The 56,611-nt window shown below is 56.2% G+C and carries 60 protein-coding genes (2 of these 60 cut by a window edge); 28 read left to right on the plus strand and 32 right to left on the minus strand.

The window, feature by feature from the left end:
* A protein-coding gene (locus HPY73_05075; GenBank protein ID QLH74873.1) for a hypothetical protein crosses the window boundary here: on the minus strand, positions 1–103 show its 5' portion. It extends 281 nt beyond the left edge of the window; the window shows 103 of its 384 coding nt (coding positions 1–103); it begins with the start codon at positions 101–103; its stop codon lies off the left edge, out of view.
* 56 nt (positions 104–159) lie between these two features.
* Between HPY73_05075 and HPY73_05080 the strand changes: the two genes are divergently transcribed.
* On the plus strand, positions 160–1,617 hold the full coding sequence (locus HPY73_05080; GenBank protein QLH74874.1) for a DNA-directed DNA polymerase II small subunit: 1,458 nt from the start codon (positions 160–162) through the stop codon (positions 1,615–1,617).
* Positions 1,618–1,745: 128 nt separating this feature from the next.
* Here the strand turns inward: HPY73_05080 and HPY73_05085 are convergent, their stop codons facing one another.
* From HPY73_05085 to HPY73_05130, 10 genes are all read right to left on the minus strand, one after another.
* Positions 1,746–2,378 (minus strand): V-type ATP synthase subunit D, encoded by a 633-nt coding sequence (locus tag HPY73_05085; protein QLH74875.1) that lies wholly within the window; start codon positions 2,376–2,378, stop codon positions 1,746–1,748.
* A 14-nt stretch (positions 2,379–2,392) separates the two neighbouring features.
* Positions 2,393–3,775: a V-type ATP synthase subunit B gene (locus tag HPY73_05090; GenBank protein ID QLH74876.1), complete on the minus strand. Its 1,383-nt coding sequence runs from the start codon at positions 3,773–3,775 to the stop codon at positions 2,393–2,395.
* On the minus strand, positions 3,776–5,509 hold the full coding sequence (locus HPY73_05095; GenBank protein QLH74877.1) for a V-type ATP synthase subunit A: 1,734 nt from the start codon (positions 5,507–5,509) through the stop codon (positions 3,776–3,778).
* A gap of 9 nt (positions 5,510–5,518) precedes the next feature.
* The gene (locus HPY73_05100; GenBank protein QLH74878.1) at positions 5,519–5,815 is read right to left on the minus strand and encodes a V-type ATP synthase subunit F; all 297 of its coding nucleotides are present in this window, start codon (positions 5,813–5,815) and stop codon (positions 5,519–5,521) included.
* On the minus strand, positions 5,815–6,879 hold the full coding sequence (gene ahaC, locus HPY73_05105; protein QLH74879.1) for an ATP synthase A1 subunit C: 1,065 nt from the start codon (positions 6,877–6,879) through the stop codon (positions 5,815–5,817). The genes HPY73_05100 and ahaC overlap by 1 nt, the downstream gene beginning before the upstream one ends.
* 4 nt (positions 6,880–6,883) lie before the next feature.
* Positions 6,884–7,441, minus strand: a complete 558-nt coding sequence (locus HPY73_05110) for a hypothetical protein (protein QLH74880.1) — start codon at positions 7,439–7,441, stop codon at positions 6,884–6,886.
* Between the two features lie 33 nt (positions 7,442–7,474).
* Positions 7,475–7,696: a V-type ATP synthase subunit K gene (locus HPY73_05115; GenBank protein ID QLH74881.1), complete on the minus strand. Its 222-nt coding sequence runs from the start codon at positions 7,694–7,696 to the stop codon at positions 7,475–7,477.
* A 3-nt stretch (positions 7,697–7,699) separates the two neighbouring features.
* The gene (locus HPY73_05120) at positions 7,700–9,727 is read right to left on the minus strand and encodes a V-type ATP synthase subunit I (GenBank protein QLH74882.1); all 2,028 of its coding nucleotides are present in this window, start codon (positions 9,725–9,727) and stop codon (positions 7,700–7,702) included.
* Positions 9,728–9,736: 9 nt separating this feature from the next.
* Entirely contained in the window at positions 9,737–10,057 is a 321-nt protein-coding gene (locus HPY73_05125) for a hypothetical protein (protein ID QLH74883.1), read from the minus strand.
* A 228-nt stretch (positions 10,058–10,285) separates the two neighbouring features.
* Positions 10,286–10,738, minus strand: a complete 453-nt coding sequence (locus HPY73_05130; GenBank protein QLH74884.1) for a cytidine/deoxycytidylate deaminase family protein — start codon at positions 10,736–10,738, stop codon at positions 10,286–10,288.
* Positions 10,739–10,843: 105 nt separating this feature from the next.
* Here HPY73_05130 and HPY73_05135 point away from each other — a divergent pair, with 105 nt between their 5' ends.
* Positions 10,844–11,728, plus strand: coding sequence for a S26 family signal peptidase (locus tag HPY73_05135; GenBank protein QLH74885.1), 885 nt, complete (start codon positions 10,844–10,846; stop codon positions 11,726–11,728).
* A gap of 3 nt (positions 11,729–11,731) precedes the next feature.
* Here the strand turns inward: HPY73_05135 and HPY73_05140 are convergent, their stop codons facing one another.
* A complete protein-coding gene (locus tag HPY73_05140; protein QLH75680.1) occupies positions 11,732–12,970 on the minus strand; it encodes an ORC1-type DNA replication protein in 1,239 nt (412 codons plus the stop codon).
* A 274-nt stretch (positions 12,971–13,244) separates the two neighbouring features.
* Between HPY73_05140 and hflX the strand changes: the two genes are divergently transcribed.
* Positions 13,245–14,519: a GTPase HflX gene (gene hflX / locus HPY73_05145; GenBank protein ID QLH74886.1), complete on the plus strand. Its 1,275-nt coding sequence runs from the start codon at positions 13,245–13,247 to the stop codon at positions 14,517–14,519.
* A 39-nt stretch (positions 14,520–14,558) separates the two neighbouring features.
* Here hflX and HPY73_05150 read toward each other — a convergent pair whose 3' ends face one another.
* Positions 14,559–14,909, minus strand: a complete 351-nt coding sequence (locus tag HPY73_05150; protein ID QLH74887.1) for a hypothetical protein — start codon at positions 14,907–14,909, stop codon at positions 14,559–14,561.
* 93 nt (positions 14,910–15,002) lie between these two features.
* Here HPY73_05150 and HPY73_05155 point away from each other — a divergent pair, with 93 nt between their 5' ends.
* The 3 genes from HPY73_05155 (at position 15,003) to HPY73_05165 (ending at position 17,987) form a co-directional block, all read left to right on the plus strand.
* Positions 15,003–15,365 carry a hypothetical protein gene (locus HPY73_05155; GenBank protein ID QLH74888.1) on the plus strand — a complete coding sequence of 121 codons (363 nt, stop codon included), beginning with the start codon at positions 15,003–15,005 and terminating at the stop codon, positions 15,363–15,365.
* Positions 15,366–15,379: 14 nt separating this feature from the next.
* Positions 15,380–16,720, plus strand: a complete 1,341-nt coding sequence (locus HPY73_05160) for a DUF1743 domain-containing protein (protein QLH74889.1) — start codon at positions 15,380–15,382, stop codon at positions 16,718–16,720.
* Between the two features lie 88 nt (positions 16,721–16,808).
* The gene (locus HPY73_05165; GenBank protein QLH74890.1) at positions 16,809–17,987 is read left to right on the plus strand and encodes an acetyl-CoA C-acetyltransferase; all 1,179 of its coding nucleotides are present in this window, start codon (positions 16,809–16,811) and stop codon (positions 17,985–17,987) included.
* Between the two features lie 3 nt (positions 17,988–17,990).
* On the opposite strand, the gene HPY73_05170 is transcribed toward HPY73_05165, so the two are convergent.
* Positions 17,991–18,089, minus strand: coding sequence for an LPXTG cell wall anchor domain-containing protein (locus HPY73_05170; protein QLH74891.1), 99 nt, complete (start codon positions 18,087–18,089; stop codon positions 17,991–17,993).
* A gap of 116 nt (positions 18,090–18,205) precedes the next feature.
* On the opposite strand from HPY73_05170, the gene HPY73_05175 reads away from it, so the two are divergent.
* Positions 18,206–19,447, plus strand: coding sequence for a M20 family metallo-hydrolase (locus tag HPY73_05175; protein QLH74892.1), 1,242 nt, complete (start codon positions 18,206–18,208; stop codon positions 19,445–19,447).
* 30 nt (positions 19,448–19,477) lie between these two features.
* On the opposite strand, the gene ftsY is transcribed toward HPY73_05175, so the two are convergent.
* The 3 genes from ftsY to HPY73_05190 are packed head-to-tail and all read right to left on the minus strand — an operon-like array spanning position 19,478 to position 21,095.
* Complete coding sequence (gene ftsY, locus HPY73_05180) at positions 19,478–20,410, minus strand: signal recognition particle-docking protein FtsY (GenBank protein QLH75681.1); 933 nt, start codon at positions 20,408–20,410, stop codon at positions 19,478–19,480.
* Between the two features lie 14 nt (positions 20,411–20,424).
* A complete protein-coding gene (gene pfdA / locus HPY73_05185; GenBank protein ID QLH74893.1) occupies positions 20,425–20,853 on the minus strand; it encodes a prefoldin subunit alpha in 429 nt (142 codons plus the stop codon).
* Positions 20,850–21,095 carry a 50S ribosomal protein LX gene (locus tag HPY73_05190; GenBank protein ID QLH74894.1) on the minus strand — a complete coding sequence of 82 codons (246 nt, stop codon included), beginning with the start codon at positions 21,093–21,095 and terminating at the stop codon, positions 20,850–20,852. The genes pfdA and HPY73_05190 overlap by 4 nt, the downstream gene beginning before the upstream one ends.
* Positions 21,096–21,165: 70 nt before the next feature.
* Here HPY73_05190 and HPY73_05195 point away from each other — a divergent pair, with 70 nt between their 5' ends.
* The gene (locus tag HPY73_05195; protein ID QLH74895.1) at positions 21,166–22,008 is read left to right on the plus strand and encodes a hypothetical protein; all 843 of its coding nucleotides are present in this window, start codon (positions 21,166–21,168) and stop codon (positions 22,006–22,008) included.
* Here HPY73_05195 and HPY73_05200 read toward each other — a convergent pair.
* Both HPY73_05200 and HPY73_05205 read right to left on the minus strand, forming a co-directional pair.
* A complete protein-coding gene (locus tag HPY73_05200) occupies positions 21,999–22,880 on the minus strand; it encodes a hypothetical protein (GenBank protein ID QLH74896.1) in 882 nt (293 codons plus the stop codon). The genes HPY73_05195 and HPY73_05200 overlap by 10 nt on opposite strands.
* Before the next feature lie 26 nt (positions 22,881–22,906).
* Positions 22,907–24,112 carry a DNA primase small subunit PriS gene (locus HPY73_05205; GenBank protein ID QLH74897.1) on the minus strand — a complete coding sequence of 402 codons (1,206 nt, stop codon included), beginning with the start codon at positions 24,110–24,112 and terminating at the stop codon, positions 22,907–22,909.
* A 90-nt stretch (positions 24,113–24,202) separates the two neighbouring features.
* On the opposite strand from HPY73_05205, the gene HPY73_05210 reads away from it, so the two are divergent.
* The gene (locus tag HPY73_05210; protein ID QLH74898.1) at positions 24,203–24,856 is read left to right on the plus strand and encodes a hypothetical protein; all 654 of its coding nucleotides are present in this window, start codon (positions 24,203–24,205) and stop codon (positions 24,854–24,856) included.
* A gap of 40 nt (positions 24,857–24,896) precedes the next feature.
* Here the strand turns inward: HPY73_05210 and HPY73_05215 are convergent, their stop codons facing one another.
* Positions 24,897–25,868, minus strand: a complete 972-nt coding sequence (locus HPY73_05215) for a GDP-mannose 4,6-dehydratase (GenBank protein ID QLH74899.1) — start codon at positions 25,866–25,868, stop codon at positions 24,897–24,899.
* A 264-nt stretch (positions 25,869–26,132) separates the two neighbouring features.
* Here HPY73_05215 and HPY73_05220 point away from each other — a divergent pair, with 264 nt between their 5' ends.
* The 5 genes from HPY73_05220 (at position 26,133) to HPY73_05240 (ending at position 28,890) form a co-directional block, all read left to right on the plus strand.
* On the plus strand, positions 26,133–26,390 hold the full coding sequence (locus HPY73_05220; protein QLH74900.1) for a DUF134 domain-containing protein: 258 nt from the start codon (positions 26,133–26,135) through the stop codon (positions 26,388–26,390).
* Positions 26,387–27,013 (plus strand): helix-turn-helix domain-containing protein, encoded by a 627-nt coding sequence (locus HPY73_05225; GenBank protein ID QLH74901.1) that lies wholly within the window; start codon positions 26,387–26,389, stop codon positions 27,011–27,013. Before HPY73_05220 ends, HPY73_05225 begins: the two co-directional genes overlap by 4 nt.
* Before the next feature lie 105 nt (positions 27,014–27,118).
* A complete protein-coding gene (locus HPY73_05230; GenBank protein QLH75682.1) occupies positions 27,119–27,445 on the plus strand; it encodes a NifB/NifX family molybdenum-iron cluster-binding protein in 327 nt (108 codons plus the stop codon).
* Positions 27,417–27,857: a putative zinc-binding protein gene (locus HPY73_05235; protein QLH74902.1), complete on the plus strand. Its 441-nt coding sequence runs from the start codon at positions 27,417–27,419 to the stop codon at positions 27,855–27,857. Before HPY73_05230 ends, HPY73_05235 begins: the two co-directional genes overlap by 29 nt.
* A gap of 151 nt (positions 27,858–28,008) precedes the next feature.
* Entirely contained in the window at positions 28,009–28,890 is an 882-nt protein-coding gene (locus HPY73_05240) for a zinc metalloprotease HtpX (protein ID QLH74903.1), read from the plus strand.
* Between the two features lie 31 nt (positions 28,891–28,921).
* Here the strand turns inward: HPY73_05240 and HPY73_05245 are convergent, their stop codons facing one another.
* The 3 genes from HPY73_05245 to HPY73_05255 all read right to left on the minus strand — a co-directional run bounded on the left by HPY73_05245 (position 28,922) and on the right by HPY73_05255 (position 31,475).
* Complete coding sequence (locus HPY73_05245; protein ID QLH74904.1) at positions 28,922–29,431, minus strand: hypothetical protein; 510 nt, start codon at positions 29,429–29,431, stop codon at positions 28,922–28,924.
* Between the two features lie 68 nt (positions 29,432–29,499).
* A complete protein-coding gene (locus tag HPY73_05250; protein QLH74905.1) occupies positions 29,500–30,198 on the minus strand; it encodes a PHP domain-containing protein in 699 nt (232 codons plus the stop codon).
* Complete coding sequence (locus tag HPY73_05255; GenBank protein QLH74906.1) at positions 30,180–31,475, minus strand: orotidine 5'-phosphate decarboxylase; 1,296 nt, start codon at positions 31,473–31,475, stop codon at positions 30,180–30,182. Before HPY73_05255 ends, HPY73_05250 begins: the two co-directional genes overlap by 19 nt.
* An 81-nt stretch (positions 31,476–31,556) precedes the next feature.
* On the opposite strand from HPY73_05255, the gene HPY73_05260 reads away from it, so the two are divergent.
* From HPY73_05260 to HPY73_05295, 8 genes are all read left to right on the plus strand, one after another.
* Positions 31,557–32,294 carry a circadian clock protein KaiC gene (locus HPY73_05260; protein ID QLH74907.1) on the plus strand — a complete coding sequence of 246 codons (738 nt, stop codon included), beginning with the start codon at positions 31,557–31,559 and terminating at the stop codon, positions 32,292–32,294.
* Complete coding sequence (locus tag HPY73_05265; protein ID QLH74908.1) at positions 32,294–32,875, plus strand: hypothetical protein; 582 nt, start codon at positions 32,294–32,296, stop codon at positions 32,873–32,875. Before HPY73_05260 ends, HPY73_05265 begins: the two co-directional genes overlap by 1 nt.
* Before the next feature lie 195 nt (positions 32,876–33,070).
* Positions 33,071–33,511 (plus strand): type IV pilin N-terminal domain-containing protein, encoded by a 441-nt coding sequence (locus tag HPY73_05270; protein QLH74909.1) that lies wholly within the window; start codon positions 33,071–33,073, stop codon positions 33,509–33,511.
* Positions 33,512–33,855: 344 nt separating this feature from the next.
* Positions 33,856–34,278, plus strand: coding sequence for an arsenate reductase ArsC (locus tag HPY73_05275; GenBank protein QLH74910.1), 423 nt, complete (start codon positions 33,856–33,858; stop codon positions 34,276–34,278).
* Positions 34,275–34,790 (plus strand): DUF367 family protein, encoded by a 516-nt coding sequence (locus HPY73_05280; GenBank protein QLH74911.1) that lies wholly within the window; start codon positions 34,275–34,277, stop codon positions 34,788–34,790. Before HPY73_05275 ends, HPY73_05280 begins: the two co-directional genes overlap by 4 nt.
* Before the next feature lie 193 nt (positions 34,791–34,983).
* Positions 34,984–39,183 carry a hypothetical protein gene (locus tag HPY73_05285; protein ID QLH74912.1) on the plus strand — a complete coding sequence of 1,400 codons (4,200 nt, stop codon included), beginning with the start codon at positions 34,984–34,986 and terminating at the stop codon, positions 39,181–39,183.
* Between the two features lie 68 nt (positions 39,184–39,251).
* The gene (locus HPY73_05290; protein QLH74913.1) at positions 39,252–39,545 is read left to right on the plus strand and encodes a DUF424 family protein; all 294 of its coding nucleotides are present in this window, start codon (positions 39,252–39,254) and stop codon (positions 39,543–39,545) included.
* A gap of 3 nt (positions 39,546–39,548) precedes the next feature.
* A complete protein-coding gene (locus tag HPY73_05295; GenBank protein ID QLH74914.1) occupies positions 39,549–40,589 on the plus strand; it encodes a hypothetical protein in 1,041 nt (346 codons plus the stop codon).
* A 64-nt stretch (positions 40,590–40,653) separates the two neighbouring features.
* Here the strand turns inward: HPY73_05295 and HPY73_05300 are convergent, their stop codons facing one another.
* The gene (locus HPY73_05300; GenBank protein ID QLH74915.1) at positions 40,654–41,511 is read right to left on the minus strand and encodes an ABC transporter permease; all 858 of its coding nucleotides are present in this window, start codon (positions 41,509–41,511) and stop codon (positions 40,654–40,656) included.
* 5 nt (positions 41,512–41,516) lie between these two features.
* Entirely contained in the window at positions 41,517–42,455 is a 939-nt protein-coding gene (locus tag HPY73_05305; protein QLH74916.1) for an ABC transporter ATP-binding protein, read from the minus strand.
* Between the two features lie 136 nt (positions 42,456–42,591).
* On the opposite strand from HPY73_05305, the gene HPY73_05310 reads away from it, so the two are divergent.
* Both HPY73_05310 and HPY73_05315 read left to right on the plus strand, forming a co-directional pair.
* Complete coding sequence (locus HPY73_05310) at positions 42,592–43,461, plus strand: fumarate hydratase (GenBank protein ID QLH75683.1); 870 nt, start codon at positions 42,592–42,594, stop codon at positions 43,459–43,461.
* Positions 43,383–44,042: a fumarate hydratase C-terminal domain-containing protein gene (locus HPY73_05315; protein ID QLH74917.1), complete on the plus strand. Its 660-nt coding sequence runs from the start codon at positions 43,383–43,385 to the stop codon at positions 44,040–44,042. The genes HPY73_05310 and HPY73_05315 overlap by 79 nt, the downstream gene beginning before the upstream one ends.
* Here HPY73_05315 and HPY73_05320 read toward each other — a convergent pair.
* Both HPY73_05320 and HPY73_05325 read right to left on the minus strand, forming a co-directional pair.
* Entirely contained in the window at positions 44,039–45,070 is a 1,032-nt protein-coding gene (locus HPY73_05320; protein QLH74918.1) for a carboxypeptidase regulatory-like domain-containing protein, read from the minus strand. The genes HPY73_05315 and HPY73_05320 overlap by 4 nt on opposite strands.
* 26 nt (positions 45,071–45,096) lie before the next feature.
* Positions 45,097–46,005 (minus strand): hypothetical protein, encoded by a 909-nt coding sequence (locus HPY73_05325; protein ID QLH74919.1) that lies wholly within the window; start codon positions 46,003–46,005, stop codon positions 45,097–45,099.
* Positions 46,006–46,152: 147 nt separating this feature from the next.
* On the opposite strand from HPY73_05325, the gene HPY73_05330 reads away from it, so the two are divergent.
* A complete protein-coding gene (locus tag HPY73_05330) occupies positions 46,153–51,540 on the plus strand; it encodes an ATP-dependent helicase (protein QLH75684.1) in 5,388 nt (1,795 codons plus the stop codon).
* Here HPY73_05330 and thiE read toward each other — a convergent pair.
* The gene (gene thiE, locus HPY73_05335; protein QLH74920.1) at positions 51,530–52,162 is read right to left on the minus strand and encodes a thiamine phosphate synthase; all 633 of its coding nucleotides are present in this window, start codon (positions 52,160–52,162) and stop codon (positions 51,530–51,532) included. The genes HPY73_05330 and thiE overlap by 11 nt on opposite strands.
* Entirely contained in the window at positions 52,159–52,965 is an 807-nt protein-coding gene (thiM, locus tag HPY73_05340) for a hydroxyethylthiazole kinase (GenBank protein ID QLH74921.1), read from the minus strand. The genes thiE and thiM overlap by 4 nt, the downstream gene beginning before the upstream one ends.
* A gap of 187 nt (positions 52,966–53,152) precedes the next feature.
* On the opposite strand from thiM, the gene HPY73_05345 reads away from it, so the two are divergent.
* Complete coding sequence (locus HPY73_05345) at positions 53,153–53,551, plus strand: helix-turn-helix domain-containing protein (GenBank protein QLH74922.1); 399 nt, start codon at positions 53,153–53,155, stop codon at positions 53,549–53,551.
* On the opposite strand, the gene HPY73_05350 is transcribed toward HPY73_05345, so the two are convergent.
* The 3 genes from HPY73_05350 to HPY73_05360 are packed head-to-tail and all read right to left on the minus strand — an operon-like array spanning position 53,540 to position 55,600.
* Entirely contained in the window at positions 53,540–54,361 is an 822-nt protein-coding gene (locus HPY73_05350; GenBank protein QLH74923.1) for a DNA-3-methyladenine glycosylase 2 family protein, read from the minus strand. The two genes, HPY73_05345 and HPY73_05350, sit on opposite strands and share 12 nt — an antisense overlap.
* Complete coding sequence (locus tag HPY73_05355; GenBank protein ID QLH74924.1) at positions 54,358–55,179, minus strand: class I SAM-dependent methyltransferase; 822 nt, start codon at positions 55,177–55,179, stop codon at positions 54,358–54,360. Before HPY73_05355 ends, HPY73_05350 begins: the two co-directional genes overlap by 4 nt.
* The gene (locus tag HPY73_05360) at positions 55,124–55,600 is read right to left on the minus strand and encodes an adenosine-specific kinase (protein QLH74925.1); all 477 of its coding nucleotides are present in this window, start codon (positions 55,598–55,600) and stop codon (positions 55,124–55,126) included. Before HPY73_05360 ends, HPY73_05355 begins: the two co-directional genes overlap by 56 nt.
* A gap of 79 nt (positions 55,601–55,679) precedes the next feature.
* On the opposite strand from HPY73_05360, the gene HPY73_05365 reads away from it, so the two are divergent.
* On the plus strand, positions 55,680–56,552 hold the full coding sequence (locus HPY73_05365; GenBank protein ID QLH74926.1) for a TIM barrel protein: 873 nt from the start codon (positions 55,680–55,682) through the stop codon (positions 56,550–56,552).
* A 15-nt stretch (positions 56,553–56,567) separates the two neighbouring features.
* Positions 56,568–56,611: the start of a hypothetical protein gene (locus HPY73_05370; protein ID QLH74927.1), read on the plus strand. 1,003 nt of this gene lie beyond the right edge of the window; 44 of the gene's 1,047 nt are visible here — the first part of the coding sequence; its start codon is at positions 56,568–56,570; its stop codon lies beyond the right edge, outside the window.

The raw sequence follows: 56,611 nt of genomic DNA on the forward strand, positions 1-56,611 counted from the left end.
CCTCCACGACGACGTTCTCCGTCGGGAATATGTTGAGCACCGCTTCCCTGACCTTCTCCGCATCCTCCGTAGGGTAGACCTTGGCCCTGACCGAGACCATCATATGTCCTGGTCATAAGGGGAATAACTATTAAAAACGGATTCCCGTATCCGAGACCGATGAGCGACAGGCTGATAGAGTCCCTGGCCAGCCAAGGCTTCCTTCTTGATTCCGAGGCCGAGAGGTTCATCCGTAGCCAGGAGGACCCCCTTGGTTTCATCCGAGGGGCGATAGATGCCATGGAGGAGCGGCCGCTCATAATCACCATGGACCACCTGAGGAAGGTGGCCGTCATAGAGAGACGGGCGGCCATCGAGGCGCGCAGGATGGTGCCCCAATGTTCAGAGGTAAGGGAGTTCCACGACGGGGACGTTGTGGTGGTGAAGGACGTCACCGGCGTCTCAGACTGCATAGCCACGGTCGAGGGCTTCGCCCAGTATTTTCAGGACAGGTTCGCCGCCCTGAAAGGGCTGCTACTGAAGCGAAGGGACATGGTCGGGGCAACGACCGTCGACAAGGCCCTTGACCCCCGGAGGCTCTCGGTCGACAAGGAGGTCAAGGTCATCGGCATCGTCAATGAGGTCAAGGACTGGAGCTCGGGTGACAGGATGGTGGAGATTGAGGACGAGACGGGCAGGATGACGGTCCTCATCTCAAGGGACTCCAGGCTCGTCAACGATTCGATATTGCAGGATGAGGTGGTCGGGGTGATAGGAAGGCCCACCTCGCGGGACAAGAAGCTCCTGGCAACGGCGATCATCAGGCCTGATATTCCTCATGGGAGCGGTATGGATAGGAGGGACCTTTCTTCGGTCATCGGTTTCATGTCCGATGTCCATGTCGGGAGCAACACTTTCCTGAGAAGACAGTGGGACGAGATGATAGATTGGGTCAAGCTCGAGGGGCCGGGCATGGGCCTCCAGTACCTCGTCGTCCCAGGCGATTGCGTCGATGGCATCGGGATCTACCCCAATCAGGAGGAGGAGCTTGAGATAGACGACATCTTCCAGCAGTACTATCAGCTGGCAGAGCTGCTGAAGGAGGTCCCGGACGACATCAGGGTCATCGTTCAGCCTGGAAATCATGATGCTGTCAGACCGGCCGAGCCGCAGCCTGCGCTGGCAGGGGAGATAGCCAGGATGTTCGACTCCTCGACCGTGCTGATAGGGAATCCGGCCTATGTCGAGGTGGAGGGAAGGAGCATATTATCGTACCACGGCAAGTCCTTCGACGACCTCATGGCGACCGTTAAGGGACTATCATACTCAGATCCGTTGCGGGCCATGAAGGAGATGCTCAAGAGGAGGCATCTGGCCACCATTTACGGAAGCAGGACGCCGTTGGCCCCGGAGAGGAGGGACTTCCTTGTCATCGACAGGGTCCCGGACATCTTCGTCACAGGGCATGTCCACGGCGCGGGGGTGGACCATTACAACGGGGTCAGGCTTATCAATGCCTCGACCTGGCAGTCGCAGACGACCTTCCAAAAGATGCATAATTTCAACCCCGACCCCGCCAAGCTCATCCTGGTCCATCTTGGGACGGGGCAGGTACACGTGGAGGACTTCAGCTCGTGATCACGGTGGGCCGTTCCAGAAGATGAACATGAAGAAAAAGCCGAGTATCATCATGAAAAGAGAGATGATCCAGAAGTAGCGCAGCAGTTCGGCGCGCTTCTCTGGCGTGTTGTAAAGGTCTTCCAGTCTCATGCTTTCGCGGCTTTCTGCTTGACGCGCTTGAGCCTGAAGGTGTTCTCCCTCTCCATCTCCTCAAGGCGCAGGCGGATGAATGCCTCTGCCTCCTGGAGCTCTGGGATGACCTTGAACTCCAGGGCGTTGACGCGGCGCTTCGTCTTCTCGATCTCGTCCAGCAGCTTCTTCATCGTGGTCTCTATCTCCGCGGCCTCGATGATCGTCTCAACGAGGTCCTCGAACGCCTTTGCGGCCTCGTCGATGTAGACCGAGGTCCCGACGACGCCATAGCCTCTCTGGTCCATGGGCGTGCGTATGGAGTTCGCCTCGATCTCTGGTACGACCAGTCCCATGACGTTCTTGGACCTCAGCTTGATCTCTGGCTTGGTCTTCAGGGCGTAGGCGGCGGACTTCACCGCGATGACCCCGTCGACGGCGTCGGCGATGGCGATCTTCTCCATCGCTATCTCGTAGTTCTTCGTGACCTTCTCACGGACCTGCTTCGCCTGCTCCAGGATCTTGAAGAACTCGATGATAAGGCCGTCCCGCTTCATTTTGAGGATCTTATAGCCCGACTTGGTGAGCTTGATCTTCCTCTTGATCTCGAGGAGCTCGGACCTTGTCGGCTTCACTTCCCTCTGCGGCATCCTTCAACCCCTTTTCAGGCCTTCTTGTACTTCGGGTGGTATTTCTCGATGTACTTGCGGTCGATCCTGGTCAAGGAGCTCTCGTCAAGCGTGGCAAGTATCTCCCACATCATATCCAACGTGGTCTCGATGCTGCGGTCCTCGTCCCTTCCCTGTTTGACTATCTTCTTTTCGAAGAGGTCGGCGAAGTCAAGGAACTTGCGGTCACGCTCGGACAATGCGTCCTTTCCGACGATGGCGACCAGACCGCGGAGGTCCTTCCCTTCCGCATAGGCGGCGTAGCATTGGTCTGATACCGCCTTGTGGTCCTCTCGGGTCTTTCCCTTGCCTATGCCCTCGTTCATCAGCCTGGAGAGGGATGTGGAGACGTCGATCGGGGGGTATATACCAGCACGCACTAGCTCGCGCTTGGCCACGAGCTGGCCCTCCGTGATGTAACCGGTAAGGTCGGCTATGGGGTGCGTGATGTCGTCACCCGGCATTGAAAGGATCGGGATCTGGGTGATGGAGCCTTTCTTTCCCTTGATCCTCCCTGCCCTCTCGTACAATGAGGCCAGGTCGGTGTACATGTATCCTGGATAGCCACGACGGCCAGGGACCTCCTCGCGGGCGGCGCCGATCTGGCGCAGCGCCTCGCAGTAGTTGGTGACATCGGTGAAGATGACCAGGACATGGTATCCTAGTTCATAGGCTAGGTACTCGGCGGTCGTCAGCGCCAACCTCGGCGTGATGATGCGTTCGATCGCAGGGTCATCGGCCAGGTTCAGGAAGACGACGGCCTTCTTCAGCGCGCCTGTCCTCTCGAAGTCCTTCATGAAGTACTGCGCCTCTTCGTTGGTTATGCCCATCGCGGCGAAGACGACCGCGAACTCCTCCTGGGCCCCTAGGACCTTTGCCTGGCGTGCGATCTGCAGGGCGATCTCGTTGTGCGGAAGGCCCGACCCCGAGAAGATCGGTAGCTTCTGTCCCCTCACCAGGGTGTTCATCCCATCGATGGTGGATATCCCGGTCTGGATGAACTCTGATGGCGAGTCCCGGGCCCATGGGTTGATGGCCGCACCGACTATGTCGAGCCTCTTTTCAGGAACTATCGCCGGCCCTCCGTCCAACGGTTCACCGCTCCCTGAGAGGATGCGGCCCAGCATGTCACGGGAGACCGGCATCTTCATGGTCTCGCCGAGGAACCTCGCGCCCGAGGCCTTCTCGATACCGGCCGTACCTTCGAACACCTGGATGACGACGAAGTCGTCGGAGGTGTCAAGGACCTGGCCCTTTTTCTCGGTCCCGTCCGGCAGACGGACGATGGCCAGCTCGTTGTATCCGACCGGCTCGGTCTTCTCAACGAAGACGAGCGGACCAGCGATCTGCGAGATCGTTCTGTACTCCTTTGTGGTCATTTACTTCGCCCCCAGGGTCTCGAATTCCTTTGCAAGCTCTCCGCCGAGGATGGAGTCGAGGATCTGGTCAACGTTCTCCTCGAGTTTGGCCGTCTGCAGTCTGGCGCGGACCTTCATCTTGGAGATCGCGTCGACCGGGACATCTCCCTCCAAGGCCTTCTGGGCATGGTCGTTGAACATCTTGATGATCTTGAGATACTTGTACTGGCGGATCATCGGGGAATAGGTGTCGACCTTGTGGTATGCGTTCTGCTGCAGGAAGATCTCTCGGACCATCCTCGACACCTCGAGCGTCAGCTTCTGCTCCTCAGGCAGCGCGTCAGAACCGACGAGCTGCACTATCTCCTGGAGCTCTGCCTCCTTCTGCAACAGCTCCATAGCCCAGTTGCGCAGCTCCGGGAAGTCCTCTGCGACATTCTGCTTGTACCAGTTGTCCAGACCTCCGGCGTAAAGGGAGTATGAGGTGAGCCAGTTGATGGCAGGGAAATGCCTTCTCTCACGTAGCTTTGAGTCCAACGCCCAGAAGACACGGACGATGCGCAGCGTGTTCTGCGTGACCGGTTCGGACATATCCCCGCCTGGTGGGGACACCGCACCTACGACGGAGATCGAGCCGAGGCTTCCATCGGGAAGCTCGACCCTGCCTGCACGCTCATAGAACTCAGAGAGCCTTGCGGCGAGGTAAGCAGGATATCCTTCCTCACCAGGCATCTCTTCCAGCCTTGAGGAGATCTCCCTCATGGCCTCTGCCCACCTGGAGGTGGAGTCGGCCATCAGAGAGACGTTGTAGCCCATGTCGCGGTAGTACTCTGCGATGGTCATGCCAGTGTAAACGGATGCCTCACGGGCAGCCACCGGCATGTTGGAGGTGTTCGCGATGAGGACGGTCCTTCCCATGAGGGGCTTGCCGGTCTTTGGGTCTTCCAGCTCTGGGAATGTCGTAAGGACCTCGGTCATCTCGTTCCCGCGCTCTCCGCACCCGATGTAAACGACGATCTCGGCATCCGACCACTTGGCCAATTGCTGCTGGGTGACGGTCTTTCCGGTACCGAACGCGCCGGGGATGGCGCCGGTGCCTCCCTTGGTGAGCGGGAACAGCGTGTCGAGGATCCTCTGCCCCGTGACGAGCGGGACGTCGGGGGCCATCTTCTTTATGAAGGGCCTTCCGAAACGGACGGGCCACCTCTGCATCATCGTTACTGCCTTACCGCCGATCACGGCGACCGTGTCGGTGACGGTGAACTCGCCCTGTTTTATCTCCTGGACCTCTCCGGACACCCCTGGCGGGACAAGCACCTTGTGCAATATCGACCTCTCAGGTACGGTACCTATGACGGTGCCTGGTGCGACCTTGTCCCCCTTCTTGACGGTCGGGGTGAACTGCCATTTCGCCTTACGGTCCAGACCGGGGGCGGCGACCCCCCTTTTGATGAAGTCTCCCATGACGGCCATCAGCTCCGGGAGGGGCCTTTGTATCCCATCATAAACGCTCCCGAGCAGGCCGGGGCCGAGCTCGGCGACGAGGGGCTGTCCAGTGTTGATGACAGGCTCGCCCGGGGAGACACCCGATGTATCCTCGTATACCTGGATGACGGTCTTGTCACCGACGATCTTGATGACCTCTCCCATCAGCTTTTCCTTGCCGACCAGGATGACATCGTACATCCTAGGGGAGATCCCTTCTGCCGTCACGACAGGTCCAGCAACTCTATAGATCTTGCCTTCATTCGCCATTTAAACCCCTCATGTCTTGTATAGATCAACGCCAATTGCCCTCTTGACCTTCTCGCGAAGGTCGCCTTCTTTCCTGCCCACCATGACGACCACCGGGGCGATGCTCTCCATCACCTTCTTTCTGGCCGTCGGGCTCAGCTTGTCAATGTCATTTGAATCGATCGCCAACACACCGATGGACGGGTCGGCGATGAGCTCCAATATCGTCTTTTCGTACATGTCCGGGGCCGGAATGTACGTCCTCTTCACGCCGCCTAGGCGGAAGCCGATGACGAACTCCTCGTTTCCTAGTACCGCTACGTCCATTAGACCACCAGCAGTTTCTTTATCTGCTCGACGTCCAGCCCGCTCTGCTTGCCGCGAGCGATGACCCGGATGTTGTCGACCTCGATCTTCTTTCTTATCATGTAATCGATTATCGGAAGCACGGAGAGGGGGTACACGTGCCCGAACCTCTCCGACTGTTTCGCCTGTATCTTCCTCAAGGCCAGGCCGACCTCTGTGAGCGACCCTTTCTGCTTCACTGTCTCCAGTTCTTCTTTTATATCTTCGTAGAACGAGAGCTTGTTCATCTCAGAGATCATCTGGTCCATCGTCTCGGTGGATGCCAGCCTTATGAGCTCTTTGACAGGAAGCTCTTGGCCGCCGTCAATGAAGTATGTTCCTACCTTGTCCACCGGGACCTTGTCGCGCTTGAGCTTCAATAACGTCAATATGTTGACGTTGTCTATCTCCTTCCTCACGAAACTGAGGAGCATCCTGTCGGCCTTTGAACCCTTCTCGAGCTGTCCGATCAGGTCCTGGTAGTACAATTTATCCAAGTAATCCTCGATCGGCCCCAACGTGCCGCTCGTCTCGAACGCCGACCTCACATCATCAGGAAGGACGATGTTGGCCCTCTTCCTTATGTCCTCCAAGATGTCGTTGATGGTATCAAGGGAGTAGAGGTGGTTCAAGTACTCTTCAGAGAGCTTGCCTGAAGGGATGAGCTCTTCCTGTACCTCTTCCTTGGTCGCCCCTGAGAACTTACCCCTCAGCAGGGTCTTTATGTTCCAATAATCCCACCTGCCGAGGTACTTCTCGACCGTCTCCTTCAGATCGCCGGTGCAGAACGATATGATCTGTCTGTTGACCCTTGCGAGGTTCCTCGCCGTGCCGAGCTCGATAAGGTTGACGCCGTCATATTTCGATGCCAGTTCGGCCATCTCTACTTCGTACTGCGTCTCTCCAAGGAAACGTCCGATCTCGTTCAGGTCCATCATCAGGAGCTTGGGGTAGTTGTCCTTTGTGAGCAACAAGCTCTTTTTGGCCTTTACCCTTGCGCAGGCATATGAATAGTTACCTTTGTTCCTACCCCACAATAGCGCCATCAGTTCACCCGAACAAGATGTTCGAAACGTTCTTCAGTTCCTTTTCCCAGACGCCTTCCAGGACCGTCTTGAAACGGTAATCGAGGCTGATCGTTCCATCCTCGCTCTCGAGAATGAGCCCTGGCTCCATGTCCTTCTCGATTACGGCCCGGACGCCCATCGCGTTTCCAAGGAGGGCGGCGTCGCCCTTCGGGCAATAGACCTTAGGGTTAGGGATGACGCTCTGCGCCTTGGTGATGATCTTTCCGTAGACCTTGGCCCTTTCGGTCGAAGATATGGAGTTAAGCTCCTTCAACGTCTCTTGGAACGCCTCGTCCAAAGCGGCCTTCTTGGCGTTTAGGACGACCCTTTTCGCCTCGAGCTCGGCACTGGACATCTCCTGTTGTCTCAGACGGGCCAGAGCAAGCTCGAGCTCCTTCTCCTGGGCCTTCTTTTTCGCTGCGATGTTCTCGTCGGCCTGCTGAAGGATCGCTGCCTTCTCCTTCTCCGCTTCTTGGATCAGCTTCTCTGCTTCTTTGTTCGCGCTGTCCAAGATTTGTCCAACTACATTATCCAATGCCATGGAACGGCCTCTTGCTAGCTTTCAGCTTCCCGTTCACTCCATCTTGATCCAGAGCAGAACGGAGACGACCAGTCCAAAGATGACGATGGTCTCAGGGATAACTGTCAGGATCAGGCCCTTACCGAAGAGCTTCTCGTTCTCGGCCATGGCGCCGACCGCCGCGGCACCGATGGAGGACTCGGCAATGGCCGATGCCAAACCAGTTAGTCCGACCGCTATTCCCGCTCCGATTGCTATCAATCCCAAGTCTGCCATTTCTTACTCACCTGCTTTTTCGGTTGTTATCTTTCTCACGATGCGTAACGGGTCGAACTTGACCCCCCCGCCCTCGTAGAACTTCTGGAAGAGCTCAACGTAATGCAACCTGATGCTGTGCATGCCCGCGGATATTATCCCAAGGATGAACACCATCAGCTGTCCGACGATGAACACTGCCAATGCAACTATCGCAAAAACGATGTCCACTTCTTTTGTGACGTCTATGATTATCTCAAAGGCCAGTGTGTTGAAGGCGAATGCCAGGCCAGCCTTTGACATCCCTATCGCAGTAAGACGTGTATAGGACATGACATTGGACATCAGCCCAGGAAGCTCAAGGAGGGCCCCGCCCCCTTCGCCCAGGTAAGCCATTACCACGCCCGGTATGATCATTGCCAAAGATATGTAGAGATACATGTCCAACAGCGGGAATCCCCAAGAATCCAATGGGGCCACCAGCATATCGATGATATAGATGAGAAGGAACCATCCGCCTATGAGGATCAGAAGCCAAGAGAATTTCTCCATGACCGCGTGCTTGAGACCGTACCTTATGGTCTTGTTGTAAAATCCGATGCCAAAGCCCATGGCAAGATGCGCGAACCCAATCATCAAGGAGATGAACAGCAGGATCTTCACATCGTGAAGTTTGCTGAACGGCTCAGATATGAACGGCATGTCTATGTTCGTGTGCAACAAGGTGGACCATGTGAGCTCGTCTCCCATGGGCTCGAAGTGCATACCGAGCGCTTCACCGAACATGAAATAACCTATAATGATCGCCCATATGCCCCCGAAGAACAGCATCGTGGCGATCGTCCTCCATTCCGGGGACCTGCACTTCTTGAGACCGAGGGCGCCCAGGCTAGCGAATGCTATACCATAACCGACATCGCCCACCATCAGACCAAAGAAGAGAGGGAAGGTAATGGCCAGTACGAACGAGGGGTCTATCTCATTATACTTAGGCGTTGAGATCATCTCGGTCAGGAACTCGAACTTCTTCACCGTTCTGTTGTTCGATTGCTTGGAGGGCGTCTCGTCCTTCTTTCCATAATCGATCAGTTGGATGTGGCCAGTGTCGTGAGCATGGCCTTCGAACCTCTTGGCGGTCTCCAGAACATCCAAAAAGACCTTGTCCCCCACCCCTTCCTCAAGTGCTCTTCTTAGTTTGTCCACATCGGCGGTCGGTACCCACCCATCGATGATGAAGGCATGGGGGGTGGTCCCAAAACGCAAGGGGGTCTCTGCCACCTGGACCTCTATGCTCAGCTGCTCATCGGCCGCTGCGACCGTCAATCCGAACTTCTCTCGGATCTCGTCGAGCTTCTTGGTCGATTCCTCGAGCGATGCTTGGAGCTTGAGGATCTCCTCGTCGATCTCCTTGACCCTGTCAGAAGGCATCCCTTTGCCTGAAGGGATCTGGACCTCCACGAACCCTTTTTTAACTAGTATGTCCTGGACCGCGTTGGCATCCTTGAGCGGATAGAAGATGGCAAAGTTCTTCCCATCCTTGGAGGCGAAGACCTCCGCGTCTGGGGAAACCTTCTTGATGTCGGAGGTGGGGTCCCCATTGACATGGCCTGCGATGACCCCTATCGTGTAATATCCTTTATAAAGTTCTAAGGGGAGCTCGATCTTGACAAATGGTTCAAGGGACTTTTTCTCGATCTGGAGCTCGTTGAGCCTTGCCGCGGCCTTTGCTTTTGCCTCGATGACCGCTCCGAGCTCCTTGTCCAGCTCCTCCATCGACATCTCAAGCTCCGCCTTGATCTTGCTGACCGGGACGGTACCCTTGACCGGACCGTTGGTGAGCCCTAGGTCCTTCTCCAGGGCGCGGAGCTTGAGCAGCTTCTTGGAGGCCTCTGAGGACTCGGGCAATGGTGAACCGAGAGAGAAGCCCTGTTCATCCGCAGGAAAATCTATGACGTGAATTGATTCGCTCTTATACAGGACCTCTATCGTCTTTTTCATGCTTTCTTTTGAACCGACGATGATTATCCTGCTCATCTCTTCCGGGATCAACATGATAGCGCCTCAGAGCGATCTGTCGAATGATTCCTTTAGATACTGACATACAGCGGAGGTTCTGGAGGCCGAGTGGGCCTTGACTTTGCCCGCCTCCTCCTTGCCTTTGTTGATGAGCTCGGCCTTTATAGCCCCGATCTTTGCCCTCTCTGTCGCGAGCGCCTTCTCGTGGTCCTCCCTCATCTTCGCCTCAGCATCCTGGATCCTCTTGATGGCGTCGCGCCTTGCATTTGCGACGATGGCCCTCTGTTTTTCCTGAGCATCCTTGATTATCTGGGCCGCCTTTGCTTCGGCGTCCTTGATCTGTAGAAGTGTGTCAGCCCTAGTCACAGGACTCTCCCCGCTGATTTCCCCACCGAATCAATTTATGTTATTTAACCATTTGCTACGTCGTGACACGGACAAACGGAATAAACGATAGAATATGAAGAGGCGTCATCAATTCCTCAGAGGAATATTTTATTATTCGCCAGCAAATGATTAAACGATATGCATATTGGAATGCTGTCGGTGCCGGTAATTATGATTATATTGATAATATATATTTAAATAAATTATTTAATTTTTAAGGTCGCATCTTCTGACCTTCACGTTGGTCTCCGCGAGGATGTCCCGTGAGAGCGGGTCGATGTAGTCGTCCTTGAAGACTATTTCAGCTATGCCGGCGTTCAGAAGTATCTTGGTGCACATCACACAGGGATATGTGGTGGTGTATATCGTACCGTCCTTGATGCTCACTCCGAAGTAGGCGGCCTGGATCACGGCGTTCTGCTCGGCATGAACGCCGCGGCAGAGCTCGTGTCTTGTGCCGGATTCGATGTTGTTGTTGAGCCTGACGCACCCCACCTCTTCACAATGTCTAAGGCCCTTAGGGGCCCCGTTGTATCCTGTGCTGAGCACCCTCTTCTCTTTGACGATGACCGCACCGACCTTCCTCCTCAGGCAGGTCGAACGAGTGCTGACCAGGTCGGCCATGCGCATGAAATAGGTATCGTTATCGGGTCTGTCCATCTTTGCCCCTGCGGCTTGATAGCGGTACCATTATAATAAAAATGCCTGCGAACCCTGCACAATAATATATCTAGAAAGGCGACGGTTCCTTCGGGCTGTAAATAGATGGTGACCGCAAAGAAGGTTTGGGACGAGGTCAGGTCCTTCGTCATCACGATCGCCGTTTTCCTCATCATCATAGGGGCCCTGTTCCTCTACAGCGGGATATGGCCTCCGTTCGTGGTGGTCGAATCGGGCAGCATGCAGCATTCCGACGACAGGAGCAAAATTGGAATCATGGACACTGGAGACCTGATACTTGTCAGGGAGCTCGGCGAGGATGGTGGCATCGTCACTTATGTGGAAGGATATTCCACTGGATACCGCACCTTCGGCGATTATGGGGACGTCGTCATGTACAAGCGGGATGGCACCGACCGCTTCACCCCGGTCATCCATAGGGCCATAGTACTTCTCGAGTTCAATTCGACGTCGGGAAGCTACGATGTTCCTTCCTTGGCCAATCTCCCGAATGAAAAATGGTCCCACGATGGTGCATCAGATGGAAGATGGTGGGACCTTGACGGCACGTTGTACATCTATGGCGTTGGTTACAAAAAAGAGACCTTGGAGATCCATCTTGACGACCTTCTATCTTATGGCCGAGGTGGTTACATCACCAAGGGCGACCACAATGATGTCATCGACCAGAACCCTCAGGCCCCCATCTCCACGGGGCCTGTCCTGGAAGAGTGGGTCATCGGGACCGCCAAGGCGGAGCTTCCTTGGTTCGGGCTGATCAAGCTATGGTTCTCTGGACAATATAGACCATATGGACCGGGGGTGCCCGATAATAGCTGGACGGCGTTGTTCCTGACCATAGCCCTCATGGTCCTAGTGCCGATCGCCGTTGAGGTTGGGGACGTGCTTTTGAAGCGGAGGGGGATAGACGTCGTTGCCAGGATAAGGTCAAAGGTGCCCTGGACTAAAAAGAGGCCGAAGAGGCCCTGATCGTCAGATCAATGTCGTCTGGTTCTTCGGTTTGTATTGCTTCAGCTCTTGGAAGATGTCATCCTCTTCCAGGACCTTTTTTGTCTCGCTCAACGAGACGCTCAGGTCGATCTCCTTGGTGCGTCCGCCACGACCGAACGACTTCACCTTCGCATGGATTATCCCCATCATATCGAGCTCTGAGATAAGGTCGGTTATGCGCCTCTGGGTCAGCTGCACCATCCCAAGGTGCCTGGCCATATCTCGATAGGTCTCATACACCTCCCCGGTCGTGAGCCTCTCGTTCCCCTTCTCCTCATTGAGGATGATGCACATCAATACCAGCTTCGACTGAGTGGGCAAGGTGCGTACCGCCTCCGACACGCAGTCGAGCTCCATCTTGTTCTTGGCCTTCAGGACATGCACGTCTGATATCCTTTCAGATCCTTCCCTTTCGGCGATCTCCCCAGAGATCCTCAGCAGGTCTAGCGCTTTTCTTGCATCGCCGTGCTCTTGGGCGGCCAAAGCCGCGCACAAGGGTATGACCCCCTCCTCAAGGACGTTGTCGTCGAATGCCAGAGCGGCCCTTTGCCTTAAGATGTCCTGAAGCTGTTCTGCGTTATACGGGGGGAATACCATCTTCTCCCCCTCCAAACGGCTTTTAACTCGGGGGTCAAGAAGGTCTGTGAAAAGAAGGTCGTTCGAGATCCCTATTACTGTCACCCTTGCGTTCTTCAGGTCATCATTGATCTTCGATAGATGATAGAGGACGTCGTCGCCGCTCTTATAGACGAGCTTATCGATCTCGTCAAGTGCGATTATTATCACTCTCCTCTGCTCATCGAGGTTGTCTCTCAGCATCTGGTAGACCTGCGTTATGCTCAATCCTGTGAAAGGTATCCGCTGCTCGAAGTCCTGGATGAACTGGTTGCCGATGTTCTGCAGAACGCCATATGGTGTATCGACCACCTCACAGTTCATATATATGAATGTGACCTGGCCCTTGTCCGCATCGGCCTTCTTTATCTCGTTCCCGATGTATTTCACGCAGGCGGTCTTTCCTGTGCCGGTCTTTCCAAAGATCAGAATATTAGAGGGTCTCTCTCCCTTCAAAGCCGGAACAAGCACAGATGCAAGCGAGTTTATCTGCTCCTTTCTATGCGGCAGCTCACCAGGTATATAGGATGGCCTCAGAATCTCTCGGTTGCTCTTCTTGAATATCTGCTTCCTGTCCAGGTGTGCCTGGAATATATTTGGTTCCATCCTGATGACCTCTATGACGTCGAGCGCCCCGGCGAAAGCGTTTAGTTGATTTAAGAGGCTCGCAGAAGCGGAAATCATAGTAAGGGGTTGCCCAATAAAAAGGTAATTTTTATCGGGGCCATCGAATTCGACAGGAAACGCAGGTCTCTACTAATAAAATAGTAGGTATTCTGGCATCCAACCCCTACCCCTTCATTTCCACTAGAGATGTGAACGTCTTTGGGCGTTGAAACTTCATTATCGAAGAGGGGTATTGAGGAGACCGGGTGAGTGATTGGAAGAAAGGACGGCCATCCTAAAGCGGGCGGCCTTGGTCAGCTTGGACCGCGATGTCGATGAGGTAGAGGAGCTTGCTAGGACTGCTGGCTATGAGGTGGTGTACGAAATTGTGCAGAGGAGGAAGAGGCCTGAGCCTTCTCTATACATTGGGCGGGGCAAGGTCGAAGAAATAAAGGAGCTGTTGGCCGAAAGCCCTGTTGAGGCTATTATAATAAATGGAGAGGCGAAGCCGTCCCATCATTATAATCTGGAAAGTTTGCTGGGGGTGGAGTGTGTAGATAGGATAAGGTTGATCCTTGATATTTTCAAGACGAGGGCGAACAATAAAGAATCCAGACTTCAGGTTGAAAAGGCCAGATTAAAATATGAGGCCCCACTTTTGAAGGAGTGGATACATAGTGCAAAGGCCGGGGAGCACCCTGGCTTCATGGGAGGGGGTGAGTATGCCATCGATGTTTACTATGATTTGATCAAAAAGAGGATCAAGAGCATCGACCGAGAGCTATCAGAGATGAGGAGGGTCTCAGATCAAAAGAGGAATAGAAGGGAAAGGAATGAACTTTTTATCGTCACGTTAACTGGATATACAAATGCCGGTAAATCCTCCTTGATGAGGGTGTTGACCAAAGAGGATGTTTTGGTTGAGGACAGAATGTTCTCTACTCTATCAACCACAACAAGATCCTTGAGCGGGGAGGATATCCTCATCGTTGACACTATTGGGTTCATAAAGAACCTTCCTTACTTTATGATAGAATCTTTTAGGAATACTATCGAAGAGGTCTTTTATTCTGATCTGGTGTTGCTAGTGATAGATTGCTCTGATCCGCTAGATGATCTGCGAAGGAAACTGAACGTATCTTTGGAGATTCTACTTCCAAGAATAGACAAAGAAAAGATAATTATTATATTAAATAAAATAGATAAGAAATCTAATAAAAATCAATACTTCGATATAGAGAACTTGATATTCCAATCGCTTGGTGATGTTGAGATTGTAAGAACCTCTGCAAAGGAAATGATTGGAATTGAAGAGCTTAAGGATAGGATCCAAGCAAGGTTCAAAAGGGACGTCTTTATCTCAGTATCTCTCCCAAATCTCCCAAATTCACAATCCAACGTCTCAAGGATCTTTGACCTCTGCGACGTTCTGTCGTGTGAATACTCGAAAAACATCACAATAAAAGGCAAATGCCATCTGGCAGATGTTGGAAAAATCGAGAAGATCGCTAAGGCATCAGGTGGAAGACGTCTAAGAGGAGAGAAATGAAATTAGGAAGCCTCTCCAATGGAAATAAAGGGGTCCCCCTTATTTCACGTCGAACTCCTTCTTTTTGTTCGCGACCTTTTCATCGAATCTCGAAGGGAGGCGCCACGCAGTATATTCCAGCTCGTCCTTTATCGCAACAAACTCCTTCTTGCTCTTCACCGCCATCATCTTATTGAACGAGCGGACCCTTTTTACATATCCATAAAGAAGGAGAACCCCCGCCAAAAGAACGATGAAACCGATCGACACCAGATAATACCCCCACCCACCCACATCAAACAGTTCTGGCGCATAGAAGTCCAGGATCCCAAGCACGAACAGGAGAGCACCAAGCCCGATCAGCAGACAATCAAATGGAAGAGCATGCTCAACATAAACAGGCCTTGCCATGCCGACGCGAATCGACTTATCCCTATTCAAGATTTTCACTGGTAGTCTGATTGCATCCAACACGACCTTTCTGATAAAATCCATCGACCGTATATGACCCCCTCCAAACACCAGACCGCGCCGACCATCGCACTTGCCACACTCTCGGTCCTCGCCCTACTTTTGATCAGTGACATGGCCCCCCGCCAGGCCGACGACTTCGCCGATCTGCCCGCCGATGGGAAACCATTTGAGATCCTCTGCACGATAACCACGCAGAGGGATGCAAGGGGAGGCAAGCTCTTGGAGCTTAGGGACCAGGAGGGAGAGCTGATGAGAGCATATTGCCCAAACGGCACATGGGTCGATATCCAGCTTCCTTGCGTCGCCTACATCACCGGCCATCTGGACAATGGCGCAGAGCCCTTTATGTTCATAGACGCGATCGAGCCTTGTGACAAGGCAAGTTTAATCTAATCCCCATTCCTGAGGTGGTAGCCGACACCATGTTCGTAGCGTTCGACGACACAGATTCCACGGAGTTCATGTGCACCACGTTCCTTGCGACAGAGGTCATCGATGCCATGCGGGAGTACGACCTCATCGGGCTTCCAAGGTTGGTAAGGCTCAATCCCGCGGTGCCTTGGAAGACCAGAGGGAACGCTGCCGTTGCGTTGAGGTTCGGGAGGGGAAAGGGCCAGGCAGCTCTGGCTGGGATGATAAGGGACACGCCCGTCTATTGTTACCAAAAGATGATAGAGCCCGCCCCGGCAGGTGAGGCGCTCGACAGGTGCTCTTTCCTACTTGATAAGTGGTCGAGGGTCAAGGAGGATGCCAGTCCCGGGCTCGTCGTAACTGAGAAGAGGCCCTCTCCTCGACTGTATTGGCGTGCCGTGAGGGACATCGTGGAGAAGGAGGACGTCATTAAGGAGATAGAGAGGATAGGTGCCAAGAGGTACGAGCTGGCCGGCGGGAGAGGGGTGATAGGCGCGACCGCCGCCCTGTCCTGGCGCCCTCGGGACCGCACGTTCGAGGTCATCGCCTACAGGTCCAGGGACAGGTGGGGGAGGCCAAGGCACCTTACTGACGCGTCGGTACTGGAAATGGACAGGAAGTTCACATCCACGTTCAACAACTTCGACCAATGTGAAGGCAGGAGGGCGATATCTCCCCACACGCCATGCCCTGTGCTCTTCGGGATCAGAGGTGATGACCCCTATGTGCTGCCCTCGGCGATGCTCAGCCTCGACTCGGAGCCGATAGACAGATGGCTCCTATATCTCACCAACCAAGGCACCGACGACCATATAATCCACAATTGGACGAGTTTGGTCCCCGACCGCTCATATGATGTGCAGGCGACGGTCGTAGAAGGGCCCAGGACGATCAGGGGCGGGCATGTGGTAATAGGCACGCTCACGGACCGAGGCCATCACAGGCTCGAAATGACCGCCTATGAGCCATCGAAGGACTTCAGGGAAGTTATAAGGCAGTTACAGGTGGGGGACAGGATCAGGGCCTATGGCGAGCTGAGGCGCAGCCCAAGGACCCTTAACATCGAGAAGCTCGAGATAGTCGCGCTGGTCCATGCGTACGAGAAGGTCTCGAACCCCGTCTGTGGCACATGTGGTAAGAGGATGCAGTCGATGGGCACCGCCGGGGGATACCGTTGCAAGAAATGCAGGCTCAAGGCCCCCGAGTCTGCCGCTGAAAGACGTAAGATCGAAAGGAAGATCGCCACTGGGTGGTATGAACCCCCCGTCTGCGCGAGAAGGCATCTCAGCAAACCTCTGAAGAGATGCCAGACGGAGCATGATAGGATTACGTTATGAGTCGATGAGGACCATCGACAATATTTTATACACATATCCTTTTGCTACGGGCTGAAAAAGGCTGGAAAGGACCAGAGAGGATGCTTCAATGCAGGATGTTGTGATCTTGAGCGCTGCGAGGACCGCGATAGGGAAGTTCGCGGGCAGCCTGAAGGATGTGCCGGCCGTGGAGCTCGGCGCTTTGACCATTAGAGAAGCGGTGAGCAGGGCCAAGCTTGACCCGAAGGATATTCAGGAATGCATAATGGGCAACGTGCTGCAGGCAGGTCTGGGGCAGAACCCAGCAAGGCAGGCGGCCGTGAAGGCCGGCCTTCCATACGAGATCGGGTCGGTCACCATCAACAAGGTCTGTGGTTCGGGGCTGAAGGCCGTTATGCTCGCGGCGAACTCGATCAGGGCAGGGGAGCACGAGGTCCTTGTCGCCGGCGGCATGGAGAACATGAACCAGGCCCCCTATCTTCTGAGAGAGGCGCGGTTCGGATACAGGCTCAACGACAACAAGATCGTCGACCACATGGTGAACGATGGCCTCTGGGACAGCTTCAATCAGATCCACATGGGCATGACAGCGGAGATATGCGCCGAGAGGCACAATGTAAAAAGGGAGGAGGCGGACGAGCTATCGCTCCAAAGTCACATGAAAGCCCAACGTGCGACCGTCGAAGGGCGCTTCGAGAAGGAGATCGTGCCCTACGTCATCAGGTCGAAGAAGGGCGACACCGTCCTCAAGGTCGATGAGGGCATCAGGCCAGACACGACCATGGAGGCGTTGGCCAAGCTGAGGCCCGCCTTCAAGGAAGGAGGGCAGGTCACCGCCGGTAACTCCTCGCAGCTGAGCGATGGAGGGGCCGCCCTCGTGGTGGCATCAAGAAAATTTGCCGAAGAGAGGGGCATCAGGCCTTTGGCGAGCATAATAGGTTATCACACCGGAGGTACCAGGCCCGAGTGGATCATGGAGGCCCCGATACCCACCACCAAGGAACTTCTTTCAAAGCTTAAGATGAGGCCGGAAGAGATAGACCTTTTCGAGCACAACGAGGCCTTCGCGGCGGCGTCGGTCGCGGTCAAAAGGGCGTTCGATATACCAGACGATAAGTTCAATGTGAACGGGGGGGCGGTCGCTCTGGGTCACCCCATCGGATGCAGCGGGGCCAGAGTCCTCACCTCTCTGATATACGCGCTTCACGACAGGAAGAGGGACTTAGGCCTGGCGACACTGTGCCTCGGTGGAGGGAACGCCGTATCGATGGTCGTGCGCCGTGAGTGACCATCATCTCCTACGGCGCCCGAACAGAAGCCAGAGCATACCCGCGATCAAAATGATACCGAAAAGGGAAAGACCGATCAGCGCGGCCTCCTGCAGCTCCATGATTTCATGATAATATTCAGTGGTATTTAAGCCGAGCTTCTAGGGCAGGACAGTATTGAACAGAAGATAACTGGCAAGGAATTAATACACCGAAACCCAATCCTATCCGGATCACGATGCCTTCCATTGACGATAAACTGACCTTGCTCGATAACAATCTGGATGAGATGGTGGAGGCGCTCTCCGAGCTTGTCCGCGTACCGGCGATAGGGCCGGAGAGCGGAGGGGACGGGGAGTTTCTGCGGTCGCGTCTTCTGAAGGAGATGGTGGACAACTGCGGGTTCGACGAGGTCGACATCTATGAATGTTATGATGAGAGGGTCAAGCTAAGGTCGCGGCCCAACATCGTGGCCAGAAAGAAAGGGAGGACCGACCAGACCGTTTGGATAGTCTCCCACATGGACACTGTCCCTCCTGGCGACCTGCAGGCGTGGAGCTTCCCACCCTTCAGACCGAAGCTCTCGGACGGAAAGCTGTATGGTCTGGGGACCGAGGACAACGGGCAGGCGGTCATCTCCTCTCTGTTCGCCGCCAAGGCCGTGCTGGATATGGGGGTACCTTTGGAAAGGGGCCTTGGCCTCATCATGGTGGCCGATGAGGAGTTCGGCTCGGACAAGGGGATCAAATGGCTGCTCCAGCAGGACATATTCGGCAAGGACGACATCTTCTACGTCCCGGACTCAGGGAGCCCTGATGGGACCTTCATCGAGGTGGCGGAGAAGACCATCATGTGGCTCAAGGTCAATGTGGCCGGTAAGCAGACCCACGCTTCCACCCCCCACAAGGGGCTCAACGCCGAGAAGATCGGGGCCGAGCTGATAGCGTTCCTGGTCGATTACATGGACAGGAAATATGGCAAGCTCAACCCCCTATTCGACCCGCCGATGTCGACGTTCGAACCGACAAAACACCTGATCAACGTGGCGAACGTGAACACCATCCCAGGGGAGAACACGTTCTTCCTTGATTTCAGGATCCTCCCGGAATATGACCCGGAGGATATCATGAAGACGATGAGGTGGATCGCGGACCTGTTCGAGGACAAGACGGGGGCGAAGATCACGCTGGAGACCGTCCAGTTCACGAAGAGCGGCAGACCGTCCCCCACAGATTCCAAGGCATTCCTTGCGCTCGTCGAGGCGATCAAGAAGGTCAGGGGCGTCACCCCGAAGGCCGGGGGCGTGGGAGGCGGGACCTGTGCCAACTATTTCAGGCTGGCAGGATATGACGCATATGTCTGGCAGACGATCGACGAGATGATGCATTCACCGAACGAGTACTGCAAGGTCGACAACCTCCTGAACGATGCCAAGGTGTTCGCCTGCCTGTTGGCGGACCTATGCCTTCAGAAAGAATGAGGTGCAAGGGACCATTAACATTGTCAGATATCAGGAGGAGAACAGCCGCTCGACCATCCATTTGGCATCGAACTTCACAATGTCCTCATAATCCTGACCGGTGCACAGGAAGGCTATGGGCTTCTTGATGGTGTACGCGATGCTCAGCGCCGCGCCGCCCCTGGCATCAGCGTCTATCTTTGTCAATATGACGGCGTCGATGCCTATCTCCTTGTCGAACGTCCTCGCCTGCTCTATGGCATCGTTGCCCGCCAACGAATCGCCCACGAAGACCGTCATATGCGGTTTGACGACGCGCTTGATCTTCTTCATCTCGTCCATCAGGTTCGAGTTGGTCTGCATCCTTCCTGCCGTATCGATAAGGACGACGTCCCGCTTCCTCGCCTTTGCATGCTCTACCGCATCATATCCTACTGCAGCCGGGTCGCCGCCGGCCTGATGTTTTATGACCTTGGTCCCCAACCTATCTCCGTGTATGGAGATCTGCTCGATCGCCCCGGCCCTGAAGGTGTCAGAGGCCGACAGCACGGTGGTCAGCCCCATCTTGTGCAACCGGTGCGCGACCTTGGCTATGGCGGTCGTCTTGCCGGTACCATTTATGCCCACGAACATTATGATGACGGGCCTCTCACGCCTCAGGACCCACTCGTCAAAGTCAAATGTGCCGCCCTGAAGGGTCTTCTCCACCGCCGTCCTCAGGGCGAGCCTTATCGCATCTTCCACCCGGAACCTCTTATCGACCCTTTTCCCTACGAGCTCGCTCCTCACCGTGGTCTTTATCTCCTCGATGACCGGGAGGGCCACGTCCGCCTCCAATAGGCCGACCTCGAGGTTCCATAGCATCTCATCCAGGTCCTTCTCTGAGATCTTCCTGCCAGTGTCACCGACGGCCTCCTCCACCTTCTCAGGGAGGGGCACCTCCTTCGGCGCCAGCCCGAAGATCTTCTTGAGGGACTCGAACATATCGCAGGCCACTCTCACATCTGTGTCTGCTGGCCCATCGCCTGGTATTCCGCCTGGAGCATCTGACTGAGCTGGCTGGACTTCATCTCGATGACCTGCCTGCTCTCGTTGAGCTTCTTCATGGCGTCCAGCATCTCCTGCATCCGGGAGTCGATCAACTTCATCGCCTCATCGATGTCCTTTTCGACCGTTATCCCGCTCCCGACGCCTATGAGCACCTTCTGGCTGTCAGAGACCTTGGCCCTCACGAAAGAAGAACCGCCTATGGGCACAAGCACCTCGTCGCCCTCCTTGGCGTTCTTGAACTCGGTCAGGGTGGCCTTCGCCCTTCCGTATTCCTCGAGCGAGACCTGCACGAGCTGCTGCTGTTCCACTATCCCTTCGAGCTGCGCCTTGTAGACCTCGAGTGCGCCGAGGGCCTGGCGAAGCTCCTGCTCGTTCATTTCGCACCACCGATCAGGTGCTGGACCACGTGGTCGGTTACCTCTTCCTTCTTCAAAGGCACGATCTCCGTGATCTTTATGTTCTTCCTCGCGACGCGATGCCTGGACCCGATGTTGGAGATGACCCTATGGGCCGCGTCCGCCTCGTCCTCGGCCGCGATCTGGATGCTGAACGGCTGTACGCTGTTCATCGAGTTCTGTTTGCATATGATGTAAGAGCCTGTGGCGCGGAAAGCTTTCATTCTATCGCCTTGACGCAGGAAAGAGGTTCATTGAATAAATCTTTTGGTCCCTTCGTCCATGACCTTTTCCGTGCCTAAAGACATCGCCCTGTACTATCCAGGCCGCGGTTTCAGGACACTATCGGTCACTGGCCGGGCCTGCTCCTTACAATGTGAGCACTGCATGGGGGCATATCTGCATAACATGACCGACGTCTCAGCGAAGGGCAGCATGGTCACGGTCGGCCGTCATCTTCTGAGAATTGGTGTGAAGGGCGTCCTGGTGAGCGGGGGATGCGAGAAGGATGGGAGGGTGCCCTTGTGCGACCGCATCGACGAGATCACGGAGCTGGTCCGGACGGGGCTGTTGGTGAACATCCATACCGGGCTGTTGGACGAAGACCTCGCGAGGGCACTTGCAGATACAGGTGCTCAATCGTTCTCGGTGGATGTGCACGCCTCATCGGAGGTGATAAGGGAGACCCTTCACCTTGACAGGACGCCCTTGGACTTCGAAAGGACCATTGATGCAATGTGCGCCCATGCCCCTGGGAGGGTGTCCCCGCACATCCTCGCCGGTCTGGAAGGCGACAGCACGATATCAGAGAAGAAAGCTCTCAGGATGCTCGCAGGAAAGGAGCTTGCGTCGGTCATCCTGCTGAGGCACGTCAGGACCAGGGGGGCGGCCCTCGACCCAAGGCCGCCCCTGAGCGACGATTCCTTCCTTGAACTAGTAGATCATGCCGCCTCACTTATGGACGTCCCAATAGTGATAGGATGCATGAGGCCCAGACCATCGGTCGACCTCGAGGTCGAATGCGTCAGCCGAGGGGCCTCAGGCATAGCCTTGCCATCGTCTACGACGAGGAAAAGATTGGAGGCCCTTGGCCACAGGGTCAGGACGTCCGACCACTGTTGCGCCCTTCAGCGATAGATAGCCCTGTTCTCAAAGACCTTCTTGATAGGTCGGAGGTAGAGGATCCAGATGATGTTCATGACGATGAAGATCGCACAGAAGAACGGGACATAACCTATCAATTGTCCCGATAGCTCCGCGCTCGTCGTAACGGTCACATTCACGCTATCTCCGTTGGGGCTGTAGAGGCATATGAAGTATTTGCCATACCTAAGGTCCGGCAGCTCGTATTCCATCCCGGGGTGGGCCTCATAGATGTCCGTGTTTATTCTATACGTGCCCAGCCTTTCGGCCCCTAATGCGACATAATCGCCATAGTCCTCTTCCGAAACGATGAACACCCAGACCAATCCACCATCGGTATCCACCTTGATCATGTCCATGTTGGTGAGGGCGATAACGTCGCTGCTGTAGAAACCGATCGTGACGGGGACCGTCGCTGAAGAGACAAGATATCCGTCCTCGTCCTCGGTGGCATTCTTTACAGCATCGTTCAGCAAGGGAAGATAGAAAAGGAGCAGGAAGACCGCCGCCACCGCGATGACGATGTAGGCGCGGGAGACCGCATTCTTCGTCAAATAATATTTTGAGCTAGGGCTCTTCAGGAACCTTGTCTCCAGCCTGATGAACACAAAGCTCTCAAGCATTATGATGATGCACATGAAGAGGACGAAATAGAGGAAGGAAGGCACGCCCAGGTGGAACGGTACGATGCTGAACTCCCCGCCAGCGTACATCAGAGCGATCACGAACACCACGATGATCATCAGTTCGACGGAGTAGAGCCAGCTCTTTATCCGTCTCATCCTGTCCAGGCGGAAGCCCCCCTCCATCTGTTCCCTTGCCCTTGACATCGCCCTCTCCTGTCCAGAGAAAAATATCAACGCCAATTAATAAAACCTTCTATATCTGAATGTCATGGGACAAGGGAGGCCCTCATCCTTAATATCATGAACAGAGCCGCGTATATTGGCAGCTCCATCTCACCATCCCCTCTGAACCTCACACCCTTGAGGGCGACGTCCACAGGTGAGCTGACCTGTACCTTCACCACGTCATCTGGGTAGATATCGGGGAACGCATCGCGCAAGGGCTCGAAGTCCGTCAGCTGGTCCCTTCTCATCTCGATGACCCGCATGCCCGTTTTACCATGGAGGGAACCTGGCAGACGGATCAATCTCTTGATGTCCCTGGTGACCGGCTCATCGACCTCGGCGGCGACCCTCGGCCTCACCTCCGACCGGACAAGGTCCAGCAGCGCCTCCTTATATCTGTCCGAGACGTACTCAAGGCTGTTGTTCGCCAGGATGAGCTGGTATCCCAGCATGTCGCCTGGCCTCTCCCCGAAAAGCTCCTTGTGCAGCCCAAGGACGACCTGGTCCTTGTACTTCGACAGGACCGGGAACCTCTTTTTCACCCCGTCGGGCTCCATGAAGCGTAGCTCATCGAACAGCTGTTCCAACGCCCTCCTCGCGTGGCCCCTCCATCCCCCCGCTCCCGACTCAGGGACCGCGACCGCCTTTTCCACTTTCGTATGCGTCTTGAATTCCTTCTTCATCGCCGCGCTCTGCGGGAATACCCAATCGAGGTCAAGGTCCGTCCCTGAGACATAGTCGACGATCTCGCTCCGTTCATGAGATCGTAACGAAAGAACCTTCTTGTCCGATATGTGCGCATGGTATCCTCTCCCTCCGGAGAACACGATGCGGACATCCTCCTCTCCGAAACCCATGTCCCCGAAGAGGAAATCGTCCAAGAGCCTGATCATGTCCTTCTTCACGAGCGCCAGCATCTCAGAATAGGACATCGAGCCCGCTCCCTTGATATGGTCTGCATCAAGATCGAAGACCAGGTCGGCCCCCTTCCAGCCCTTCATCTCCATCTTCGGTGCGGAGGGCGCATCGTATAGGGCAGAAGAGTAATAGACGTGCATGGGCACCTGCGAAGACAGGTATTTCCGAAGGTCCTCAGGCCTTTTGAACCCCACATGTCTCCTGACGAAGTCCTTGTCGAAATACATGAAACCGAACTCGCGGTGTTCTATCTCGGTGGGGCCAGCGATCTCCGCACCGGAATAATATTCCCGGAACCATCGCATCGTGAATTCCTGCTCCTTCGTCATCTCGGCCTGCAATGGACCTCCAGAATATTCTCTTTTGCCAAGGGACCGAGGCCAACTTATATAATTTCCAGCCAACCATCCCCCCTCAGAGTGAGAGGAATGAGGGCGTTCATCCGTGTAATATACTCCAGCGAGGGGAGGTCACCTTCTGAGGTCCTCCAGATCATGCATGGACTTGGCTTCGAGAAGGTCAAGGGGCAGCCGCTGTTCGTCGGGGAGGTCGCCGACGAGGAGGAGCTTTCCCGCAGGCTTGAGGAGGTCCATGTGGCCCTCAGAGGGATGGAGGTAAGGTACATCCCGTCCCTCGAGGTCCCTACCGATGATGCTGGGAAGGCGGTGTGCAATGCCACCGGGGCCCTTGCGCCGTGGAGGGCGCTCGGCATCGATGTCGACGAGCTCGAAACATTGCTGAACGCTGACGTGAAGAGGTTCAGGGAAAGGGCGCTGCTCCTGTTCAAGGAGAAGGTCGACGCTGTGGCCGAGGCCAAGGAAAAGGAGCTGGCAGCTGAGGCGGCGGCAAGGGCGAAGGCCGAGAGGGAGCGCGAGGAGAGAGAGCGGGCCGAAGGCCGCAAACAGAAATTGACGGCCCTCCTGGCCAACGGGGAAGGAGCGACATTCCAAGAGCTCCATGCCTTCTCTGGCTATGAAATGGACGAGCTCATTGAGGTCTTGAAAGAGCTTATCGATGGAGGAAAGGTCAAGGCCGCCCAGAAAGGTAAGAACGTCGTCTATTCCGTGGCATGATCAGGTCCCTTGAGGCCGATATGCTCCGGCCTTGGCCACATTACTTGATCTGGTCATGAAGCTCCTTCATGCCCCTGTACCATTCCACGAACCTTTCGATGCCCTCCTCGATGGTGACCTTCGGTGCCCAACCCAGGAGCTCCCTTGCCTTCCTGTTGTCCCCCCAGGTGTGGTCGACATCCCCTGGCTGGGGCGGCAGGTATTCGGGCGTGAGGTCCTCCCTGCCGGTCGCCTTGAGGATGCTTTCTACGACCTGATTGACGGTGACGGTCCGGCCCGAGCAGATGTTCAACGCCCCACCTTTCGGGTCTGGACACGACCCGCACCTGATCACAGCTTCGACGACATCGTCGATATAGGTGAAGTCCCTCGTCTGCTCCCCATCCCCGAATATCTGGGGCCTCAGCCCCTTCAGCGCCCGGTCCGTGAAGATGCGTATGGCCATGTCAGGCCTCTGCCTCGGGCCGTACACCGTGAAGTACCTGAGCGAGACGGTCTGAAGCCCATAGAGCTCGTAGAAGAGCCTGCAATAGTCCTCTGCCGCCAACTTGCTGGCCGCATATGGAGAGACAGGCCTCAGGGGCATGTCCTCGTTCACCGGCAGTACCTTTGCATTGCCATAGACCGAGGAGGAAGAAGAGCTGACGACGCGCCTCACGCCGACATCCCTCGCCGCGATGAGGACAGCAAGGGTGCCGGTGGCGTTCGCCTGGTGGGACCTCATCGGGTCCTTGACGGAGATCCTGACGCCCGCCTGGGCGGCCAGGTGGTATACGACCTCCGCACCTTCGAAGCACCTTCTCATCGCATCGATATCGAGGATGCTCTCCCTATGCAACGAGAACCTCGGGTCGTTCAGATGCGGTTCGAGAAACCTCATCTTGCCCGAGTAGTAATCATCAAAGTTATCGATCGCAACGACCTGATGGCCCATCTCAAGCAACCGGTCGGTGAGCGTGCTCCCGATGAAGCCCGCTGCCCCAGTGACGGCTATGCGCATGGTATCGGCCATAGAAAATATCGAATGTATTTAGCCGTTGGCAATCGAGCGGCGGCTAATAAGTTAGCCGTCAAATAGAACATCGCTAAAGGTCCTGCCTCCCCCCATATGGGGGCCAGTGGAACCTCATTCTGGCATCACCATCTATACGTATAAGATAACTAAAGCCCCCGCCACATCCGTAGGGACAGTGCGTTCCTACCGCTGTCCCCGGATGTTTTTAATGTTTTGAATTACAATTCAATACTTATGCCCCGACCGAGATGTTGCGCGAATGTGAGCGCTCTTCCAAGATCAACATCGTTCAAACCGCAAGGGGTCCCGATGTCCGACCTGGAGGTGGTGGTGATGAGAGCAGAAGAGCTTGAGGCCATGAAGCTCGTTGACATGGAAGGGATGAGCCAGATCGAAGCTGCCACAAGGATGCGGGTTTCTCAGCCCACCCTATGCAGGCTCCTGATGAGCGGCAGGGGAAAGGTCGCAGAGGCGTTGGTGAACGGAAAGGCCATCACGATAAAGGAGGCAGGCGCTTGATCCTCGCCAAATTGACATTCCATATGCCATGCAATCCTGTGGCAAGGCTCAGCAAGGCCACAGGACATACGGTCAAGGTGATGAGATGCGCCCCGTCGTTCGGTGGAGGAGGACAGGGCCTGATGCGCGTGGACAGCGACGACCTCAGCACCGAGGAGGTCGTCAGAAGGTTAGAGGATGGCGACAGCTCTTTCAAGGTGACGACGGTCTCTCCAGGGAGGCATATTGTCACTGCAGAGCACCCCTCGTGCGAGGCCTGCAGGGCCCTAATGCACACCCGTTGTTTCCTTGAGGAGGGTCAAGGCGACAAGGACGGCAGGATGACCTGGACCGTGATCGCCACCGATCAGGAGGAGCTCCGAAAGCTGAAGGGGGAGCTCGAAGCCTCCGGAAGCGAGGTCTCGTTGGAGAGCGTCAGACATCTGAGGTCCGAGAGGGAGCTCACCCCTCAGCAGGACAAGGTGATCAGGCTGGCGTTCGACCTTGGTTATTATGACATACCTCGCAAGATAGACCTGGCCAAGCTCGCGGGCATGCTGGACATCTCAAAGCCCACGCTCGACATCATGCTCAGGAGGGCTCAAAAAAAGATATTGGCCAGCTATCTTCAGGTAGATGGCTAACATGTTCGCCGAACCTATCATCAGACGGTAGGCGTTCGCCGGCCCTATCGTCAATATCAAGTGAGATGTATGATAATAGCGATATCGAGCAACGGGCATGGCGGGATGGACGACGATGTTCACGAGCACTTTGGCAGGGCACCGACGTTCACGCTCTATGACACCGAGTCCGGGGCGGTCTGGACGATTGAGAATACCGGTGAGCACATGGGCGGGTCCGCGAGGCCGCCACAATTGCTGCAGGCCGAAGGGGTAAGCATCGTGCTGTGCGGGGGCCTGGGCCCGAAGGCAATAAGGTCCCTGAGGGAGAGGGGCATAGAGGTTTACGTGGGATGCTCGGGCAAGGTCTCGGACGCCTTGGAAAGCTGGTGGAGAGGGCTCCTGGATAAGGCGGGTCCAGAAAATGCCTGCCGTGAGCACCACCATCATTAAGGAGCGATCGACGATGAGCATGGACAGATATTGGGGCAGGCCGATGACCGTGGAAGAGAGGGAGCGGCCGAGGCCGACCGTCTTCGCCTGCTCAGGCTCCGCGAACGTAGGACAGCTGGCGAACTCGTGCGCCCTGAGGGCAGAATCAGAAGGGCTGGCGCTGTTCGCCTGCATCGCCAGCATCGGATGTCATGAGGAGAAGATGCTCGACCTGGCAAGGAGGAGCCCGAAGATAGTGGCCTTGGACGGTTGTCCGATCTCCTGCTGCTCCCGCTCGCTGGAACATGCGGGCTTCAGACCTACGGCCAGATATGTCATGACAGACACTGGCCTGATAAAAGATCATTGCAAGCTCCCGAGCGAGAAGGACATCGAGAGGGCGATGACGGAGGTCCGAAAGCTGTTGCTTTGATGCCTTTTTCTGCCATCGGTTCTACAAATAGGACAAACTTTGGTTCATTTATCACAAGGGGCCAGACATTATGGCCTTTAGGGAAGCATTTTATAGAAGTGCGAGCGAACCATTTAAATAAAACAGGCATCATTGACGCCTTGGTGAGCAAATGAGCGGAGTCACTGCCAACCTGAGGACATTCTTCATGTTCCTCGTCCTGATAGGCATATTCATGGCCATCGGCTGGCTCGTGGGAGCGTACTTCATCGGCAACTGGGTGCTCGGAACGCTGATGTTCCTGATACTGGCCGGCCTGATCAATTTCATCTCGTACTTCTATTCAGCTAAGATAGTGCTCTGGAGCTACAGGGCTAAGATAGTAAGTGAGGCGGAGTCCCCGAGGCTCCACCGCCTCGTGAGGCAGATAGCAACGATGAACGGCCTGCCCATGCCGAAGATCGCGGTCATCCCTAGCCAGAACCCCAACGCCTTCGCCACTGGCAGGAACCCCAAGAACGCGGTCGTCGCGGCGACCGAGGGCATCATGCGGCTGCTCGACGACAACGAGCTGCAGGGCGTCCTGGCACACGAGATGGCACATGTGAGGAACAGGGACATACTCGTCATGAGCGTCGCCGCCACCGTCGCAGGCGCGATATCCTTCGCGGCAAGGATGGCCTTCTGGGGCTCGTTGTTCAGCGGAGGGAACCGCAACAATGGGAACATCATCGTCCTGATGATAGTCGCGATAACGGCGCCGATAGCCGCAATGCTGTTGCAGCTGGCGATATCCAGGTCCAGGGAGTACAAGGCCGATGCCGAAGGGGCGATGCTGATAGGCAAGCCGTTGTATCTGGCAAGGGCGCTGGAAAAGCTGGAGGCGGGCGCGAGGCAATATCCGATGCAGCTCGGCAGCCCCACATCGAGCTCCCTGTTCATCGTCAACCCCTTCAAGGGAGGCGCGCTGGTCAGCATCTTCTCCACGCATCCGCCGGTGCAGGAGCGCATCCGCAGGCTCAAAGCGATGGCGAACAAGATGGGCCAGTACTAAACCTCTTATCTAAAACCTCTTGTCTTTTTGATCATTCATCGTCCTCGGCAGCCCCTTCGAGCGTGAAATGGACGCTCGCCAATTTCATTCCATATTGCACGCTCCTCACGGTCATGTCCACCTCTTTGGAAGGGCCGCTCATGTCCGAGATGACCACCACGGAGTCGCCGCGGTCGCAGAGGCCGTTGCCGTTCGCATCATCGATGTAGACGACCATCCCATCGATATGCCACGCAGCATCTATGCCTATGAGCCTGTCCAGCGACACCTTCGAGATATGACCATCGATCTCCAGTTCAAAAGCCGAGAACGGCGTCCCGACCTTGGAATCGATCATGACCTTGTACCTGCCTTCGACAGAGGAGTCCTTGACCACCGGGCCCAGCTCGACATAATATGGAAGACCATCGTTGACATGCGGGTCGTTGTAGCTGAGCACGATGAGACCTATCATCACCGCCCCGGCCAATGATACCACAGTAAGGACGACCCAAAGCCCGAAGGACTCGGCCTTCCTGTCAATGATGGGACCTTTCCTCAACCTCTTCCCCAGAATTTATTGCATATATCAGAATAAATAACATTCTATTTTATTCACGATGTAGAAGTTCATTTTAATATCATCATGTCCTCGAGGCGATGTCTCCGTATGAACTCCATCCCCTGCCTGATGTTGACGACCTCGTCGATGCGCCTGTGGGTGTCGGTCCCTATCGACAGCATCACCTTCCCACCGAACGCCTTGAAGAACCTCTCCCCCAGCTCGTAGAAGTGAAGGCCGTTCCTGACGTAATAGTCGGAGGTGCTCACCTCCACGAACAGGTCCAGCTCCCTGAGCTTGTCCGCGACTGCCCCAGGGTCGGCATTAGGGAATATCCTGTCGACGTCCCAATGGCACAGCCCACAGGGTATGTTGAGCCTGCTCCTGACGTCCTTGAGCTCGTCCAGCGACATCCCCCCATGCATGCGGTCATGCGCGTACTCGAAAAGGACGATGTCAAGCTCGTTCAGCATGTCGTAAGGCAGCCTGTCATGGTCGCATCTTTCGGGGTTGGTGTCGATCTCCACCCCCGCGACCACATTGATGCGTCCCTGGTACATCATCTTGAGCGCCCTGAGGTTCCTCAGGTACCTGGGGAACGTCTCCCTGGTCAGGGGGTCGTCGAGCTTGCTCGTCTCGAAGTGGTCCGTGACAGCTATGTGCCTCAGCCCGCCCTGCCAGGCCCTCAGCACCACGTCCTCCGGCAGAAAGGAGCCGTCCGAATATATGGTGTGGGTATGAAGGTTCATCAGCGGACCTGTTCCCATTTCTCCAGCTCCTGGACGCTCGAGAGGGTGCGCCCCCTCTTGATCTCCTCCCTTATACGGTTCTCGCGCTCCATCACGTCCACCGCGCGGTTGGCGACCTCGACGGCGCTCTCCTGCGGGACCACGATGAGGCCGTTCTCGTCCCCTATTATCCAATCTCCCGTCCTGACATGCTGTCCGCCGCAGTTTATCTCCTGCCCGATGCCCCCATAGCCTTTCGGCTCGCCAGCATGCGGGGAGACATGGCGCGTGAATATGGGGAAGCCCATATCGATGATGGAATCGATGTCCCTTCCCGCGCCATCGATGACCACGCCTGCCACCCCCGCCACCTTGGCGCTCCAGGAGGCCAGCTCCCCCCAGACGGCCACGTCGCTCCCGCCAGCGTCGATGACTATGACGTCGCCCTTCTGTGCGTGGTCTATCGCCTCCACCGGCTTCGCCCAGTCGCCCTTGGAGGTCTGGACCGTCAATGCCCTGCCGCACATCTTCGTGCCGTGAGGGTTCCTCATGACCAGGCCGGTCATCACGCCCCTCTTGTGTTGGGCGTCGGCGATGTTCGGAGTCGAGACCTTCGAGAACGCCTCGAAGAGCTCGTCCTGCGAGTACTTCTTCTCGAAAGAGGCGGAGATGTTCCGCTGCTCCTCCATCGCCATCTTCATCTTCCTGGCGGCCTCGGTCACATCGTCCGTCTTGATGATGCCGCCGCCTACGATGATTATCGTGGCCCCTGCCCTGAGCACGTCCGCCACGCTCTCGGAGGTTATGCCCCCGGCGACGGCCACTGGCAATTTCACCGCATCGACCACCTGTCTCACAAGGTCTTCGACCCTTACATTGCCCTTCATCTGCTCATCGATGCCTGTATGGAGGCAGACATATCCTGCGCCGAGAGCCTCGCATCTCTTGGCCCGGGACACCTTGTCCTCGACGTTCATGAGGTCGACCATGATCTTCGAGCCGTACCGCTTGGCCACCGCCACCGACTCGGAAATGGTGGAGTCGTCGGCAAGCCCCATCACCGTTATGACATCGGCCCCGGCCTTCGCGGCTATCTCGACTTCGAACCCCCCGACGTCCATGGTCTTCATGTCCGCCACGACGGTGTAGCCTGGATAGGCCTTTTTGATGGCCCGGATGGCCTCGGCCCCCTCGCTCTTTATGAGAGGCGTCCCGACCTCTATCCAATCCGCGCCCCCGTTCACGGCCTCCTTCGAGATCTCCAGCGCCCTCTTGAGATGCATCAGGTCAAGGGCGACCTGCAGTACGGGCTTCATGGTAGTGCAGTTCTCGCCCCCCGATAATATTGTTTCGCTAGAACATCTAAGGCTCGCAAAACGATATAAGACCTGAAGGGCATGCGCAACGCAATGGCAGCGGCGCGCATCCTCTTTGAAAAAAGATGTCCGAGCGGTATCGAGGACCTCGACAAGATCATCGGAGGCGGCTTTCCCCTGGGCGGGACCGTGAACGTAGCTGGAGGATGCGGGTGCGGGAAGACCACGCTGGCAGTGGAGTTCCTCGTCAGAGGGGCGCTGATGGGTGAGAAAGGAGTCTATATTGCGACTACCTGCTCGCCCCTTAAGGCCTTCAAGGGGACCGTGAGGCTGTGCGTATTCGATGACAGGATGATCGATGACAAGACCATCCGCCTGGTCGACATCGAGGACATCATGGGGAAGGTCCCTCAGCCTAGGAGGCCCCTCGGAAGGAACGCGGCACTGGATCTCCTGAACGCCATCGAGAACATCATCGTGAAGAACGGGGCGAAGAGGCTGGTCATAGACCCTATAACCCCGATGTTGATGGACATGGAGCCGGGCGTGGAGCGGGACTTCATGAAGGTCTTGAATGACTCCATGTCAAAGAAGGAATGCACCACGGTCATAGTGTCCTCGGGTCCCGAGGACGCCATCGGGCCGCTGAGCGCCGATGGGAGGATCCTCATGGAGGATTTCGAGAGGGACGGGGACTTCATAAGGGTGCTCCAGGTGCAGAAGATGGCGGGGGCGCAGCATTCCAGGGCAAGGTACGCGTTCGACATCACCTCGTGCGGGATCCTTATGACCCCGCTCATGAAAGGGAGCGGTCAGTGATGGCAAAGGAAGCGGCCGAGACCGTGATGGAAAAGCTCGACGAGGTCGGGCCATCTGTCGCGGTGACATTCCTGATGGGCCCGGAGAGCTACTTCGAGGTGATCTCGGGCCTGGTGGACAACTTCTGCAGGAAGAACGACCTCGACTGCATCTATGTTGCGGTCTCCGTGCCTGCCAGGACGATAATGGGAGCGTTCGACTCGCTCGAGATCGACAGAGGCCACGTGAGGTTCGTCGACTGCATCTCCTACGCGACGATGCAGAGCGTCGATTCCGAGGAGATATCCTTCGTCGAGAGCCCCTCGATGCTGGAGACGATAATATTGCGCGTGAGATACCTGTTCAGGAAGTTCGACGACGGTAAGAGGAAGGTCGTCATAATAGATTCCGCCAACGCGCTGTCCATGCACAATGATGTGAGGATGCTGACCGGGTTCATCCATGTGCTGATGACAGCATTGAAGGAAAAGGAGGCGTACCCCGTCATACTTGGCCTGGGGGACCAGCTGAGGCCCGAGGTGAAGGAGATGCTCGGGCTGCTGAGCGACCAGGTCGTGGACGTACCGAAGAGCGGGGAGTGAGATAACCGGGGGAGCACTTTCCTATCAATAAATATGAGGACCTGACGATAGTTCGGATTTTGATAATGTTAGAATAAGGCCAGGAGGGCTATATTTTTACATTTTATTATTGATAATAACACCGAGATAAATATATACATCCTAAGAAAATATCACGTTCACTCAGGGCATCCGCTCTGAGGAGGACTGAACAATATGAAGACATGGAACATGAGAAAGAAGAAGGAGGCCGTTTCACCGGTCATCGCAACCATTTTGATGGTCGCCATCACCGTGGTCCTGGCGGCAGTTCTGTACGTCATGGTCATGGGATTTGGTGGGGATCAGGATCAGACGCCGTCTGGAACATTTGACGACACCCTGTTGTCTACAAACCAAGACGGTTCCAGGACATATAGGATAACTCTAATCGCTATTAGCGATGACATCCCTATTGCTGATACTGAACTGGCCGTTGTTGGTGCAACAGGAACAATCCCAACAGCATTAACTTCGGCAATAGCCGGTTCTACGAACGTTGGAGCTGGGGACTATGCTGATGTTACGATAGCTGCTGGCGATACGGCAACCATAACCCTCAGGGATAAAAATAACGGTAATGCGATTGCTTCAATTACCATATCTGTCCCAGCATAAAGAAATCATTTAATTTCCAGTGATCCAACGGGTCACTGATTTTTTCTTATATTTGTGACCACTCAGCTCGCCCGTCTCTCTTCACCAGATCAGAGCTGGGTTCATCATCACGGTGGCATACTGAATAACATGGACCAAGGAAATAAACCTATCCCAAGGCCCCCAACAATTTTTAGAACATCCTTTCAACTACTATTTTATTAGTAGAATTCATGAAAAAGATTATGTTTCTGTAGGAAATGGCCATTGTGACAATTTTCCTTATTGCCTTATACCCTATACAAGTGCATATGGTAATTCGGAAATGCCACCTCACAATTCAAAGATCATCTGGGGGAAGTCAAATGGCCAAGAGCAAACAGACCATACTCTTCATCTGTCAGGGCAACAACGCCAGGTCGTTGATGGCGGAAGGCCTTGTCAATCACCTCTTCAAAGACCGATACGAGGCGTTCAGCGCGGGCACGCAACCTTCCAAGGTCGACCCCCTTGCCGTCAAGGTGATGAAGGAGATAGGGATCGACATCACCAAAGCGAGGTCGAAGAACGTTGATACCTACTATGGCAAGCCCTTCGATTACGTCGTCACGCTCTGCGATGAAGCTGAGGAAGAATGCTCTTTCTTCATACAGGGGAAGGACTACATCCATGAGAGCTTCCCTGACCCTACAAAGCTCGAGGGCAGCGAGGAGAAGGTCATCTCTGACTATCGCAAGGTCAGGGACGGGATCAGGGCGTTCGTCAAAGAGACCTTCGGAGGAAGATGATACCTCTATTCGTCTACGATGAGAGGGACTGCGACCCTAGGAAATGCACATCCAGGAAGATGGTAAGGTTCAAGCTCGTCCAGGAGCTGAAAGGAATAAGGTCCGTCCCTTACGGGAGCATAGTCCTGAACCCCATGGCACAGAAGGCGCTGTCGCAAGAGGATAAGGAGAGGGCGCATCAGCATGGCATCGTCGTCCTGGACCTTTCCTGGGCGAACATCGAGAGACTGCCAGATCTTCCAGGGAATGTCGCGGAAAGGGCCCTTCCCTATATGCTCGCGGCCAACCCCGTCAATTGGGGGAGACCCTTCCGCCTGAGCAGCGTGGAAGCATTGGCCGCTTCCGTATACATATTGGGCGAGAAGAAACAGGCCGAGGCGCTTCTTTCAAAGTTCACGTGGGGCATGAACTTCCTCGACCTCAACCGCGAGCCTCTTGAGAGGTACTCCAAGGCTAGGACGAGCGCGGAGGTGGTCGAGATACAGAACGAGTACCTGCCGGAGGAGGGGTGAAAAGGAGGTCCCGCCCCCCTCCGTTTCTTCTGCTTCCTATGGAATCTGGCATGAAAATATTTTGACATCGAAAACATGCAGTGGAAATCAAGGTGCCAGCATTGATATATACACTTTCGAGCATCTCCCTAAGCAAACGATATCAGCCCCGGTCACGAAGGGGGTTCGTGACCATCGTTCAAAGGTGATGATTTTGCCGATCAACTACAGTGACGAGGACCTCATCGCGCGCTGGGAGGAGTTCTTCGAGACCAGCGAGAACAGGCTCAAGGTTATGGAGGTGGCGGACCGATACCCAGAGGTAAGGAGCCTGTCGATATCCTACAACGACATCGACATGTTCGACCCCGACATGGCGTCACAGATGCTCGACGACCCTGACACCGTCCTCTCTATCGGGGAGAAGGCCATCAAGAAGATCGTGCAGCAGGGCAAGAGCGGGGACATCAAGATACATCTCAGGGTCAAGGAGCTGCCGAAGCAGAGCAAGGTCGAGATAAGGCACCTTCGGAGCGAGCATCTGGGGAAGCTCATCTCCGTCGAAGGGCTGGTCAGGAAGGCGACCGAGGTCAGGCCGAAGATGACCGAGGCGCACTTCAAGTGCTTCCGTTGCCCTGCGGTCATCATCGAGCCCCAGGACGGGCTGTTCTTCAAGGAGCCGTTGGAATGCTACAAGGAACAGAACGGTTGCGGGAGGACCGCAGGCAGCACCAAGTTCCTCCTTCTCGCCGAGGAGTCCAAGTACATCGACACGCAGAAGATAGAGATCCAGGAGAACCCAGAAGGGCTAAGGGGAGGGGCGCAGCCCGAAAGGCTCACCGGCTTCCTTGAGGACGACCTCGCTGGTAAGATATTCCCCGGCGACCGTGTCAGCCTGAACGGCGTACTGAGGTCCGTCCAGAAAGGGGAGAAGATCAAGTCGACCCTGTTCGACATCCACCTCGACGTGCTGTCCATCGAGTCCAAGGAACAGGAGTACGAGGACGTAGAGATCACCGAGGAGGACGAAAAGAGGATCATCGAGGAGGCGAGGAGCGAGGACATCTTCGAGAAGATCATCAAGTCCATATCCCCGACCATCAAAGGATATGACGAGGTGAAGGAATCGATCGCCCTCCAGCTCTTCGGCGGGACATCGAAGCAGCTGGACGACGGCACCAAGGTGAGGGGGGACATCCACATACTCCTCGTCGGTGACCCGGGCGTCGCAAAATGCGTCACCGGCGATGCGAAGGTCATGCTCGCCGACGGCTCGTCCAGGGCGATCAAGGAGATAGTGGAGGAAGGTCTGGCGAAAGGAGGCGCGAGACCTATCGACGACGGAGTCTATGCCGAGGTGGACATCCCCGTGCTTACGTTCTCTTGGATGGGGGCGGTCGAGCCAGGGAAGGCCACCAAGGTGTGGAAGAGGACATCGCCCCCCAAGCTGCTCAGGTTCACGACCGCATCTGGAAGGAGCATCACCGTCACCCCGACCCACCCGCTGTTCGTGCAGAACGGGCCTTGGATAGCCGCGAGATACGCAAGGCACATCTACAAGGGCCAGGCGATCGCAATCGCGACCGGACCAGGGAAGAGGGGGCACGACGAGACCTTAGGGAAACAGAGAGGTCTCGACTGGGACACGGTGACGGAGATAGAGGAGGTGGACCCGCCAGAGCCGTACGTCTACGACCTCGAGGTCGACACCACGCACATCTTCATCGCCAACGAGATCATCAACCACAACAGCCAGATGCTACGTTACATGTCACATCTCGCGCCTAGGGGCATCTACGCCTCCGGCAAATCATCATCCGCCGCGGGCCTATGCGTCGCGCCGGATACAAAGATAGAGGTAGACGGCGAGGAGGTCATGATAGGGGATTTCGTCGAGGGGATGATGAAGGACCCCGTCGAGGTCGAGAAGGGGGAATGGAAGCAGGACGTCCATGTGAATGGTGTTAAGACGATGGCGGAAGGGGGCTCGACATCGACGAACCCCGTAGTGTCTGTCTTTCGTCTGACAACCCCTTCATTTCTCGTGGAGATAACCTCATCCAGCAAAAAGAAGGTGAGATTGACCGGGGAGACAAGGCTCTACACAAGATCAGGGGGCAAGGAGTCATGGACCAGGGCCTTTGACATCCTAGAGGACGACGAGGTCCTGACCTGCGATAAAGGCTCGGGGCCCGTCTGGGAGAAGGTGGTCAACAAAAGGCTGGTCACAAAGAACCTTCCTAAGAACGTCTACGACCTCACCGTGAAGGACGCCCACTGCTTCTTCGCGAACGGTTTCCTCGTGCACAACACGGCCGCGGCCGTCAAGGACGAGTTCGGGGAAGGAAGATGGACCCTGGAGGCCGGCGCCCTGGTCCTGGCCGACAGGGGCATCGCCGCCATCGACGAGCTCGACAAGATGACGGAACAGGACAGGAGCTCCATGCACGAGGCGATGGAGAGCCAATGTTACGACGATGGAACAGAGGTCCTTACCAACGAGGGTTGGAAGTTCTTCAAGGACCTTAACGGTCAAGAGAAGATCGCATCTCTGGATAAAGAGGGACATATCGAGTTTGTCGAGGCCACCAACCGTTTCGAATACGATTATGATGGCGAGCTTTACCATATTCGTTCCAGACAGGTAGATCTGTTGGTGACGCCGAACCACAGGATGTATGTCAATGTGAACAAGAGGGCCGACGAGTTCTTGGGTTTCAAGCTCATCGAGATGAAGGACATACCAAAAAGCCGACGTTTCAAGTTCAAGAAGAACGGAATCTGGCAGGGGGTTGAGAGGGAGGTTTTTTTGATCCCATCAGTGATCAAATACGGCAATCAGAGACCTTCTAGTGCAAAGGAGACAGAACCGATCGTTGTCAAGATGGATGACTGGCTCGAATTCTTAGGTTACTTCCTATCCGAGGGGTCGGTCCAATTCAAGGGAAAGGTGCCCTATCGGGTCAACATCACTCAGGTGAAACACGAAGACAAGGTCTATAAGATCGAGGATTGCATCCAAAGGTTGGGCTTCAAGTATAATTACGATACGCATAACTTTTCAATATCCAACAAGCAGCTGGCATCATACCTGTCCCAATTTGGAAAGGTCAATGAGAAATTTGTGCCGAGGGATATACTTGAGCTCTCGCCAAGGCAGCTCAGGATCCTCCTTGAGGCCCTGATGCTTGGTGATGGTTGCTGTGGAAAAACAAATCACCACAGGCTCTACTGCACCTCATCCAGGCAGCTTGCGGACGATGTTCAGGAGATCGCGCTCAAGATCGGCGTAAGCGCGAACATCAGATTGGCCTACAAAGCTGGTAAGGAGAGGAAGATCAAAGGTAGTACTATCAAGTCGAGACACGACCACTATCACATTTCTCTTCTAGAAAGTTATGGGAGGAACTCCAACGAACCAATGGTAAATGCCTTGGAGAACAGGATGGAGCAGATCAAGAAGGTCCATTATACGGGCAAGGTCTACTGCGTCGAGGTCCCGAACCACATCATATATGTGCGCAGGAACGGAAAGCCGGTCTGGTGTGGAAATTCCGTATCGGTCGCGAAGGCCGGGATCACCGCGACATTGCAGACCAGGACCTGCGTCCTCGGCGCAGCTAACCCGAAATACGGCCGCTTTGACGAGAACGAGCCTTTAGCAAACCAGATAGACATGCCCCCCGCCCTGCTCTCCAGGTTCGACCTGATCTTCGCGCTCCTGGACAAGCCGAACCAGGAGAAGGACATGAAGATAGCTGACCATATAATCAAAGGGCACACCAGGGGGGCGGCGATGAAGCAGATGTCGTCCGGCCAGGTGGAGGGCATAGACATTGACGAGATTATGGCCGAGACCGAGTCCTTCAAGCCCTACTTCGAGGCGGACTTCATCCGCAAGTATGTCAAGTACGCGAAGAGGGTCACGCCTGTGCTCAGCAAGGACGCGCAGAAATTGATACTGGACACATATCTTTCCATACGCAAGATGGGCGAAGGCCCGAACGCTTCTGTGCCCATCACCGCGCGCCAGCTCGAGGCCTTCATCCGTCTTAGCGAGGCATCGGCCCGCATCCGTCTGAGCCCGGTGGTCACGAAGGAGGACGCTCAGCGCGCGGTCCGCATCGTCCGCTACTACCTCGAGAAGATGGCCAAGGACTCCGGACAGATGGACGTGGACAAGCTAATGACCGGCACGACCAGGACCGAAAGGAACAAGATCTCCATCGTCCGCACCATCATCCACGAGAACTCCGACCCGCACAAGGGGGCCCCCGAGCACGTCCTTGTCGAGAGGGCCGCCGCCAGGAACATCAGCGAGCAGGAGCTGAAGGAGGTCCTCAAGAAGATGAAGAGCGCAGGGGAAATCTACGAGTCCCAGAGCGGCTATGTCAAGTTCGTGGGCAACGATTGACCGCTTTGGTCCTTGCAAACCTTTATCTGCCCTAGGACCGTGCTCTAGGGACGAAAAGGTGGCTAGGATTGATCACCGTCAAGGTCTACAAGCAGGGAAGGGAGATCCTCGTCGCGGCATGCGACAAGGACCAGCTGGGCAGGACCCTCCGCGAGGGAGAGATAAAGCTCACGGTCGACAGGGACTTCTATGAAGGGGACGACGGCGACGAGGCGATGCTCGTGAACCGGCTGGAGAGCTCGACCATGGCCAACCTTGTCGGTGAGACGGCCTGTGCGATAGCGATAAAGCACAAGTTCATCACCGAGGAGTGCGTCCTGAGGATACAGGGCGTGCCTCATGCCCAAATGGTGAGATGGTAAAGAATGTCCTTCTGCGTGAAGTGCGGGGCCGAGGGGCCGACATACGAGAGGGTGTGCAGGTCATGCTTCCTAGAGAACAAGAGGTTCACGAGGTTGCCCGACCATGTGGACCTGGTGAGATGTCATCACTGTGGCGAGTATGGCATAGATGGCAGATGGGTGGCGCATCTGGACCATGAGCACGCGGCGGAGGACGCCGCCATGCGGGCGGTGGAGGTGCTCAAGGACACCAGCATCGAGGAGATGAGCGCATCCGTCGTTGCGGCCGACAGCGCGAACTTCAAGGTCCACATAGACGTCACGGTAGACCATAAAAGGTTGGTCGTGGAAGAGGAGCTGGATACGATCGTACGCCTCAAGAGCTCCGTCTGCGACCGTTGCTCGAAGATAAAGGGGTCCTATTTCGAGGCGATATTGCAGATACGCTCGAGGGACAGGAAGCTGCTGGAAAAGGAGATCGACGAAATACTTGACAGGGTCGACAAGCTCGTCAGGGAGGCCGCCACAGAGAACCGTGAGGTGTTCGTGTCGAAGGTCGATAGGATGGTCGGCGGTTCAGGAGGGGCCGATGTCTACATCTCTTCCAACTCGGTAGGGAAGATCATCTCCAGGGAGATAGCGGACCAGTACGGCGCCGAGATCAAGGACACGGCGAAGCTCCTCACGCAGAAGGAGGGCAGGGACGTCTATAGGGTCACATACCTCGTCAGGCTACCGTCATATCGTTTCGGGGACATGCTGGTCTTCAGGAAAAGGATGTACCTTGTAGGGCCGATGAGGACCAACAACGTCAAGCTGACGGACATGAAGAGCGGGGAGTCGGTCACGTACAGCCACAACGACCTCGTCGACGCGAAGGTCATCGGCCACAGGGAGGACTATCTCGACGCCGTCGTGCTGACGGAGAGCGACAGGGAGGTGCAGATCATGCACCCGAAGAACTTCAGGCCGCTCGAGCTCAGGAAGCCGCCCAGGTTCTGGTCGAAGGACGGCTCCGTCAAGATATTCATCCATGAGGACGAGGTCTATCTGGTCCCAAAATGACAATGGTCATGAAATAAGATATGAATATTTTTATAAAGATAAACAATTTAAAAAAGGGTTTTGTTCACGACACCATCTCGCGCTTCCTGAAGCCGAGATATCCTGCAACGGCCGAGACGACGGCATATGCCAGCATGACAGCTGCGGCGGTCCACGGCTGCGGATAGTAGTACCATATCGTCATTGGGCTGCCGGTCCCCACGTCGAAGGTGTCGCTGTAGTCCTGCGGGTACGGGTCGTCGAGTATGTAGACCGTCGAATCCGCCTGGAAAGTCAGCAGGAAGTCCGGTTTCAGCTCGGTCAGCGATAATATCCCGGACACCATCGGCATGATCAGGAACAGGAGCGCGAACGTGAGGATCAGTGCGCCCGTCGATCCTTTCATGAACGAGCTGATCATGAACCCCAGCGATATCGTTGCGGCCATGTAGATGAAAGCCAAGAGCATCGACCATACCAGAAGGACCGTGGAACCTCCTGTGAACACGAACGTCAGTATCGCAACTATCGCATAGTATACCGCCACGAGCACGACCCCCAGGCCCAACGCCGCCGCGACCTTTCCGACGTACAACGACCATCTCTTCACCGGGTTGGGGAAGAGCAGGTAACCTGTCCTTCCCTGGAACTCCGAGACTATGGCATCGCCGGCGAAAAGCGTGGCGACGATTATAATAAAGGTCGGCATGAACCCGATGAACCCGCTGGCGAAATCAGCAGGGTCGTCGGAATAGTCCTCGCCGAGCGCCGGAGGGAGCACGAGGTTCACTATGATGAGGATGGCCGCGATGGCGAGGATGCCATAGAGCCTCTTGCTCCTAAGGTGCTTATAGACGTCATATCTGGCCACGGTCATGACCTGGGCCACGTCCGAGGGGGTCCTCTTCCTCTCTCTGATGGTGGTGTCAGCCACTTCTGTCATTTAGCTCACCTCGTGTCCGATATCAGGGACATGTAGAACGACTCAAGGGCCACTCCCGACTCCTTGTAGGAGACGATCTTCAGTCCCAAGGCCTGAAGGTCCAACAGGGCCTTCGCCTGCTCCTCGTCCCCGTTCACGACATCGAAGGTGAAGGTGTAAGGCCCGTTGACGAAAAGCCCTTTGAGCTTCAGCTCGTTGGCCATCCTCGCCGTCGTCTGGATGTCGATGGGGTTGGCCGTCCTGACCTCGATCTTCTTTCCCTTCGTCTCCTTGACCAGGTCCGAGACGAGACCGGACTTGATCAGTCTGCCACGGTTGATGAGGAACGCATGGGTGCAGACCTCCTGTACCTCGTTGAGCATGTGCGAGCTCATGAATATGGTGAAGTCCGCCTTCTTCAGGTCGTTGAGGACCTGGCGGACCTCGAACATCCCCCTCGGGTCGAGGCCGGACGTAGGCTCGTCGAGGATGATCACGCTCGGCTCGTGCAGCACGGCCTGCGCGATCGCGATCCTCTGCTTCATTCCCTTGGAGAACTCCCCGATGCGCTTGTCCTTGTTCTCCTCCATCTTGACCAGCTCGAGCACGTCCTTCGACCTCTTCTTGATGTCCTGTGATGACATGCCACGCAGCTTCCCGAGATACTCCAAGGTCTCCATCGGCGTGAGATAGGGATAGAACTCTGGTGTCTCGACCACCGCGCCGACATCGGCCAGGGCCTTTTTTGGATCCTCGGTCGCGTCGGTCCCGTTGATGTAGACATGACCGCTGGTGGCGGAAAGCATGTTGGTCATGATCTTGATGGTGGTCGTCTTCCCGGCGCCGTTCGGGCCTAGGAACCCGACGAACCCTTTCTTTGGGACAGTCAGGCTCAGCTCGTCAACGGCCCGGAAGCCGCCTTTGTACGTCTTGACGAGGCCGTCAATGACGATAGGTTCGCTCATGTTTGACCCTCGAAGGGGTGCAGAACAGGTGTGGATATATAAGACTGATACCGAACAGCGGCGGTCCTGATGATCCCTACGCCCCATCTATGGGCAGGACAAAGAAATATCAGGTCAGATGGTGTTCGCCTCACCTATGGGCATTCAGGTGCTGGTCGAGGAGACGGTCGTCAGGCTGATAAGGACGGCCGTGACCACGCTGCCGGAGGACGTCGTGGCGGCCCTGCATAGAGCGCTCGAGCACGAGACGGAGGAGGTGGCCAGGGTCCATCTCAGGACGGTAATCGAGAACGTGCGGCTTGCCGAGACCAAGGGCGTTCCGATGTGCCAGGACACTGGTGTACCGATATTCTTCGTTAGCGGTCCCTGCTCCTCGGAGGTCGAGGAGGGCATGATCAAGGGGGTCGTGAGGGCGACAAGGGAGGTGCCCCTCAGGCCTAACGTGGTCCACCCTTTGAAAAGGCACGGCACCGGCTCGAACATCGGGGAAGGGATGCCCGTAATACATCATGAACCGCCCAGGGGAGATTTCATCGAGATCGCGTTCATGCCGAAGGGCGCGGGCTCGGAGAACATGAGCGTGATAAAGATGCTCGACCCGACCAAAGGCATCAGGGGCGTCAAAGAGACGGTCCTGGAGGCGGTGGTGGCAGCGGGCGGAAGGCCCTGTCCCCCTTCCATCGTGGGCGTGGGCGTCGGTGGTACCGCAGACTCGGCGATGCTGTTGGCCAAGAGAGCGCTGCTAAGGCCTTTGGGGAGAAGGAACAAGGATGATGACATCGCAGATCTGGAATCAGAGCTTGAGGATCTCATCAACATGACCGGCATAGGTCCGATGGGCCTTGGCGGCAGGACGACCGCGCTGGCCGTGGCCATTGAGAAGGCGGACTGCCACACGGCATCGCTGCCCGTCGCGGTCAACATACAATGCTGGGCCGCCAGGAGGGCGTTCGCGAGGATATATCCCGATGGCAAGGTCAGGTTCAGCACGGAGGGGTTCGAGTGAGGCTTGTTTCGCCTGTCAGGGAAGACGACATCCGCCAGCTGTCATTGGGGCAGGAGGTCCATATCAGCGGAAATGCCTTCACCGCTCGGGACGAGGCGCACCTGCGGGCGTTGGAGATGGCCAGGAGAGGTGAGGGATTGCCCTTTGACCTCGAGAGGGCGGTGATCTACCATTGCGGCCCGATAGTCGAGAGGGAAGGGGAAGGGTGGAAGGTCATCGCGGCCGGTCCCACCACCAGCTCCAGGATGAACGACCTGGAGCCGGAGCTCATCGAGAGGTTCCGTCCAGGGGCCATCATAGGCAAGGGCGGGATGTCCTCGGCGACGGCAGAGGCCTGCAGACGATATTGCTGTGCATATCTGGTGTTCACAGGAGGGGCGGCCGTCATCGCAGCACAAGGCATAAAGAAGGTAAAGGGGGTCCATTGGCTCGACCTTGGCATGCCCGAGGCGGTGTGGGAGCTGGAGATGGAAGATTTCGGGCCCCTCATCGTCGCCATCGATGCCCAGGGCCGCTCGTTGTACGAGAGCATAGGAAAGAAGGTGGCACAGAATCTCGACGCGCTCAGGAGGAAGGTCTAATCCCCCTCGTCCTTTTCCTTTCGTTCTATCTGGGCCAGAAGTTCCGGCTTCTTTTGCCCCCTGACATTCACTAGTACGCCGAGGAGCACGATCACCAGCCCCACGATGAACCCGATGATCATCAACGAGTGGGCCAGGTCATAACCGAAGAGCACCGTCACCCCTTCGGCCTGTTCCCGGACCAACGTTATATCCACCATTTTTTCCTCGTAAGGGCCGAAGTCGAAGCTCTTCGTCACCGTCTCATAGCCCTCCTTCTCGAACGTCATGGTATACGTCCCAGCGGAAAGCTTTCCTATCGAATAATTGCCATCTGGGCCTGTGTCAGTGAACGTGTTCAGAGAACCATCGGAGGCCTTGAGGGTGACCCTTACATCGCCTATCGGGCGCCCGTTCTCAGCGGTCACGACGCCGAACACCCTCGCCGGTTGCGCCTCGAGGGTCATGTCGATCTCCAGCACCTTCCCTCTTTCGACCTCCACAGGGAGAGGATAGCTGAACCTGTTGTATCCCCGCTTCTCAGCATAAAGCACATAGATGCCAGGCTGTATGCCGTTTATCTCGTATCTCCCGAAGAGCTGTGTGGAGGTCGTGGTGTAGTTACGCTCCTCGTTTGATAACCTGACGATGACATTGTACACCGGCCCATCGTTGTCCGTTATGAACCCCACTATCTTTCCAAGCACCTCGGTCATGGTGAAATCATAGGGTCCCGTTGATATAGCGCCCAGGTTCACATAGGCGTATGAGGTGTTGGCGGTGTAGTTGACGAGCGTCGCCGTGATGTTGTATGTCCCTAAGGGCACCTCGAGCTCATAGCCACCGGTCTCATTGGTCAGTGATGAAAATATGGCCCCGCTGGTGGTGTTTATTGCCTTCACGGTGACCCCCTGCAGAGGAGCACCGCCAGGGTCACGGACCGTGCCTGACACCGATACCAGCTCCACAGGCTCCGCTGCCTGCACATATGGAAACGGGAAGCAGAACAACATGAGGGCCGCAGCGAACAGGGCCAGAGCTCGTCTCATCCAATAAGGGATGAACGCTCACAGGTTTAAATGTTGGCCGTGCTCTCTCGGCCCGATTTCTTCTTTCTTTGTCTAGGCCTCTCCGGCAACGTGACCGAGAGCGCTCCATGCTCGCCCATCACCATCGCCACCAGCATGACCTTGAAGGCGGTCAATGCGGAGATGACCTGCACCATATTTGTCGCGACCTTCTTCAGGGCCGTGGGACCGAGATGCACACCATTCCCTGAGCTAAGATATGGCCATAGGAACACTCCCTTTTCATCGAGCATATACCTCCTACCCAGGACCGCCTGGAGCAGCTCGTCCGTGCTGACCCCATTCACAGGCCCTAGGGCAAGGATATTGGCCAGATGTGACATTCCTTTGGTCTCCTCCTCATCCAGCATATCGGGGGCGCCCTCGGCGAGCAGATTGTTCAAGAGCGCCATGGGGACGATCATCGAGCCACCGCCCCTGTCAGCGAGCTCCACATCATGAGGTCCCACCGCCCTTCCATCGGCAACAAGCATCGCCCATACGAGCCTCATGAGGTTGGGCCTCACCACCGATAGCAGGTCCATCCCGACCCTCTCGATGATGAGGGGCGTGGCATCATCCCCTGAGACCATCGGGCGATATCCTTGAAGCGCTAGAGCAGGAGATTCCCAGAAGGTCGTCTCATTCATCCTCCACCCCTCTTCCAAGAGCCATACGGTCTCGTCCATCATGGGGCCGTCCATGTTGTCCGCCATGTGATGGATGATATGTGCAAAGGCCACAATGGACATCTCCACCCCACGGTCCCGAGCGCAGCCCGCCTCCCTGAGGCAGTCGGTATACACCTTGAGACCGAGAGCCGCCATCTTCTCAAGGTCCTCCACATCCTTCAGAGCATCCTCCCACACCCCGGTCTCGATAGATATCGACCTGTCCCTGGTCCTGAACCACTTCAAGCCCTCACCGTGTGGAATACGCACCCCCTTGGTTCATAAAGGCAGCGCCCCCCATCGCATGTTTCGCCATTTTTCGGGAAACCTTCGGCAAAATAATAATATCTGCACAGTGGATAGAAATCGCTTTTACGAGGTTCGCATAACATGTTGGAGAAGGTGACGAAGAGGGCCACGAAGGCAGAGGTCATGCAGATGATGGACCCCCTCATCGCCGAGTGGTTCGAATCGAAGTTCGACGACCTGACAGAACCGCAGTCCTACGCTGTACCGGTGATACATGAGAGGAAGAACATCCTGGTCTCCTCCCCGACCGGGTCCGGAAAGACCCTGACGGCCTTTCTCTCGATAATCAATGAGCTATTCAAGCGATCTAAGGAGGGAAAGCTTGAGGACAGGATATACGCGGTCTATATCTCACCTTTGAAGGCGCTCGCGAACGACATCAACAAGAACCTCGAAGAGCCGCTCCGCGAGATGCACGAGCTCGCGAAGGTCAAGGGCTATGACTGGCCCAAGGTCCGGGTGGGCGTGCGCTCCGGCGACACGTCCCAGGCCGAGAGGCAGAGGCAACTAAGGTCCCCCCCTCATATCTTCATCACCACGCCCGAATCATTGGCGATGGTCCTTGCCGCCCCGAAGTTCAGGGAGAAGTTCTCCCAGGTGGAATACCTCATCATCGACGAGATCCACGAGATATGCGACGCGAAGAGGGGCGCCCACCTCTCATTGACGCTCGAAAGGCTCCAGGAGCTCAGCCAGAGACCTATCACCAGGATAGGTCTGTCGGCAACTTTGGCCCCTATAGAATCAATAGCGTCCTTCCTTGTCGGTTACGAGAATGGTGAGATGAGGGACGTCAAGGTCCTTGAGGTCAAAACGAAGAGGAACCTGGACCTGAAGGTGATATGCCCTACGGACGACATAACCACCCTGCCTTACGAGATCGTCAACTCAAAGATGTACGACCAGCTCAAGGAGATGATAGAGCAGCATAGGACAACGCTCGTCTTCACCAACACGAGGACCGGCACGGAGAGCGTCGTCTATAAGCTCAAAGAAAGGGGGATAGAGAGCATAGAGGCCCATCACGGGTCCCTATCGAAGGAGACGAGGCTCGATGTCGAAGAAAGGCTCAAGACCGGCCAGCTCAGGTGCGTGGTCTCCTCGACCTCATTGGAGCTCGGCATCGACATAGGCTCGGTGGACCTTGTCGTCCAGATAGGCTCACCAAAGAGCGTGGCGAAGGGCCTTCAGCGCATAGGGCGCAGCGGGCACTCCCATGTCAAGACGCCCAAAGGAAGAATGATGGTGTTCGACCTTGACGACCTGGTGGAATGCGCCGTGCTCTGCCGCGCCGCTCATCAAAGGAACATCGACAGGGTCACCATACCTGAGAACTGCCTCGATGTCCTGGCGCAGAGCATCGTTGGAATGTCCATCGAGAAGAGGTGGGACGTCGACGAGGCCTTCGACCTGGTCCGCCGCTCTCATTGTTTCCGCCGCCTTGAACGCGAGACGTTCCTCCAGGTGCTCAGATATCTGGGCTCAAAGGACTCGTATGAGGGGGTGTACTCGAAGATATGGTTCGACGAAGAGGCGGGGGTCTTCGGCAGGAAGAAGGGCGCCAGGATGATCTATTTCCTCAACCTGGGCACGATTCCGGAGGAGGCGAACTACAAGGTCTTCACCGAAAAAGGGGCAATGGTGGGGGACCTGTCAGAGAAGTTCGTAGAGCGCCTTGCCACAAGGGATGTCTTCGTTCTCGGGGGCAAGTCTTACGAGTTCATCAGGGCGAAGGGGATGAAGGCTTTCGTCCGGAACGCCCAGGGACGGAAGCCGACCGTCCCCACCTGGACGGGGGAGATGCTCCCCAGGAGCTTCGACCTATCGATGGAGGTGGCGAAGTTCAGAGGGGAGATGGCCTCCCGCTTGGACAGAGATGAAAAGGAGAACATAGAGTGGCTTATCAAGGACTTCGACATCGATGAGGGCTCCGCCCGTTCCATAATCAGCTATGTCAAGGAGCAGAGGGACACGGCGAAGGTACCGGACGACAGGACGTTCATCATCGAGGGCTACCTGGACAATTCTGGGAACAGCAACGTCATCTTCCATTTTCCGTTCGGGAGGCGCGTCAACGACGCTCTCTCACGTGCGTACGCGTTCCAGGTCACCGCGAGGCTGGGATGCAATGTCTCCGTCTCAGTGGTGGACGACGCCTTCATGCTGACCATCCCCAGAAAGGTGGACCTGTCGATGTTCGACGGCCTTGTCCGCTCCGCTGACCTTGAGGACATCCTCAGGAGGGCGGTCAAGGACTCGGAGCTATTCAAGCAACGTTTCAGGCACACCGCTGCCAGGAGCTTCATGATCCTGCGAAATTACAAGGGGAGGGAGGTGTCCGTGAACAGGCAGCAGGTGAGGTCCACGTTCCTTTTGGACAGGCTCGGAGAGGCGAAGGACGCCCCGGTCATCGAGGAGACCTATCGCGAGGTGCTCGAGGACGTGATGGACATACAGAACGCCGCATTCGTGCTCAAGCAGCTGGAGACAGGAAAGGCAAGGCTGGACCACATCGAGTTCTCACAGACGCCGTCCCCCTTCGCCCACAACGTCGTCCTCGCAGGCATCAGCGACATAGTACTGATGGAGGACCGCTCCTCCCTGCTGAGGGAGCTGCACCGCCGCGTGCTCTCCAAGGTCCTTGGCGTCGATGTCCGGGCGTTCGAGTTCGATGCCGACAAGGTCAATGCATATTTCAGAGGGAAGATCGGAAGGGTGGACAGCAAGGAGGCGCTGCTCGACCTCCTCAGGAGGGCAGGCCCCATGCACATATTCAAGGAGAAGGGAAGGAACGTATATCCCTATTCCAACGTCCCAAGGGAGAAGGTGGACGCCTGGGCGTCCGAGCTCCTAAGGGAAGGGAAGATAAGTTCGATCGTGATCGACGACGTGCAGTTCATTGCCACGGAGCAACTGCCCGAATACGCGTCCGCGCTGTCAAAGGAGAAGAGGCCCGATGAGCTTGAGATGAGGTTGCTCCAGGCCTTGACCGAGGAGCGCACGGTGCAGGAGCTTGAACAGCTCGCGGGAGTGGAGAACGCAAAGGTCCTGAGGGCGCTCAGGAACCTGGAGACGTCGTTCCTCGTCCGGCGCTCGTCATTTATGGACGGGAAATACCGCTTCTCCGTGCAGGCGCCGATAGAGAGGAGGGACAGGCAGGCCTCCTTGGACAAGGTCATGGCAAGGTTGCTGGGCATATCAGGCCCCCTAACGGTCGAAGAGGCCGCGTTCACACTGGGCATATCGGAAGATGAGGCGAAGCAGAGCCTGACGGCCCTGGTGGAGGAAGGGATAGCCACCGAGGGGAGGTTCGTAGTCTCTGAGCATATGCAGTATATGCTGAAGATAGACCACCTCCGCCTGAGCTCAGAGGGAAGGGAGGTCTATGACAGCAGGACCGTCGCCTCGTACAGAAGGACCAAGCTCAACGGCCCCTTCACGTCCATAGAGGACTGCGTAAGGTTCCTTGGCAATGTCGGAATGCTCATCGATGTGGACAGGAGGGTCCCGGGCTTCAGGCTCGATGACTGGGTCCGCCTGCGAAAGGAGGGAAAGCTCCTGCTGGGGCGCTTCTTCCGCGGAAGGGTCCGCTATATATTGGAAGAGGATGCCGCTGACCACGTGGCCGCCTTCAGGCAAGGAACGCTCGGATTCCTTGACGAGCAGATACTGGAGCTTTTGCGCCAGAACGATGGCCTGAGCATGCGCCAGGTGGTCGCCATGACAGGTCTGCCCAAGGAGGAGGTCAAAGAGAGCATCGACCGCCTGGACCGCGGCATGTACATCGTGAGAAGGTATGAGGATGGAGAGGACTGGTCAAGGGAGAACTTCTACATCCCCTACGTCCCTGGTAAGGCCTCCGAGGACCCGAAGCGCAGGATAGTCGAAAGGTTCGTGAGGGCCTACGGCCCCATCCCGGTCTTCACCATCAAAATGGTGACCGACTTCTCATATGATGAGGTGGAAAAGATGGTCGCCTCGCTCCCCCTCACAAGGGTCTATGTGGGGGACCAGCGGACAGAGATGGTCCTTTTTGAGGACGAGAAGGAGGCCCTTGACGGTCATGTTCCAAAGGACGAAGGAATGACCATCGTCTCGCTCTATGACCCCGAGGTGCAACCGATGTGGGCCGAGATCTCCTCACGTTTCGGGGACGGGTGGATATTCCCCATCCTTCACAATGGCCGCCTGGTCGGAGCGACGGAGAAATGGGAGATGAGCGGGTGCGTCGAGCTACGGTCCTTGGACCTGGACGACCCTTCCTTGCTGCCTCAAGCATTGGATGCCGTCGACCGCCTCATGGAGTTCTACAGGGGCCTTGGCTTTGACGTGGTGAGGATAAAGGAGGTGCTGGACCGTCCCGTATCGGACCTTGACGAAGAGGTCAGGGGCATCTTGGAGGAACACGGGTTCATCCGTCTCGAGGGGATGTACGTCAAAGGGAGGGTCCTTCCGGTCCAGTATGATGACCAGAGGCTCATGGCCTACGTGCTGAGGAAACAGCGCATCGATCCCGAGGACCACTTCCACGACCCCCTGGCAGGGATACGTTTCACAGGGGGGTTCCGGTCGGATGTCCATGCCTGGCAGAGATGCAATGAGAGATGGCCGCTCAAGAAGCTCTATGAACAGGGGACGCTGGTCAAGGTGTTCGGTGTCCCGGACTATGTCACCTACACGACGATGGAGCATGCCAAGCTGTTCCGTAAGGCGAAGGGGGCACCGCTCGACGAAAAGGATGTGAGGACCGTACTGAGGGTGTTGGAGAGGGAAGGACCGATATCCAGAAGGACCCTTTATGACCTATCGCCGCTAGGGCAGAGAACGACCTATGAGGCCTTGAAGAAGCTCTTCGACTCCACCGCTGTATATCAGGACCGCTCCGGCAAGATAAGGGTCGTGCCGGACATCGACATGAGCGTGGACGAGGCGAGGAAGAGGGTCGTGAAGCTCATGTTCCGCAACTATGGCACTTTCACGGCCGAGGAGCTCGCGAGGTTCATGAGGATAGGGATGGGGATGCGGCAGATCAGGGAGGTCCTCGCCGAGCTGGAGGACGAGGGCTTCCTTTCAAAGGGCTTCCTTTTGTCAGGGGACGATTCCTTGCATTGGATGCTTGCCGAGGACGTTGACATGCTGGCGAGGGCATCCTTCGAGCACAGGTTCGTCCTTGCCCCCGACGATTCGCTCATGCTCTACCTGATGCCAAGGATCAAGGCGAGGTTCGGCCTCACCATGCCGTTCCATGTGATCTTCGACGGCACCGAGATGGTGGCCATCGTCCGCACCAACAGTCGGGGCAAGGAGATCGCCATCACCGAGTTCATCGGTCCTAGGGAGGCGAGGCGCATCATGAACGAGCACATCAGGAGGATGGGCCTCACCCTAAGGGAGTCTTTGGACGAAAGGGAGAGGGACTGGGAGATCCAGGAGTTCTATGAGAGGACCCATTTCGGGGACTTCACCGGTTGAGCTTCGCCCTTTGTACGGCCGTCTTCATCTCTCTTGCAGCGGTCTCGATATCCTTCTGCCCCACGACCGCAGAGATGACGGCGACACCATCCGCGCCGGTGGCCATCACCGACCTGACATTGTTCTTGTCGATGCCGCCTATCGCGATGACCGGGACTCTCACCGCCTTCCTTATCTCGGTAAGCATCTCCAGCCCCTTGCCGGCGCCCGCGTCGTCTTTGGAGGCAGTATCGAAGACCGGGCTCAGGGCGATGTAGTCCGCGCCATCCATTTCTGCCCTGACCGCATGGGCCACGCTTCCTACCGAGACCCCTATGATGAAATCCTCAGGGACGATCATCCTAGCCGCCTCCAATGGAAGGTCGTCCTGACCGAGATGGACGCCATCGGCCTTGGCTGCCAAGGCCACATCCACATGGTCGTTCACGATGAACGACGCTCCCAGGTCGGACAATACCTGCCTCATCTCGACCGCTGTAAGATAGAGCTCCCTCTTCGACATTGTCTTGTCCCTGAGCTGGACCACATCGGCCCCGCCCTTCGCCGCCATCTTGGCGATCTCCGCATGACCTAGGCCTCTTCCTATCTTTCTGTCCGTGACGACATAGAGGTCGTACTTCATTCCTGCACCGTCCTTGTCCGGGCCATCTTTATGACATCTTCTCCCTTTAGCCCATACGTCTCATCCAGCAATGCCACCTTGAAAGAGCCGGGGCCTTTGGCCCTTTCAGCGGCCTTCTCTCCTGCGATCCCAAGGCACACAAAGGCCGATGTGGCGGCATCGACCGGGTCCTCCATCACCGCCGAGAAGGCACCAACGACGGACGCTACCATGCATCCTGTGCCCGATAATCTACCCATCAATGGATGCCCGTTGTCGACGAGCACGGTCCTTTGACCATCTGTAATGACGTCAGTGGCCCCGCTCATGGCCACCGTCACACCTGATGACCTGGCAAGAGATATCGCGACGGACACCGGGTCACCACTGACGCCTTCTGAGTCCACCCCTCGGACGATGCCCCCGCTGCCCGCAAGCACCCCGATCTCCCCTGCGTTGCCCTTCAGGACCGAAACCTTCAGCTCTGAGAGGAGCATCCTTGTGACCTCAGTCCTCATCTTGGTCGCACCAGCTCCTACGGGGTCTAGGACGATAGGGATGGACCTTCTGTTCGCCTCTCTGCCTGCCAGCAGCATGGACCTCACCTGGGCGTCATTAAGGGTCCCGATATTGAGCACCAGCGCCCCTGCCAGGGAGACCATCTGCTCCACCTCCCCCTCCGCATCCGACATGACGGGGGAGGCACCGATGCACAGCGTGATGTTGGCGCAATCGTTGACCGTCACATAATTGGTGATATGATGCACCAGCGGTCTCTTCCCTCTCAGCACTTCCAATGCTTTGGCATAGGTCATGTTCTGCATGCGGCCACCTTCCTAGCTCCCGGATAGAACATCATCAATATTACATGTCGGTCGATGGGCCTTCGGTCCTCTCAGATGGAGCTGTACGACACCGATGCCGGTCCATTGAACATCTGGCCTTGTTCACATGGTCAGGCTCGGCAGGAAGTGTTAAGTTATTTATTATCGTTAACAATTACTGTCTCATATGAAGATCCCCTGTGAGCTGATAGTCTGGTACGTCCTGCCCTCGATAAGAAGGGAGCTGGCAAGAGAGCTTGTCGATAGGCACCATCTGAGCCAGGCGGAGGTAGCCAGACGCTTCGGTGTGACCGACGCAGCAATATCTCAATATCTGAAGGCCAAGAGGGGGACAAGCAAGGAGATAGAGAACAGCGGCAGGTACGACGAGTTCAAAAAGGAGGTCGAGCAGGCGGCCGTCAGGATCCTGAATGGGTCTGACATCGTGACCGAGACATGCCGGATCTGCGAGATGGTCAAGAGGTCTGGTATGCTGGTCAAGGTCTATGAGATCCACACGGGCCTCAAGGCGCCCCAATGCGTCTGCCCCGAGTTCGAATGCGACAAGGCAGACCTAACCGGGTAAGCGCCTGGTCCGCTCCCTCATATGCAGGTAAATGTACTCCTGTGCATAACCTGCATAGCGGCCGAAGAGCTGCCTGGACCGTGAGCTGACGCTCCTATAGCTCCCTTGGATGCCCCATAGATGTTTCATCGATTTCTTGATCCTCACATCTACCGGGAAGGCCTCAAGGTGGTCCAACGAGAACAGCGCGATGCAATCAGCGACCTTGTCCCCTATCCCCGGGAGCTTCACGAGCTCCTTGATGCACCTATCATATTCCATCTCCCTCAGGGCATCGAAGTCGACATCCCCCTTCGTGACCAGCTTAGCGAACTCTACAAAGCGCTCGCACCTGAAGCCCAGGCCACAGCTCCTGGCGACCTCTGGGTCCGAAGCGATGGACTCTGGTCCCGGGAACGACATGACACCTTCCTCGACCTCCTCCCCATATGCGCTGCATAGATTTGCGATCATCCTTTCTATCCTGGGGATATGGACAAAGGTGGCGAGGACATATGATGCGGCGCATTCCCATGGGTCCTGCCTGACTATCCTGAGACCACGGTTCCCATTCAGGATGACCGTCATCCTCTCGTCCCCGCAGTTGACCATGATGTCCTGATATATCTCGTCCAGGTCGTCATCGGCCCTGAAATACTTCAGGACCTCATCTTCCGTCACACGCCCTATGACCTCGATATCACATCCCCTTTGGCGCAATGTGACCGGGCGGCCACCTATAAAGCCGCTCCAACGGTCCCCCTCCTTTTTCCAACGGAACACCTGGCCACAGGACAGCGTCCTGTCCAGGTCCAGATCTTTGAACATCATTGCGATTTCCGTGCCACGAAGACCATCATCTTGCTATCGTCCCTGAAAGGCCCCTGCAGATAATCGCCATAGGTCTCCACCACTTCCAGCCCGCATCGCTCCAGGAGCTCGACCGCCTCCCGCATGAACATGTATCTCAGGGTGACCGACGTCGTCACCCTCCTGAGGTCCTTGTCCTGCCTGGAGATATCGAAGAAGTACATGGACGTGGTCGTCTGCTTTGACCGGTCGAACGTCTGCGACTCGAACCAGGTGATGATCTCCCCCGTCCTCATCATCCTGGTCCCTCTGTGGCGCAAGAGGTTCTCTGGGCGGTCCAACTGAGGGTTGAACATGCTCAGGACGAACCGCCCCTCATCGTCCAGATGCTCTGCGATGTTCCTCAATGCGACCTCTTGGTCCGCCGTCTCCAATAGGTGCAGGAAGGAATTGAAGGGCACGAAGATGAGCCTGTACCTCTTCCCGCACATGAAATCGCGTATATCGGCATGCCCCACGTGCACGTTCTCGAGCACTTCCTCATCGAGCGTCTCGAGCTTCGCCGTCAACTTGTCCAACATGGCGTCGCTGAGGTCGAACCCTGTTATCTCATAGCCCTCCTTGGCCAACGGTATCAGCGTCCTGCCCGTCCCGCACATGCACACCAGAACAGGGCCCCCGGTGGAACTGGCCATCCTCTTGTAGAACTCGATGTCCTCGGTGAAATCCTCATGCCAGATATCATAATACTTTGCGAAGAGCTCATACTGGTCGGCCGCGTCCTCAATGCTTGTAACCGATCTTCCTGAGGAACTCGCGCCTTTCCCTGATGTCATCATCTGTCTCCACCCCCTTGGGCGATTCGCCGTCGATCACTCCGACTATCCCCCGTCCCTTTTCGTTCGCGGCCACGAGCACAACTAGCTCGTTGGCCGTGGCACAGAAGATGCTGCAGACCTCTGGTACGTCCTTGATCGCCCTCAGCACGTTCACTGGGTAACAGTTGCGCATCACCACGATGAACGAATGCCCTGCACCTATCCTCATGGCGTTCTTGGCAGCGCACGACCGCAGCTCAGGGTCATTGCCCTCCACCCTGACCAATCTTGGACCAGAGGCCTCGCAGAACGCGATCCCGAACTTTGCGCTAGGGACGGCGTTCACCATCGCCTCATAGAGGTCTTCCGCCGTCTTGATGAAGTGCGACTGCCCAATGACGATGTTCACGTCCGCAGGTTTGTCGATCCTGACCTGTTCCATCCTCTTCCCTCGGAGGGAATTAAGGCACTTGCCCGTATTTTATCTTTCGAGGAACACTTGAAATATCCCGGCCTGGGATATGAGCGCGATGATCAGGGTCGGACAGGCAGGCCATCCTCCCGGCGCCTCAGACCTGGTTGATGCGGTCGAGAGGACCAGGGCCCTCGGGCTCGACGCGATGGAGGTCCAGTTCGTCCGAAATGTCAGCATCCAAGAGGCCGTGGCGCACGAGGCCGGAAGGAGGGCGAGAGAATTGGGGGTCGTCCTGAGCGCCCACGCACCATACTATATCAGCCTGAACTCGATGAACGAAGAGACCGTGGCGAAGAGCAGGGATTGGGTGATGAGGACGGCCAGGGCCGCGAAGATGATGGGGGCCTGGATAATAGTCGTGCACGCGGCATCCTATTCAGGGACAAGCAGCGAGAAGGCAACAAAGAAGGTCATCGAAGGGATCTCGCTCTGCAGGAGGATATTGGACCTTGAGAACAACGATGTGGTCATCGGGCTTGAGACGATGGGAAAGAAAGGGCAATGGGGCACCATCGCCGAGATCCAGCAGGTGATGTCACACGTCCACGGCGTCCAGCCAGTGATAGATTTTGCACATCTCCATGCGAGGGGAGGCGGGTCCATCAAGGGGAGGGAAGGGTTCGAGTCGGTGCTCGCCGAGCACGATGCCCTTCCTGTCAAAAGGACACATTGCCACTTCAGCGGCATCGAGTACACCGGGGCGGGAGAGAAGAACCATTCGGGCCTCGACTCAGGCTCACCAGACTATGAACCGCTGGCGGAGCTGTTGGCCAGAAGCGAGAGGCACATCACTTTGATCAGCGAGACCCCCTCGCCCATCGATGGCGCCTTGAAAATGAAGGCGATGCTGGAACGTTGTTCGGGAGCGACAAGGACCGACAGGAATAAGGCCATCCATTACATTACACCCGTCGACTAGTCGACCGGTGATATATTGGCCGCCGAAGAAAAGGACGAGGACCAGCAGAACGAGGAGTT

The sequence above is a fragment of the Methanomassiliicoccales archaeon genome (assembly GCA_013415865.1).
GTDB lineage: Archaea > Thermoplasmatota > Thermoplasmata > Methanomassiliicoccales > UBA472 > MVRC01.

Excerpts from the sequence above, each read along its gene's own strand:
- HPY73_05080 (QLH74874.1), top strand. The coding sequence starts at position 160 with ATGAGCGACAGGCTGATAGAGTCCCTGGCCAGCCAAGGCTTCCTTCTT.
- HPY73_05085 (QLH74875.1), bottom strand. The coding sequence starts at position 2,378 with ATGCCGCAGAGGGAAGTGAAGCCGACAAGGTCCGAGCTCCTCGAGATC.
- HPY73_05090 (QLH74876.1), bottom strand. The coding sequence starts at position 3,775 with ATGACCACAAAGGAGTACAGAACGATCTCGCAGATCGCTGGTCCGCTC.
- HPY73_05095 (QLH74877.1), bottom strand. The coding sequence starts at position 5,509 with ATGGCGAATGAAGGCAAGATCTATAGAGTTGCTGGACCTGTCGTGACG.
- HPY73_05100 (QLH74878.1), bottom strand. The coding sequence starts at position 5,815 with ATGGACGTAGCGGTACTAGGAAACGAGGAGTTCGTCATCGGCTTCCGC.
- ahaC (QLH74879.1), bottom strand. The coding sequence starts at position 6,879 with ATGGCGCTATTGTGGGGTAGGAACAAAGGTAACTATTCATATGCCTGC.
- HPY73_05110 (QLH74880.1), bottom strand. The coding sequence starts at position 7,441 with ATGGCATTGGATAATGTAGTTGGACAAATCTTGGACAGCGCGAACAAA.
- HPY73_05115 (QLH74881.1), bottom strand. The coding sequence starts at position 7,696 with ATGGCAGACTTGGGATTGATAGCAATCGGAGCGGGAATAGCGGTCGGA.
- HPY73_05120 (QLH74882.1), bottom strand. The coding sequence starts at position 9,727 with ATGTTGATCCCGGAAGAGATGAGCAGGATAATCATCGTCGGTTCAAAA.
- HPY73_05130 (QLH74884.1), bottom strand. The coding sequence starts at position 10,738 with ATGGACAGACCCGATAACGATACCTATTTCATGCGCATGGCCGACCTG.
- HPY73_05135 (QLH74885.1), top strand. The coding sequence starts at position 10,844 with ATGGTGACCGCAAAGAAGGTTTGGGACGAGGTCAGGTCCTTCGTCATC.
- HPY73_05140 (QLH75680.1), bottom strand. The coding sequence starts at position 12,970 with ATGGAACCAAATATATTCCAGGCACACCTGGACAGGAAGCAGATATTC.
- HPY73_05150 (QLH74887.1), bottom strand. The coding sequence starts at position 14,909 with ATGGCAAGGCCTGTTTATGTTGAGCATGCTCTTCCATTTGATTGTCTG.
- HPY73_05155 (QLH74888.1), top strand. The coding sequence starts at position 15,003 with ATGACCCCCTCCAAACACCAGACCGCGCCGACCATCGCACTTGCCACA.
- HPY73_05165 (QLH74890.1), top strand. The coding sequence starts at position 16,809 with ATGCAGGATGTTGTGATCTTGAGCGCTGCGAGGACCGCGATAGGGAAG.
- HPY73_05170 (QLH74891.1), bottom strand. The coding sequence starts at position 18,089 with ATGGAGCTGCAGGAGGCCGCGCTGATCGGTCTTTCCCTTTTCGGTATC.
- HPY73_05175 (QLH74892.1), top strand. The coding sequence starts at position 18,206 with ATGCCTTCCATTGACGATAAACTGACCTTGCTCGATAACAATCTGGAT.
- ftsY (QLH75681.1), bottom strand. The coding sequence starts at position 20,410 with ATGTTCGAGTCCCTCAAGAAGATCTTCGGGCTGGCGCCGAAGGAGGTG.
- pfdA (QLH74893.1), bottom strand. The coding sequence starts at position 20,853 with ATGAACGAGCAGGAGCTTCGCCAGGCCCTCGGCGCACTCGAGGTCTAC.
- HPY73_05190 (QLH74894.1), bottom strand. The coding sequence starts at position 21,095 with ATGAAAGCTTTCCGCGCCACAGGCTCTTACATCATATGCAAACAGAAC.
- HPY73_05205 (QLH74897.1), bottom strand. The coding sequence starts at position 24,112 with ATGACGAAGGAGCAGGAATTCACGATGCGATGGTTCCGGGAATATTAT.
- HPY73_05215 (QLH74899.1), bottom strand. The coding sequence starts at position 25,868 with ATGGCCGATACCATGCGCATAGCCGTCACTGGGGCAGCGGGCTTCATC.
- HPY73_05230 (QLH75682.1), top strand. The coding sequence starts at position 27,119 with ATGGACGACGATGTTCACGAGCACTTTGGCAGGGCACCGACGTTCACG.
- HPY73_05235 (QLH74902.1), top strand. The coding sequence starts at position 27,417 with ATGCCTGCCGTGAGCACCACCATCATTAAGGAGCGATCGACGATGAGC.
- HPY73_05240 (QLH74903.1), top strand. The coding sequence starts at position 28,009 with ATGAGCGGAGTCACTGCCAACCTGAGGACATTCTTCATGTTCCTCGTC.
- HPY73_05250 (QLH74905.1), bottom strand. The coding sequence starts at position 30,198 with ATGGGAACAGGTCCGCTGATGAACCTTCATACCCACACCATATATTCG.
- HPY73_05255 (QLH74906.1), bottom strand. The coding sequence starts at position 31,475 with ATGAAGCCCGTACTGCAGGTCGCCCTTGACCTGATGCATCTCAAGAGG.
- HPY73_05260 (QLH74907.1), top strand. The coding sequence starts at position 31,557 with ATGCGCAACGCAATGGCAGCGGCGCGCATCCTCTTTGAAAAAAGATGT.
- HPY73_05265 (QLH74908.1), top strand. The coding sequence starts at position 32,294 with ATGGCAAAGGAAGCGGCCGAGACCGTGATGGAAAAGCTCGACGAGGTC.
- HPY73_05270 (QLH74909.1), top strand. The coding sequence starts at position 33,071 with ATGAAGACATGGAACATGAGAAAGAAGAAGGAGGCCGTTTCACCGGTC.
- HPY73_05275 (QLH74910.1), top strand. The coding sequence starts at position 33,856 with ATGGCCAAGAGCAAACAGACCATACTCTTCATCTGTCAGGGCAACAAC.
- HPY73_05280 (QLH74911.1), top strand. The coding sequence starts at position 34,275 with ATGATACCTCTATTCGTCTACGATGAGAGGGACTGCGACCCTAGGAAA.
- HPY73_05295 (QLH74914.1), top strand. The coding sequence starts at position 39,549 with ATGTCCTTCTGCGTGAAGTGCGGGGCCGAGGGGCCGACATACGAGAGG.
- HPY73_05300 (QLH74915.1), bottom strand. The coding sequence starts at position 41,511 with ATGACAGAAGTGGCTGACACCACCATCAGAGAGAGGAAGAGGACCCCC.
- HPY73_05305 (QLH74916.1), bottom strand. The coding sequence starts at position 42,455 with ATGAGCGAACCTATCGTCATTGACGGCCTCGTCAAGACGTACAAAGGC.
- HPY73_05310 (QLH75683.1), top strand. The coding sequence starts at position 42,592 with ATGGGCATTCAGGTGCTGGTCGAGGAGACGGTCGTCAGGCTGATAAGG.
- HPY73_05315 (QLH74917.1), top strand. The coding sequence starts at position 43,383 with ATGCTGGGCCGCCAGGAGGGCGTTCGCGAGGATATATCCCGATGGCAA.
- HPY73_05320 (QLH74918.1), bottom strand. The coding sequence starts at position 45,070 with ATGAGACGAGCTCTGGCCCTGTTCGCTGCGGCCCTCATGTTGTTCTGC.
- thiE (QLH74920.1), bottom strand. The coding sequence starts at position 52,162 with ATGAAGTACGACCTCTATGTCGTCACGGACAGAAAGATAGGAAGAGGC.
- thiM (QLH74921.1), bottom strand. The coding sequence starts at position 52,965 with ATGCAGAACATGACCTATGCCAAAGCATTGGAAGTGCTGAGAGGGAAG.
- HPY73_05345 (QLH74922.1), top strand. The coding sequence starts at position 53,153 with ATGAAGATCCCCTGTGAGCTGATAGTCTGGTACGTCCTGCCCTCGATA.
- HPY73_05350 (QLH74923.1), bottom strand. The coding sequence starts at position 54,361 with ATGATGTTCAAAGATCTGGACCTGGACAGGACGCTGTCCTGTGGCCAG.
- HPY73_05355 (QLH74924.1), bottom strand. The coding sequence starts at position 55,179 with ATGATGACATCAGGGAAAGGCGCGAGTTCCTCAGGAAGATCGGTTACA.
- HPY73_05360 (QLH74925.1), bottom strand. The coding sequence starts at position 55,600 with ATGGAACAGGTCAGGATCGACAAACCTGCGGACGTGAACATCGTCATT.
- HPY73_05365 (QLH74926.1), top strand. The coding sequence starts at position 55,680 with ATGAGCGCGATGATCAGGGTCGGACAGGCAGGCCATCCTCCCGGCGCC.